General features: G+C 71.6%; 50 protein-coding genes and 5 tRNA genes (2 of these 55 running past the window's edge). 37 read left to right on the top strand and 18 right to left on the bottom strand.

Annotation, left to right across the window (positions count from 1 at the left end; all coding sequences use genetic code 11):
- Positions 1-1,429, top strand: partial view of a phosphoglycerate dehydrogenase gene (serA, locus tag IG94_RS0111485; RefSeq protein ID WP_031034248.1) — the 3' portion only. Its footprint begins 161 nt before the window's first position; the window shows 1,429 of its 1,590 coding nt (coding positions 162-1,590); its start codon lies beyond the left edge, outside the window; the stop codon is at positions 1,427-1,429.
- Positions 1,430-1,474: 45 nt separating this feature from the next.
- Here the strand turns inward: serA and IG94_RS0111480 are convergent, their stop codons facing one another.
- Positions 1,475-3,031 (bottom strand): MFS transporter, encoded by a 1,557-nt coding sequence (locus IG94_RS0111480; RefSeq protein WP_211269665.1) that lies wholly within the window; start codon positions 3,029-3,031, stop codon positions 1,475-1,477.
- A 93-nt stretch (positions 3,032-3,124) separates the two neighbouring features.
- On the opposite strand from IG94_RS0111480, the gene IG94_RS0111475 reads away from it, so the two are divergent.
- Positions 3,125-3,712: a TetR/AcrR family transcriptional regulator gene (locus tag IG94_RS0111475; RefSeq protein ID WP_031034244.1), complete on the top strand. Its 588-nt coding sequence runs from the start codon at positions 3,125-3,127 to the stop codon at positions 3,710-3,712.
- On the opposite strand, the gene IG94_RS0111470 is transcribed toward IG94_RS0111475, so the two are convergent.
- A complete protein-coding gene (locus IG94_RS0111470) occupies positions 3,693-4,916 on the bottom strand; it encodes a PucR family transcriptional regulator (RefSeq protein ID WP_031034241.1) in 1,224 nt (407 codons plus the stop codon). The genes IG94_RS0111475 and IG94_RS0111470 overlap by 20 nt on opposite strands.
- Positions 4,917-5,093: 177 nt before the next feature.
- Here IG94_RS0111470 and IG94_RS0111465 point away from each other — a divergent pair, with 177 nt between their 5' ends.
- From IG94_RS0111465 to IG94_RS0111435, 7 genes are all read left to right on the top strand, one after another.
- Complete coding sequence (locus IG94_RS0111465) at positions 5,094-6,020, top strand: proline dehydrogenase family protein (RefSeq protein WP_031034239.1); 927 nt, start codon at positions 5,094-5,096, stop codon at positions 6,018-6,020.
- A 183-nt stretch (positions 6,021-6,203) separates the two neighbouring features.
- On the top strand, positions 6,204-7,844 hold the full coding sequence (pruA, locus tag IG94_RS0111460) for an L-glutamate gamma-semialdehyde dehydrogenase (protein ID WP_031034238.1): 1,641 nt from the start codon (positions 6,204-6,206) through the stop codon (positions 7,842-7,844).
- Positions 7,845-8,152: 308 nt separating this feature from the next.
- Entirely contained in the window at positions 8,153-8,284 is a 132-nt protein-coding gene (locus IG94_RS44050; RefSeq protein ID WP_007444772.1) for a hypothetical protein, read from the top strand.
- A gap of 76 nt (positions 8,285-8,360) precedes the next feature.
- Positions 8,361-9,413 (top strand): 3-isopropylmalate dehydrogenase, encoded by a 1,053-nt coding sequence (locus IG94_RS0111450; RefSeq protein ID WP_031034236.1) that lies wholly within the window; start codon positions 8,361-8,363, stop codon positions 9,411-9,413.
- Positions 9,414-9,675: 262 nt separating this feature from the next.
- Complete coding sequence (locus IG94_RS0111445; protein WP_031034235.1) at positions 9,676-10,764, top strand: branched-chain amino acid aminotransferase; 1,089 nt, start codon at positions 9,676-9,678, stop codon at positions 10,762-10,764.
- 430 nt (positions 10,765-11,194) lie between these two features.
- Complete coding sequence (cimA, locus tag IG94_RS0111440) at positions 11,195-12,799, top strand: citramalate synthase (RefSeq protein ID WP_031034234.1); 1,605 nt, start codon at positions 11,195-11,197, stop codon at positions 12,797-12,799.
- Between the two features lie 132 nt (positions 12,800-12,931).
- Positions 12,932-14,293 (top strand): hypothetical protein, encoded by a 1,362-nt coding sequence (locus IG94_RS0111435; protein WP_031034233.1) that lies wholly within the window; start codon positions 12,932-12,934, stop codon positions 14,291-14,293.
- A 53-nt stretch (positions 14,294-14,346) separates the two neighbouring features.
- Here IG94_RS0111435 and IG94_RS0111430 read toward each other — a convergent pair whose 3' ends face one another.
- Complete coding sequence (locus IG94_RS0111430) at positions 14,347-15,300, bottom strand: DMT family transporter (RefSeq protein ID WP_043483398.1); 954 nt, start codon at positions 15,298-15,300, stop codon at positions 14,347-14,349.
- A 153-nt stretch (positions 15,301-15,453) separates the two neighbouring features.
- Here IG94_RS0111430 and IG94_RS0111425 point away from each other — a divergent pair, with 153 nt between their 5' ends.
- Positions 15,454-16,065: a TetR/AcrR family transcriptional regulator gene (locus IG94_RS0111425; RefSeq protein WP_052410642.1), complete on the top strand. Its 612-nt coding sequence runs from the start codon at positions 15,454-15,456 to the stop codon at positions 16,063-16,065.
- A gap of 66 nt (positions 16,066-16,131) precedes the next feature.
- On the opposite strand, the gene IG94_RS0111420 is transcribed toward IG94_RS0111425, so the two are convergent.
- On the bottom strand, positions 16,132-16,689 hold the full coding sequence (locus IG94_RS0111420; RefSeq protein WP_031034226.1) for a YceI family protein: 558 nt from the start codon (positions 16,687-16,689) through the stop codon (positions 16,132-16,134).
- A gap of 187 nt (positions 16,690-16,876) precedes the next feature.
- Here IG94_RS0111420 and IG94_RS0111415 point away from each other — a divergent pair, with 187 nt between their 5' ends.
- The 3 genes from IG94_RS0111415 (at position 16,877) to IG94_RS0111405 (ending at position 21,172) form a co-directional block, all read left to right on the top strand.
- The gene (locus IG94_RS0111415) at positions 16,877-19,219 is read left to right on the top strand and encodes a polysaccharide lyase 8 family protein (RefSeq protein ID WP_031034224.1); all 2,343 of its coding nucleotides are present in this window, start codon (positions 16,877-16,879) and stop codon (positions 19,217-19,219) included.
- 154 nt (positions 19,220-19,373) lie between these two features.
- Positions 19,374-20,957: an acyl-CoA carboxylase subunit beta gene (locus tag IG94_RS0111410; protein ID WP_037768372.1), complete on the top strand. Its 1,584-nt coding sequence runs from the start codon at positions 19,374-19,376 to the stop codon at positions 20,955-20,957.
- A gap of 17 nt (positions 20,958-20,974) precedes the next feature.
- Complete coding sequence (locus IG94_RS0111405; protein ID WP_031034218.1) at positions 20,975-21,172, top strand: acyl-CoA carboxylase epsilon subunit; 198 nt, start codon at positions 20,975-20,977, stop codon at positions 21,170-21,172.
- Positions 21,173-21,424: 252 nt separating this feature from the next.
- Here the strand turns inward: IG94_RS0111405 and IG94_RS0111400 are convergent, their stop codons facing one another.
- The 8 genes from IG94_RS0111400 to IG94_RS0111360 form a co-directional block, all read right to left on the bottom strand.
- Positions 21,425-22,006, bottom strand: a complete 582-nt coding sequence (locus IG94_RS0111400) for a GTP-binding protein (protein WP_009314218.1) — start codon at positions 22,004-22,006, stop codon at positions 21,425-21,427.
- Entirely contained in the window at positions 21,987-22,559 is a 573-nt protein-coding gene (locus IG94_RS0111395; RefSeq protein ID WP_031034214.1) for a DUF742 domain-containing protein, read from the bottom strand. The genes IG94_RS0111400 and IG94_RS0111395 overlap by 20 nt, the downstream gene beginning before the upstream one ends.
- Positions 22,560-22,653: 94 nt before the next feature.
- Positions 22,654-23,067, bottom strand: a complete 414-nt coding sequence (locus IG94_RS0111390; RefSeq protein ID WP_004983065.1) for a roadblock/LC7 domain-containing protein — start codon at positions 23,065-23,067, stop codon at positions 22,654-22,656.
- A 10-nt stretch (positions 23,068-23,077) separates the two neighbouring features.
- A complete protein-coding gene (locus IG94_RS0111385; RefSeq protein ID WP_052410638.1) occupies positions 23,078-26,374 on the bottom strand; it encodes a sensor histidine kinase in 3,297 nt (1,098 codons plus the stop codon).
- A 414-nt stretch (positions 26,375-26,788) separates the two neighbouring features.
- Positions 26,789-27,364, bottom strand: a complete 576-nt coding sequence (locus IG94_RS0111375) for a GTP-binding protein (RefSeq protein WP_031034209.1) — start codon at positions 27,362-27,364, stop codon at positions 26,789-26,791.
- Complete coding sequence (locus IG94_RS0111370; protein WP_003973454.1) at positions 27,345-27,743, bottom strand: DUF742 domain-containing protein; 399 nt, start codon at positions 27,741-27,743, stop codon at positions 27,345-27,347. Before IG94_RS0111370 ends, IG94_RS0111375 begins: the two co-directional genes overlap by 20 nt.
- A 111-nt stretch (positions 27,744-27,854) precedes the next feature.
- Complete coding sequence (locus tag IG94_RS0111365) at positions 27,855-28,268, bottom strand: roadblock/LC7 domain-containing protein (protein ID WP_003973453.1); 414 nt, start codon at positions 28,266-28,268, stop codon at positions 27,855-27,857.
- A gap of 9 nt (positions 28,269-28,277) precedes the next feature.
- Complete coding sequence (locus tag IG94_RS0111360; protein ID WP_031034206.1) at positions 28,278-32,351, bottom strand: sensor histidine kinase; 4,074 nt, start codon at positions 32,349-32,351, stop codon at positions 28,278-28,280.
- Positions 32,352-32,959: 608 nt separating this feature from the next.
- Here IG94_RS0111360 and IG94_RS41625 point away from each other — a divergent pair.
- From IG94_RS41625 to gltX, 3 genes are all read left to right on the top strand, one after another.
- A complete protein-coding gene (locus IG94_RS41625; protein ID WP_037768362.1) occupies positions 32,960-33,148 on the top strand; it encodes a hypothetical protein in 189 nt (62 codons plus the stop codon).
- 103 nt (positions 33,149-33,251) lie between these two features.
- Positions 33,252-34,028 (top strand): fumarylacetoacetate hydrolase family protein, encoded by a 777-nt coding sequence (locus tag IG94_RS0111350; protein WP_031034204.1) that lies wholly within the window; start codon positions 33,252-33,254, stop codon positions 34,026-34,028.
- The gene (gene gltX / locus IG94_RS0111345; protein ID WP_078892264.1) at positions 34,021-35,505 is read left to right on the top strand and encodes a glutamate--tRNA ligase; all 1,485 of its coding nucleotides are present in this window, start codon (positions 34,021-34,023) and stop codon (positions 35,503-35,505) included. The genes IG94_RS0111350 and gltX overlap by 8 nt, the downstream gene beginning before the upstream one ends.
- A 109-nt stretch (positions 35,506-35,614) precedes the next feature.
- Here the strand turns inward: gltX and IG94_RS0111340 are convergent, their stop codons facing one another.
- On the bottom strand, positions 35,615-36,541 hold the full coding sequence (locus IG94_RS0111340) for an MBL fold metallo-hydrolase (RefSeq protein ID WP_031034200.1): 927 nt from the start codon (positions 36,539-36,541) through the stop codon (positions 35,615-35,617).
- A 101-nt stretch (positions 36,542-36,642) separates the two neighbouring features.
- Between IG94_RS0111340 and IG94_RS0111335 the strand changes: the two genes are divergently transcribed.
- The 7 genes from IG94_RS0111335 to IG94_RS0111305 all read left to right on the top strand — a co-directional run bounded on the left by IG94_RS0111335 (position 36,643) and on the right by IG94_RS0111305 (position 38,977).
- The gene (locus IG94_RS0111335; protein ID WP_052410637.1) at positions 36,643-37,614 is read left to right on the top strand and encodes an AraC family transcriptional regulator; all 972 of its coding nucleotides are present in this window, start codon (positions 36,643-36,645) and stop codon (positions 37,612-37,614) included.
- Positions 37,615-37,623: 9 nt separating this feature from the next.
- Positions 37,624-38,358, top strand: a complete 735-nt coding sequence (locus IG94_RS0111330) for an HAD family hydrolase (RefSeq protein ID WP_031034196.1) — start codon at positions 37,624-37,626, stop codon at positions 38,356-38,358.
- Between the two features lie 91 nt (positions 38,359-38,449).
- Positions 38,450-38,521, top strand: a tRNA-Gln gene (locus tag IG94_RS0111325).
- A gap of 39 nt (positions 38,522-38,560) precedes the next feature.
- A tRNA-Glu gene (locus IG94_RS0111320) sits at positions 38,561-38,633 on the top strand.
- A gap of 62 nt (positions 38,634-38,695) precedes the next feature.
- Positions 38,696-38,768, top strand: a tRNA-Glu gene (locus tag IG94_RS0111315).
- 20 nt (positions 38,769-38,788) lie between these two features.
- Positions 38,789-38,860: transfer RNA gene (locus IG94_RS0111310), tRNA-Gln, on the top strand.
- Positions 38,861-38,904: 44 nt separating this feature from the next.
- Positions 38,905-38,977 (top strand) — tRNA-Glu (locus IG94_RS0111305).
- A gap of 134 nt (positions 38,978-39,111) precedes the next feature.
- Here the strand turns inward: IG94_RS0111305 and ndgR are convergent.
- The gene (ndgR, locus tag IG94_RS0111300; protein ID WP_031034192.1) at positions 39,112-39,828 is read right to left on the bottom strand and encodes an IclR family transcriptional regulator NdgR; all 717 of its coding nucleotides are present in this window, start codon (positions 39,826-39,828) and stop codon (positions 39,112-39,114) included.
- A 198-nt stretch (positions 39,829-40,026) separates the two neighbouring features.
- Here ndgR and leuC point away from each other — a divergent pair, with 198 nt between their 5' ends.
- From leuC to IG94_RS0111280, 4 genes are all read left to right on the top strand, one after another.
- Positions 40,027-41,457, top strand: coding sequence for a 3-isopropylmalate dehydratase large subunit (leuC, locus tag IG94_RS0111295; protein WP_031034190.1), 1,431 nt, complete (start codon positions 40,027-40,029; stop codon positions 41,455-41,457).
- 5 nt (positions 41,458-41,462) lie between these two features.
- Positions 41,463-42,056: a 3-isopropylmalate dehydratase small subunit gene (gene leuD / locus IG94_RS0111290; protein ID WP_031034188.1), complete on the top strand. Its 594-nt coding sequence runs from the start codon at positions 41,463-41,465 to the stop codon at positions 42,054-42,056.
- A 287-nt stretch (positions 42,057-42,343) separates the two neighbouring features.
- The gene (locus tag IG94_RS0111285) at positions 42,344-42,574 is read left to right on the top strand and encodes an SCO5555 family protein (protein WP_031034186.1); all 231 of its coding nucleotides are present in this window, start codon (positions 42,344-42,346) and stop codon (positions 42,572-42,574) included.
- A 137-nt stretch (positions 42,575-42,711) separates the two neighbouring features.
- Positions 42,712-43,374 carry an HU family DNA-binding protein gene (locus IG94_RS0111280; RefSeq protein WP_031034184.1) on the top strand — a complete coding sequence of 221 codons (663 nt, stop codon included), beginning with the start codon at positions 42,712-42,714 and terminating at the stop codon, positions 43,372-43,374.
- A gap of 105 nt (positions 43,375-43,479) precedes the next feature.
- Here the strand turns inward: IG94_RS0111280 and IG94_RS0111275 are convergent, their stop codons facing one another.
- A complete protein-coding gene (locus tag IG94_RS0111275) occupies positions 43,480-43,707 on the bottom strand; it encodes a hypothetical protein (protein WP_031034180.1) in 228 nt (75 codons plus the stop codon).
- A gap of 9 nt (positions 43,708-43,716) precedes the next feature.
- Complete coding sequence (gene cofC / locus IG94_RS0111270; protein ID WP_031034176.1) at positions 43,717-44,355, bottom strand: 2-phospho-L-lactate guanylyltransferase; 639 nt, start codon at positions 44,353-44,355, stop codon at positions 43,717-43,719.
- Positions 44,356-44,497: 142 nt separating this feature from the next.
- Here cofC and IG94_RS0111265 point away from each other — a divergent pair, with 142 nt between their 5' ends.
- The 3 genes from IG94_RS0111265 (at position 44,498) to IG94_RS0111255 (ending at position 47,562) form a co-directional block, all read left to right on the top strand.
- Complete coding sequence (locus tag IG94_RS0111265) at positions 44,498-45,292, top strand: lysophospholipid acyltransferase family protein (protein WP_031034171.1); 795 nt, start codon at positions 44,498-44,500, stop codon at positions 45,290-45,292.
- Complete coding sequence (locus IG94_RS0111260; protein WP_031034169.1) at positions 45,289-46,299, top strand: NAD(P)H-dependent glycerol-3-phosphate dehydrogenase; 1,011 nt, start codon at positions 45,289-45,291, stop codon at positions 46,297-46,299. The genes IG94_RS0111265 and IG94_RS0111260 overlap by 4 nt, the downstream gene beginning before the upstream one ends.
- A 93-nt stretch (positions 46,300-46,392) precedes the next feature.
- Entirely contained in the window at positions 46,393-47,562 is a 1,170-nt protein-coding gene (locus tag IG94_RS0111255) for a D-alanine--D-alanine ligase family protein (RefSeq protein ID WP_031034168.1), read from the top strand.
- A 244-nt stretch (positions 47,563-47,806) separates the two neighbouring features.
- Here the strand turns inward: IG94_RS0111255 and IG94_RS0111250 are convergent, their stop codons facing one another.
- Positions 47,807-48,040, bottom strand: a complete 234-nt coding sequence (locus tag IG94_RS0111250; protein ID WP_031034165.1) for an Lrp/AsnC ligand binding domain-containing protein — start codon at positions 48,038-48,040, stop codon at positions 47,807-47,809.
- Between the two features lie 303 nt (positions 48,041-48,343).
- Between IG94_RS0111250 and IG94_RS0111245 the strand changes: the two genes are divergently transcribed.
- On the top strand, positions 48,344-49,312 hold the full coding sequence (locus IG94_RS0111245) for a thiamine-phosphate kinase (RefSeq protein ID WP_031034164.1): 969 nt from the start codon (positions 48,344-48,346) through the stop codon (positions 49,310-49,312).
- Positions 49,309-50,103, top strand: a complete 795-nt coding sequence (gene thiD, locus IG94_RS0111240; RefSeq protein ID WP_031034161.1) for a bifunctional hydroxymethylpyrimidine kinase/phosphomethylpyrimidine kinase — start codon at positions 49,309-49,311, stop codon at positions 50,101-50,103. Before IG94_RS0111245 ends, thiD begins: the two co-directional genes overlap by 4 nt.
- A gap of 121 nt (positions 50,104-50,224) precedes the next feature.
- On the opposite strand, the gene rpmB is transcribed toward thiD, so the two are convergent.
- Positions 50,225-50,410, bottom strand: a complete 186-nt coding sequence (gene rpmB, locus IG94_RS40360) for a 50S ribosomal protein L28 (RefSeq protein WP_004924906.1) — start codon at positions 50,408-50,410, stop codon at positions 50,225-50,227.
- 253 nt (positions 50,411-50,663) lie between these two features.
- Between rpmB and IG94_RS0111230 the strand changes: the two genes are divergently transcribed.
- The 5 genes from IG94_RS0111230 to IG94_RS0111210 form a co-directional block, all read left to right on the top strand.
- Positions 50,664-52,361, top strand: a complete 1,698-nt coding sequence (locus IG94_RS0111230; protein WP_031034157.1) for a DAK2 domain-containing protein — start codon at positions 50,664-50,666, stop codon at positions 52,359-52,361.
- A gap of 155 nt (positions 52,362-52,516) precedes the next feature.
- Positions 52,517-54,817 carry an ATP-dependent DNA helicase RecG gene (recG, locus tag IG94_RS0111225; RefSeq protein ID WP_031034154.1) on the top strand — a complete coding sequence of 767 codons (2,301 nt, stop codon included), beginning with the start codon at positions 52,517-52,519 and terminating at the stop codon, positions 54,815-54,817.
- Between the two features lie 145 nt (positions 54,818-54,962).
- Positions 54,963-55,550, top strand: coding sequence for a 16S rRNA (guanine(966)-N(2))-methyltransferase RsmD (gene rsmD / locus IG94_RS0111220; RefSeq protein ID WP_031034152.1), 588 nt, complete (start codon positions 54,963-54,965; stop codon positions 55,548-55,550).
- 26 nt (positions 55,551-55,576) lie between these two features.
- Entirely contained in the window at positions 55,577-56,056 is a 480-nt protein-coding gene (gene coaD, locus IG94_RS0111215; RefSeq protein WP_031034150.1) for a pantetheine-phosphate adenylyltransferase, read from the top strand.
- A 121-nt stretch (positions 56,057-56,177) separates the two neighbouring features.
- On the top strand, positions 56,178-57,003 hold the 5' portion of the coding sequence (locus IG94_RS0111210; RefSeq protein WP_031034147.1) for a F0F1 ATP synthase subunit B. The gene runs 332 nt beyond the window's last position; the window shows 826 of its 1,158 coding nt (coding positions 1-826); it begins with the start codon at positions 56,178-56,180; the stop codon falls past the right edge of the window.

Below are 57,003 nucleotides of genomic sequence, written 5' to 3'. Positions count from 1 at the left end.
CAAGGTCGACGCCGAGGCCGTGGCGGCCGCCAAGAACCTCAAGGTCGTCGCGCGGGCCGGTGTCGGCCTGGACAACGTCGACGTCTCCGCCGCCACCAAGGCCGGCGTGATGGTCGTCAACGCCCCGACCTCCAACATCGTGACCGCAGCCGAGCTGGCCTGCGGCCTGATCGTCGCCACCGCCCGCAACATCCCGCAGGCCAACGCCGCGCTGAAGAACGGCGAGTGGAAGCGCAGCAAGTACACCGGCGTCGAGCTGGCCGAGAAGACCCTCGGCGTCGTGGGCCTCGGCCGGATCGGCGCGCTCGTCGCGCAGCGCATGTCGGCCTTCGGCATGAAGGTCGTCGCCTACGACCCCTACGTGCAGCCCGCGCGCGCCGCGCAGATGGGCGTCAAGGTGCTGTCCCTCGACGAGCTGCTCGAGGTCTCCGACTTCATCACCGTCCACCTGCCCAAGACCCCCGAGACCCTCGGCCTGATCGGCGACGAGGCGCTGCGCAAGGTCAAGCCGAGCGTCCGCATCGTCAACGCCGCCCGCGGCGGCATCGTCGACGAGGAGGCGCTGTACTCGGCGCTCAAGGAGGGCCGCGTCGCCGGCGCCGGCCTGGACGTGTACGCGAAGGAGCCGTGCACGGACTCGCCGCTGTTCGAGTTCGACCAGGTGGTCTGTACGCCGCACCTCGGTGCCTCCACCGACGAGGCCCAGGAGAAGGCCGGCATCGCCGTCGCCAAGTCCGTCCGCCTCGCCCTCGCCGGTGAGCTGGTCCCCGACGCGGTCAACGTCCAGGGCGGCGTCATCGCCGAGGACGTCAAGCCGGGCCTGCCGCTCGCCGAGCGCCTCGGCCGCATCTTCACCGCGCTCGCCGGCGAGGTCGCGGTCCGCCTCGACGTCGAGGTCTACGGCGAGATCACCCAGCACGACGTGAAGGTGCTGGAGCTCTCCGCCCTCAAGGGCGTCTTCGAGGACGTCGTCGACGAGACCGTGTCGTACGTCAACGCCCCCCTGTTCGCCCAGGAGCGCGGGGTCGAGGTCCGGCTGACCACCAGCTCGGAGTCGACGGAGCACCGCAACGTCGTGATCGTGCGCGGCACCCTCGCGGACGGCGAGGAGGTGTCGGTCTCCGGCACGCTGGCCGGCCCGAAGCACCTCCAGAAGATCGTCGCCGTCGGCGAGTACGACGTCGACCTGGCCCTCGCCGACCACATGGTCGTCCTGCGCTACGAGGACCGCCCCGGCGTCGTCGGCACCGTCGGCCGCGTCATCGGCGAGGCCGGCGTCAACATCGCCGGCATGCAGGTCGCCCGTTCGACGGTGGGCGGCGAGGCGCTGGCCGTCCTGACCGTCGACGACACGGTGCCCGCCGGGGTCCTCGCGGAGGTCTCGGCGGAGATCGGGGCGACGTCGGCCCGGTCCGTCAACCTGGTCTGAGGCCCGGGGAGAGATCCCCGCCGGGGCCCTGACCGGGCTTCGTCCTCAAGCGCCGGACGTGCTGAGCGAATCAGCGTGTCCGGCGCTTTCCGCGTCCTGGGCCGCCGTCTCGGGGCGCACCCGGATGTTCCGCAGCCCCCGCGCCGCCAGCACCGCCGCGCCGAGGAGCAGCAGCGCCCCCGCCGCCGCGGCCCCGCGCATCCCGTCGGTGAACGCCTCGCGGGCCGCCGTCGCCAGGGCGTCTCCCGCGCGCCCGGGAAGTCCGGCGGCGACGGTCAGCGCGCCGCCCAGGGTCTCCTGGGCCGCGGCCGGCGCGTCCTCGGGAACGCCGTGGCGGTAGACGGCCGTGCCGATGGAGCCGAGGACGGCCATGCCCAGGGCGCCGCCGAACTCGGTGCCCGTCTCCAGCAGGGAGGACGCCGAGCCCGCCTTCTCGACCGGGGCCGAGCCGAGTGCCAGGTCGGTGAGCTGGGACATCACGACGACGATGCCGGCGGCGAGGACGCCGCACGAGGCCAGCACCAGCCACAGCGAGTCCGTACCGGCCAGGGTCAGCAGCCCGTAGCCGCATGCCGCGACGGCGAAGCCGGCCGTGACGACGTACGCGCGCTCGGCGCCCCGCTGGACCAGCGCCGTGGCGACCGGTGCGGCGACACCGATGAGCACCGACGGGAGCAGGCTCCACAGCGCGGCCTCCAGCGCGCTCCTGCCCAGCACCGACTGCAGGTACTGGGTGGTGAAGTACGCCGCGCCCATCATCCCGAAGGCCGACACCGTGTTGAGCACGAGCGCCGGGGTGAAGCCGTGTCCGCGGAAGAGCGCGGGCGAGATCATCGGCGAGCCCGACGTGCGCTGGCGGTGCACGAACAGCGCGCCGAACAGCAGTCCGACGGTGATCGAGACGACGTAGCGGAAGTTCCAGCCCTCGGAGGGCAGTTCCTTCAGGCCGTAGACCACGGGGAGGACCGCCGCCATCGACAGCGGGACGCTCAGCAGGTCGAAGCGGCCGGGTGCGGGGTTCTTCGACTCGGGCAGCAGCACCGGTCCGAGGATCAGCAGCAGGGCCATCGCGGGCAGGTTGACCAGGAAGACCGAGCCCCACCAGAAGTGCTCGACGAGGACGCCGCTCATCACCGAGCCGAGCGCGATGCCCGCGGTCATCACCCCGGACCACATCCCGATCGCCTTCGCCCGCTGGGCGGGGTCGGTGAACATCGTGCGGAGCAGCGCCATCGTCGAGGGCATCAGCGTCGCGCCGCCGATGCCGAGGATCGCGCGGGCCGCGATCAGGGTCTCGGCGGTGTGCGCGTAGGCGGCGAGCAGGGAGGCGGCGCCGAAGGCCACGGCGCCGATCAGGAGCAGCCTGCGGCGGCCGACGCGGTCGCCGAGCGCTCCCATCGTCATCAGCAGGCCGGCCAGGACGAAGCCGTAGATGTCGAAGATCCACAGCTGTTGGGTGCCGCTCGGGTCCAGGTCGGCGCTGATCTCCGGGATCGCGAAGTAGAGGACGGAGACGTCCATCGAGACCAGCAGCAGCGGAAGCATCAGGACGGCCAGCGCGGTCCACTCACGGCGGCCGGCACGGGTCGGGACGGGTGTCATGGCTGTCATGCCGGTGACTGTACGCACGTATTATACGCTTGTCTATGACGTTCGTATAAGACGCGCGTATGGAAGGCTGGGTAGGGTGACGGCATGGGACACCGTGAGGATCTGCTCGAAGGCGCCAAGCGCTGCCTGCTCGCCAAGGGGTTCGTGCGCACGACGGCCCGCGACATCGTCAAGGAGTCGGGTACCAACCTGGCCTCCATCGGCTACCACTACGGGTCCAAGGACGCGCTGCTCGCGCAGGCGTACGTGGCGATGGTGGAGAACGTGTCCGAGGCCTTCGACGGCGAGGTCAGGGGTGAGCCCGGCTCGTTGGAGCGGTTCACCTCGGTCTGGTCCAACATCGTCGCGACCATGCGGGAGCCGGGCTCGATGTGGCGGCTGAGCTTGGAGGTCGTGGCGCTGGGGGACCAGGTGCCGGAGGTGCGCGACCATCTGGCGCGGGCGCAGCGCGAGGGCTCGCGCGGATTCGTCGCCCTGTTCACGGGCGCCCCCGAGGACGAGGTGCCGGAGGAGGTCGTCGACACGCTCGGCGCCTTCTACACCACGCTGATGATGGGCCTCATGGCCCAGTGGACCTTCGACCCGAAGTCGGCCCCCGATGCGGGCCGGCTCACTGACGGCCTGCGTCAGGTGATCGAAGGAGCCGCCGCCGCTACAGGCGATGCGCCTTGAGCGCCATGTGCAGCAGCAGCCGGTCCTCGCCGTCGTCCAGGTCGAGGCCGGTGAGCTGTTCGACGCGGGACAGGCGGTAGTACAGCGTCTGCCGGTGGATGCCCAGCTCGGCGGCGGTGCGGCCGGCCTGGCCCGCGCGGTCCAGGTAGACCTCCGCGGTGCGGGCGAGTTCGCGGTGGGCGGAGGTGAGCAGCGCCCGTACGGCCGGGTCGTGGGCGGCGTGCGCGGGCAGCGCGGTCAGCAGGCGGAACGGCCCGATCGACGTCCACTGCGCGACCGGCCCGAACCGGGACTCCGCCCGCGCCGCCCGGGCCGCCGCCGACGCCTCCCACCAGGCCGCCTCCAGCTCCGCCAGGCCCGAGCGCGGCGCGGACACCCCGGCCGCAGCCACCGCCTCGGCGCCCGCCGGTCCCGCCGGACCGCCCGTGCCCCGGGCCCGCTCAAGGAGCCGCCCCGCCGCCGCCGTCGCCGGGGCCGGCAGGTCCGCCGAACGCAGCCTGACCAGCAGCGCCAGCGACTGCCCCGCGGCACCCCACGGCACCGTGCACAGCGCCGTCGCCCCCGGCACCGTACGGACCGAGGGCGCGTCGTCCGGGTCGGCCGACGGCCAGGGCGCCACACAGACCACCGCGTGCGGGGTGTCCGCGCGGGTGCCGAGCGCGGTGCGCAGCTCCGCGACCGCCATGTCCCGCTGCCAGTCCCGCTCGGCGGTCAGCACCGCCCGCAGCTCCCGGCTCAGATCCGCGCCGTGCTGAGCCTCGTCCGCGAGCAGCGCGCCGATCCGGGCCGTCACCGTCATGGCCGCCGTCAGCTGCCGCTCGGTCGGGCCGGGATCGGTGTCGAGCAGCCACACGTAGCCCAGGACCACACCCCGATGGCGTACCGGCAGACACGTGCGACCCCGGTACACCCCCGCCTCCGGGGTCGGCGGGATGCGGACCGGACCGGTCGCCCGGGTGATGCCGAAGCCCTCGAACCAGGACCGGACGGCAGCGGTGGAGCGCCGGGTCAGGATCGAACGGGTGCGTACCGGGTCGAGCACGGAGGGATCGAGGTCGCCCTCGGTGTCGTAGGCGCCGAAGGCGATCAGCTCGAAGTCCCGGTTCTCCAGAGTCGCGGGGGCGCCCAGGAGCTCCGAGATCTCGTCTACCAGCTCCTGGTACTCACTTCTGGAATCCGGCGTCACCCGTGCATTCTGCCGCATACGCACCCGGCCTTCATACATTTGTATGAGATGCGCGGCACGGATGCGTGACAGCTGTCGATGGCCGACGATCGGGACCGTCCCTAGATTTCACGGTGGTTCTCCGTGCCGTCGCCGAACCGTCGGACATCCGACACCGGGCGCGGCCTCGTGTTGGTTGGCAAGTGGAGGTGCCCCGTGCTGGGTCCCGTGATTCTCGCCGCGTCGCGCAGCGACCGGCTGCGCCGGCTGGTCTCGGCCGCGCCCGTGACGAAGCCGGTCGTCGACCGGTTCATCCCCGGTGAGTCCGTCGACGAGATCGTGCCGATCGTCCGGGACCTCACCGACCAGGGCCTCGAACTGACGATGGACGTCGTCGGCGAGGACATCACCACCCCCGCCCAGGCCGAGGCCGCCCGCGACGCCTACCTGGAGCTGATCGACCGGCTGAAGCCCCTGGACCTCGGCACCCGCGCCGAGATGTCCGTGAAGCTGTCCATGTTCGGCCAGGCGCTGGACGGAGGCCACGAGCTGGCCGCCGCGAACGTCCGCCCGGTCGTCGAGGCCGCCGCCGGGATCGGCACCACGGTCACGCTCGACGCCGAGGACCACACCACCCTCGACTCGATGTTCGCCATCCACGAGGAACTGCGGCAGGACTTCCCGCAGACCGGCTGCGTCATCCAGGCCTACCTCTTCCGCACCGAGGAGGACGCGCGCCGCCTGGCCGACAGCGGCTCTCGCGTACGGTTGGTGAAGGGCGCCTACAAGGAGCCCGCGGAAGTCGCGTACCAGCAGCGCCACGAGATCGACAAGGCGTACGTGCGCGTCCTGCGCACCCTGATGGAGGGCGGGGGCTACCCGATGATCGGGTCGCACGACCCGCGCCTGATCTCCATCGCCCAGGAACTGGCCCGCACGGCCGGACGCAAGCTCGACGAGTACGAGTTCCAGATGCTGTACGGCATCCGGGGCGACGAGCACCTGCGGCTGGCCGCCGAGGGCCACCGCATGCGCGTCTACACGGCCTACGGCACCGACTGGTACGGCTACTTCATGCGCCGTCTCGCGGAGAAGCCGGCGAACCTCCGGTTCTTCGCGCGGAGCGTGATCGGCCGTGGCTGACACGACCCGGCTGCGGTGCCTCGGCTGCCGGGGGTCCGGGGGTCGTCCCCCGGGAAGGCGCAGTATGCGCCGTCTTGCGGAGAAGCCGGCGAACCTCCGGTTCTTCGCCCGCTCGATGGTCGGCAAGGGCTGAGCCCACCCGCTCGCAAGACCGCTCGCTCAGTTAAAGGAGTTACGGAACCCATGGACGCTGTGACCCAGGTCCCCACCCCCGTCAACGAGCCGGTGCACGGCTACGCCCCCGGTTCCCCGGAGCGCGCCCGTCTGGAGGCCAAGCTGAAGGAGCTGGCCGACCATCCGGTCGACCTGCCCTGCACCATCGGCGGTGAGAAGCGGATGGGCGGCGGTGAGCGCTTCGACGTCGTGCAGCCGCACCACCACAAGTCCCGCCTGGGCACGTACGCCAACGCCACCCAGCAGGACGCCCAGGACGCGATCGACGCCGCCCTGGCCGCCGCCCCCGCGTGGCGCGCGATGTCCTTCGACGACCGCGCGGCGATCATCCTGCGCGCCGCCGAGCTGCTGTCCGGACCGTGGCGCGAGACCATCGCCGCCTCCACCATGCTCGGCCAGTCCAAGACCGCCCAGCAGGCCGAGATCGACAGCCCCTGCGAGCTGATCGACTTCTGGCGCTTCAACGTCCACTACGCCCGGAACATCCTGGCCGAGCAGCCCCCGGCCAACTCCCAGGGCGTGTGGAACCGCATGGACCACCGCCCGCTGGAGGGCTTCGTCTACGCGATCACGCCGTTCAACTTCACCGCGATCGCCGCCAACCTGCCCACCGCCCCGGCCCTGATGGGCAACGTGGTGGTCTGGAAGCCGTCCCCGACGCAGACCCACGCCGCCGTGCTGCTCATGCAGCTCCTCGAGGAGGCCGGGCTGCCCAAGGGCGTCATCAACCTCGTCACCGGCGACGGCATCGCGGTCTCCGAGGTCGCCCTGGAGCACCGGGACCTCGCGGGCATCCACTTCACCGGCTCGACCAAGACCTTCCAGCACCTGTGGAAGACGGTCGGCAACAACATCGGCAAGTACCGCACCTACCCGCGCCTGGTCGGCGAGACCGGCGGCAAGGACTTCCTGGTCGCCCACCCGAGCGCCGACCGCGCGGTGCTGAAGACCGCGCTGACCCGCGGTGCCTTCGAGTACCAGGGCCAGAAGTGCAGCGCCACCTCCCGCGCGTACATCCCGGCGTCCATCTGGAACGACGGGTTCAAGGAGGAGTTCGCCGCCGAGGTCGACTACCTCACCATGGGCGACGTCACCGACCTGTCGAACTTCGTCGGCGCCGTCATCGACGAGCGGTCCTTCGCCAAGAACAAGGCGGCCATCGACCGTGCCAAGCAGGACGAGACCTGCACGATCGTCGCGGGCGGCTCCTACGACGACTCGGTCGGCTACTTCGTCCGCCCGACCGTCGTCGAGTGCACCGACCCGGAGAACGAGGTCTTCCGCACCGAGTACTTCGGCCCGTTCCTCGCCGTGCACGTGTACGACGACAGCAGGGCCGGCGCGTACGACGAGATGCTGACCCAGATGGAGTCGGTGTCGGACTACGCGCTCACCGGCTCGGTGGTCTCGAACGACCGCGCGGCGGCGGCGTACACGATGGAGAAGCTGCGCTACGCGGCCGGCAACTTCTACATCAACGACAAGTCGACCGGTGCCGTCGTCGGCCAGCAGCCCTTCGGCGGCGGCCGCGCGTCCGGCACCAACGACAAGGCCGGCGCCCCGCAGAACCTGATGCGCTGGACGCTGACCCGTGCCATCAAGGAGACGCTGGTCCCGCCGACCGACTACACGTACCCGCACATGGGCTGAGGCCCGAACGCACCCGCCCGGCGGGCCAGGTCGACCGACCTGGCCCGCCGGGCGTTTTCGCAGGTCGGAACGGTGTGACCGAGTGCACTGTCTCAGATAGTAGGAAGTCCGAGTAATTGTGGAGACAGATGCTCCGCGCTCCCTTAGCTTTGTAGAAGCCGAACGTTCCGCTCGATCGAGCGGCCGGCGGACGTGAGTTCTGAGCCTCGTGCAGGCGATCCCTGCGGCCCGTGCTCCCCGCCCTTTCTGGCGACTCTCCGCACCGCACGCTCTCCACGCTGTCCCCAGTGCCGAAGGAGTCGATTCCCATGGCCGAGACGACTGTCCGCCGCCGAGTCCGTCACCTCTCCCGTACGAGCGACTCCGACCGCAAGAACGCCGCGGCCGCCCTCCAGCGCGCCCTCGACCGCCGGGACAACGGCGGCGCCACCGGCCACTGAGTACGGCGCCGGCGGGCGGCGTCCGCATGCCGGACGCCGCATGTCACCCCCTGGACGGGGGAGTAGGGTGCCGCACATGTCGGCAAGTTCTCGCAGCCTCAATCTCGCAGTGATCCCCGGTGACGGCATCGGCCAGGAGGTCGTGACCGAAGGTCTCAAGGTCCTCTCCGCCGTCCTCCCGCAGGACGTGAAGCTGGAGACCAAGGAGTTCGACTTCGGCGCCCGGCGCTACCACGCCACCGGTGAGACCCTCACCGACGCCGACCTCGACGCCCTGAAGGGCCACGACGCCATCCTGCTCGGCGCGATCGGCGACCCCTCCGTGCCGTCGGGCGTCCTGGAGCGCGGCTTCCTGCTCAAGCTCCGCTTCGCCTTCGACCACCACGTGAACCTGCGCCCGAGCAAGCTGCAGCCCGGCGTCGACTCGCCGCTGGCCGGCCGGCCGGAGATCGACTTCGTCGTCGTCCGTGAGGGCACCGAGGGCCCGTACACCGGCAACGGCGGCACCATCCGCAAGGGCACCGAGCACGAGGTCGCCACCGAGGTCTCCGTCAACACGGCCTACGGCGTCGAGCGCGTCGTGCGCGACGCCTTCGCCCGCGCCCAGGCCCGCCCCCGCAAGAAGCTCACCTTGGTCCACAAGAACAACGTGCTGACCTTCGCGGGCCACCTGTGGACCGACGTCTTCAACAGGGTGGCCGCCGAGTACCCCGAGGTCACCACCGACTACATCCACGTCGACGCCGCGACCATCTACCTGGTCACCGACCCGGCCCGGTTCGACGTGATCGTCACCGACAACCTCTTCGGTGACATCATCACCGACCTCGCCGCGGCCGTCTCCGGCGGCATCGGCGTCGCCGCCAGCGGGAACATCAACCCGTCCGGCGACTTCCCCTCGATGTTCGAGCCGGTGCACGGCTCCGCGCCCGACATCGCCGGCCAGGGCAAGGCCGACCCCACCGCCACGGTCCTGTCGGTCGCCCTGCTCCTGCGCCACCTGGGCCACGAAGACGAGGCGGCCCGGATCGAGGCCGCCGTCTCCGCCGACCTCGGTGAGCGCGGCGGACTGCCCGCCCGGAGCACCTCCGAGATCGGCGACGCGCTCGCCGTACGAGTAGCCGGCTGACCCGCCGCGCCACTCGATCGAATCCAGTTCGAAGCCGCCGGGTCCGGAAACAAGGCACCCGGCGGCTTTCTCCTGCGTCCGCCAGGTGCGACCATCAGAACCTGGGCCGCATTCACCCCGTTTCATCCGTCGCAGGCCGCGCGCGATAATCGAACGCGAAGCCGCGACATGAGGGAATGCTCGGACGTCCTAGCACCGGCCACCGGCCGTACGGGCGTGAAAGCGGCCCGTCACAATCAAAACCGGTGAAGGACATCAACCCATGACGACGCCCACGATCGAGCTCAAGCCCTCCGCCACCCCGCTCTCCGACGCGGAACGGCAGGCGATTCTGGCCAACCCCGGGTTCGGCCGCCACTTCACCGACCACATGGTCACCATCAGGTGGACCGAGGGCCGCGGCTGGCACGACGGCCGGCTCGTTCCGTACGCCCCGCTCTCCCTCGACCCGGCCACCATGGTCCTGCACTACGCGCAGGAGATCTTCGAGGGACTGAAGGCCTACCGCCGCCCCGACGGCTCCGTCGCCACCTTCCGCCCGGAGAAGAACGGCGCCCGCTTCCAGGCCTCCTCCCGCCGCCTCGGCATGCCCGAGCTTCCGGTGGAGACCTTCATCGAGGCCTGCGACGCGCTGGTCGGCCAGGACGAGAAGTGGGTCCCGGCGCACGGCGGCGAGGAATCCCTCTACCTGCGCCCCTTCATGATCGCCACCGAGGTCGGCCTGGGCGTCAAGCCGGCCAACGAGTACCTGTTCCTGGTCATCGCCTCCCCGGCCGGCGCCTACTTCCCGGGCGGCGTCAAGCCGGTCTCCATCTGGGTCTCCGAGGACCGGGTGCGCGCCGTCCCCGGCGGCATGGGCGACGCCAAGACCGGCGGCAACTACGCGGCCTCCCTGCTCGCGCAGGCCGAGGCCGCCGCCAAGGGCTGCGACCAGGTCTGCTACCTCGACGCCAACGAGCGCACGTGGGTCGAGGAACTGGGCGGCATGAACCTGTACTTCGTCTACGGGGACAGGATCGTCACCCCCACCCTCACCGGCTCCATCCTGGAGGGCGTCACCCGCGACTCCCTCCTCACCGTCGCCCGCGACCTCGGTTACGAGGCCGAGGAGGGCCGCGTCTCGGTCGACCAGTGGCAGCGCGACTCGGCGAACGGCACCCTCACCGAGGTCTTCGCCTGCGGCACCGCCGCCGTCATCACCCCGGTCGGCACGGTCAAGCGCACCGGCGCCGAGTGGCAGCAGAGCGGCGGGGAGCCGGGTGAGGTGACGCAGCGCCTGCGTGCCGCCCTGCTGGACATCCAGCGCGGCACGGCCGAGGACAAGCACGGCTGGATGCACACGCTGGGCTGAGCGTCGCGGCAGTGGGAGAGATGAGGGCCGTCCGTTCCCGTCCGGGCGGCCCTCACCCGTTCCCCGCGTCACTCGTTCCCCGCGTACGGGAGCGAGCGGGGGCGCTCGCGCGTCCGTCCAGATCCGGACGCGCTCTGCCCGCATCCTGAGACGAGCGGTGAGAAGCGGGGCGGAATGTGCCAGACTTCCCCCGTGCTCTCGTTCGCCATGATTATTGGCAGCAGGCGCGCCGGTCCGCAGTGACCACCACGTACGACCAGGTACGGGTGGACACCGTCGTCCTCGACCCGCGCGCAGACCTCTCGCACCCGCGAGAGGTTTTTCGTTTTCCTGGCCCACCTCCAGCCGGGAAGAGAGCGCCGGGGATCACAGACGGACGGTGGAACCGGTCATTCCGGTAGACCGAGATCCTTACAGGAGCCTTCAGATCATGACCGCACCCAGTGAACTCGACGATTCGTTCCACGTCTTCGACACCACCCTGCGCGACGGCGCGCAGCGCGAGGGCATCAACCTCACGGTCGCGGACAAGCTGGCCATCGCACGGCACCTGGACGACTTCGGGGTGGGCTTCATCGAGGGCGGCTGGCCCGGCGCCAACCCGCGGGACACCGAGTTCTTCGCCCGCGCCCGGGAGGAGGTCGAGTTCCGCCACGCCCGGCTCGTCGCCTTCGGCGCCACCCGCCGCGCGGGCGCCCGCGCGGCCGACGACCACCAGGTCAAGGCGCTGCTGGACTCCGGTGCCGAGGTGATCACCCTGGTCGCCAAGTCCCACGACCGGCACGTCGAGCTGGCGCTGCGCACCACGCTGGAGGAGAACCTGGCGATGATCGCCGACACGGTCTCCCACCTCCGGGCCGAGGGCCGCCGGGTCTTCGTCGACTGCGAGCACTTCTTCGACGGCTACCGGGCCAACCCCGAGTACGCGAAGTCGGTCGTGCGCACCGCCGCGGAGGCCGGAGCCGACGTCGTCATCCTGTGCGACACCAACGGCGGCATGCTCCCGGCGCAGATCCAGGCCGTGGTCGCCACGGTCCTTGCCGACACCGGGGCGCGGCTCGGCATCCACGCCCAGGACGACACCGGCTGCGCCGTCGCCAACACCCTCGCCGCCGTCGACGCGGGCGCGACCCACGTCCAGTGCACCGCGAACGGCTACGGCGAGCGCGTCGGCAACGCCAACCTGTTCCCGGTCGTGGCCGCGCTGGAGCTGAAGTACGGCAAGAAGGTGCTGCCCGAGGGTCGGCTGCGGGAGACGACGAGGATCTCCCACGCCATCGCCGAGGTCGTCAACCTCACCCCCTCCACCCACCAGCCCTACGTCGGCGTGTCCGCCTTCGCGCACAAGGCCGGACTGCACGCCTCCGCCATCAAGGTCGACCCCGACCTGTACCAGCACATCGACCCCGAGCTGGTCGGCAACACCATGCGGATGCTCGTCTCCGACATGGCCGGCCGCGCCTCCATCGAGCTCAAGGGCAAGGAACTCGGCATCGACCTCGGCGGCGACCGCGAGCTGGTCGGCCGGGTCGTCGAGCGGGTCAAGGAGCGCGAGCTGGCGGGCTACACCTACGAGGCCGCCGACGCCAGCTTCGAGCTGCTGCTGCGCGCCGAGGTCGAGGGCAGGCCCCTGAAGTACTTCGACGTCGAGTCCTGGCGGGCGATCACCGAGGACCGCCCCGACGGCAGCCACGCCAACGAGGCCACGGTCAAGCTCTGGGCCAAGGGCGAGCGCATCGTCGCCACCGCCGAGGGCAACGGCCCGGTCAACGCCCTGGACCGGTCGCTGCGCGTCGCCCTGGAGAAGATCTACCCGGAGCTGGCCAAGCTGGACCTGGTCGACTACAAGGTCCGCATCCTGGAGGGCGTGCACGGCACCCAGTCCACGACCCGCGTCCTCATCTCGACGAGCGACGGCACGGGGGAGTGGGCCACGGTGGGCGTCGCGAAGAACGTCATCGCCGCCTCGTGGCAGGCCCTGGAGGACGCGTACGCGTACGGCCTGCTGCGAGCCGGGGTCGCTCCCGCGCAGTGAGCCACGCCCGAGCGGTGACCTGAGCGGTGACACGCGCGGGCGTGAGTGGGGGCAGGTGGGGACGGTTGGGGAGCGGGCAGCGATCGGGCCGCCTTATGTCTCATTGAGGTGTATTTGGGTACGTTCGAACGTATGAAGGGCGCACGTACGCAAGTCCTCATCCGCCTCCTGGTCGCGCCGGTCGTAGCCGCCCTGGCGGTGCTGCTGGCCGGTGCGCCCGGCGCGCAGGCGGCCACCGACGTCTCCGAGATCGGTGCCGCCCTGCGCGAGAGTCCCGTGTACGTCGATCCGGACGCGTCCGACCTGCTGTCCAAGTCGGACGCGGAGGCGCTCTCCGACAAGATCGAGGACGCGGACGAATCGGTCTTCGTGGTGGTCCTCCCCGCCGACTACCCGACGCAGAACCTCTTCCAGAACCTCCGCACCGAGACCGGCGTCACCGGTCTGTACGGCATCCGCCTCGGCGACCGCTTCGACGCGCGGGCCGACAGCAGCGTGCTGAGTCGCCAGGGTGTGAACAACCTGGTCACGGCGGCGCAGGGCGCCGGTGACCCCAAGGCCCAGCTCAACGACTTCGTGGACGACGCGCTGCGCAGCGTGCGCGGTTCCGCGCCCTCCTCCTGGGACTCCGGCGGCGGTTCCGTGCCCGCCGGCGGCCTGATCACGGCCGGTGCCGTGGTGGTGGTCGGCGGCGCGGGCGTCTACGCGCTGGCCCGGCGCAACCGGCGGCGCCGCGAGGAGGAGCAGCGGGAGGCGCTCGAACGGCTGCGGGTGGTGGTCGACGAGGACATCACGGCGTTCGGCGAGGAACTGGACCGCCTGGACTTCCACCCCGCCGAACCCCGCGCCGACGACGCGATGCGGGCGGACTACGAACGCGCCCTCGACGCCTACGAGCAGGCCAAGACGTACATGGCGGACGCCCGCAAACCCGAGGACGTGCGCTCCGTCACCCAGGCGCTGGAGGACGGCCGCTTCTCGCTGGCCCAGCTCGCCGCCCGCCGGGAGGGCAGGGAGCTGCCCGAACGCCGCCCGCCCTGCTTCTTCGACCCGCGGCACGGCCCGTCGGTCGCGGACGCAACCTGGACCCCGCCGGGCGGCGTGACCCGCGAGGTCCCGGTCTGCGCGGCCGACCGGGTCCGGTTGTCCGAGGGCCGGGACCCGATGATCCGCGAGGTGGACACCGAGTACGGCCGCCGCCCCTACTGGGACGCGGGTCCGGCGTACGGCCCCTGGGCGGGCGGCTACTTCGGCGGCGGCATCCTGCCCGGCCTGCTGGTCGGCACCATGCTGGGCGGCATGATGGCCGGACCCGCCTACGGAGCCGGCTACGGCACGGGGTACGGGGACTTCGGCGGCGGCTACGAGGGCGGCGACGTCTCGGGCGCGGACTTCGATCCCGGCGACTTCGGTGGCGGGTTCGGCGGCGGGGACTTCGGTGGTGGGGGCGGGTTCGGCGGTGGCGGTGGCGGAGACTTCGGCGGGGGTTTCTGACCTCTCGCCCCGCCCGGTCCCCGGGCCCGGGATCGCCGGTCTGCGGGAATGCGTCACCGGCGCGTGGCGGACGCGGACGGCACCGGCGCGTCCCGCCGGCCCCCGGGCGGGGCCACGGCGCCGGACGACGCGACGACGCCGGACCGGGCCCCACGCCGGACCACGGCCACGGCCGCCAGGCCCACCACGAGGCCGACGGCCGTCTGCACGCCGAAGTGCTCGCCGAACATCAGGGCGCCCCACACGGCCGTGACCGGCGCCATGAGGAACATCAGGGTGTTGACCTCGGTGACGCCGGACCTGCGCAGGATCAGCCAGTACAGGCCGTAGCCGCCGAAGGTCGGCAGCACCACGAGCCAGGCGGTCGCCAGCCAGACGGAACCGCCGGCCGGCGGAGCGGCTGACCCGGTGCCGAGCGCCAGGCCCGCGAAGAGGACGGCGCTGGTCACGCAGTGGATCGTCAGGGCGGCCCGGGGCGAGACCGGCGAGCGCGAGCGGCCTTCGAGGAAGGTGGCCGCCACCAGCGACAGCATGCCGAGGAACGGCACGAAGTACGCCCACCACGCCACGTCGGCGCCCGCCGCGGCGGCGTCCGCGGTGGTGACCGTGGCGACGCCCGCCAGCCCCAGCCACAGGCCGAGCCACTGCCGGCGGGAGACGTACTGCCGCAGCAGGGGTCCGGCGAGCGCGCCCGCGACCAGCGGCTGCACGCCGTCGATCAGGGCGGTGGTGCCGCTGGAGACACCGAGCTGGATGGCGTAGTACACGCTGAGCAGGTATCCGGTCTGCGACAGGGCGCCTATGGCGACCTGCCGGCCGGTGTCCCGCAGGGTCAGCCCGCGCCACACCGTCCGGGAGACGGCCGCGACGGCGAGCAGGACCAGGGCGAGCGGCAGGAAGCGCCACATCAGCAGCGTCGTCGCGGCAGCGGTGCCCGCGCCCAGCTTGGCGCCGATGAATCCGGAGCTCCAGCAGAGGACGAAGGCGACGGAGAGCAGGGCGTTCATGTCGACCCCAGACAGTAGACAGATCGGTTTACTTGTCTCGGGTGTCCACTATACAGATCGGTATACTCGTGGGTTATGGAGAGGAAGCCGGTGCAGCAGGAGCGGGAGCAAGGGCAGGAGCAGCGGGAGGTGCGCCATGTGCACCGGGTCCGGATGACGCCCGGAGCGCGGCGGGTCCTGCGGGCCGCGGAGCGGCTGTTCTACGAGCGCGGCATCCACGCGGTGGGGGTGGACCTGATCGCCGCCGAGGCCGGGGTGACCAAGAAGACGCTGTACGACCGGTTCGGCTCGAAGGAGCAGATCGTCGTGGAGTACCTGGCCGGGCGGGACGAGCGCTGGCGGGAACTCCTGGCCGCACGGCTGGACGCGGTCGCGGGACGGGAGCCGGCCGTCCGTGCGGTGGCCGTCTTCGAGGCCTCGCGGGAGTGGGCGGCGGAGTACGGCAGCAAGGGGTGCAGCATGATCAACGCGCACGCCGAGATCGGGGACCCGTCCCATCCGGCGTATCCCGTCATCACCGGTCAGAAGCGGTGGATGCTGGACCTGTTCACGGGGCTCGCGCGCGAGATCGGTGCGGGCGGTGCGGGCGGTGCGGGCGGTGCGGGCGGTGCGGGCGGTGAGAGCGGCGTGGCGGGCGCGGACCGCCTGGGGCGCACGCTGATGCTGCTGCACGAGGGGGCGCTGGTCGCGCACGGCCTCGGGGTCTTCCCCGACCCCTTCGGGCACGCCGCCGACGAGGTGCGGGATCTGCTGGGGCGGGTGTGAAGCGGGCCGGCGCCGGTCAGTGGGCGCCGGCCGGCCGTCCTGTCGCCCCCGTGGGGGTGGGCGGCGTCACGCCTGCTTGATCGCCGAGATGTCGAAGTTCAGCTTGATCTTGTCGGAGACCAGCACGCCGCCCGTCTCGAGGGCCGCATTCCAGGTGAGGCCCCACTCCGAGCGCTTGATCTCCGCCTTGCCCTCGAAGCCGACCCGCTCGTTGCCGAACGGGTCCTTGGCGGCGCCGTTGAACTCCAGGTCGATCGTGAGCGGCTTGGTGGTGCCGAGGATCTTCAGGTCGCCGGTGATCCGGTAGTCGTCGCCGCCGAGCGACTCCGCCCCGGTGGAGCGGAACGTCATCTTCGGGAACTCGTCCGTCTTGAAGAAGTCCGCGCTCTTGAGGTGGCCGTCGCGGTCCGCGGACCCGGTGTCGATGCTGTCCATCGTGACGTCCAGGGCCGCCGTGGAACGGGCCGGGTCGCTGCCGTCCAGGTGCAGCGTGCCGGTGAAGTCGAGGAACTTGCCCTTGATGTTGGTGACCATGGCGTGGCGCGCCGTGAAGCCGATGGTCGAGTGGGCGGCGTCGAGGGTGTACTCGCCGGTCAGGGTGGCGAGTTCGGGGGTGGCGGTCATGGCGTCCTCCAAGAGGTCTTGAGGTCGGACTGTTGAAGTCGGATGTTGATATTGAACGTTGATGTTGAACGTTCAACCAGTTCAACGGATTCGACTGTAGACCTATTCCGAGTCCCCATCAACCATTCGCGCGACGCGTCGAGGCACCGTTCCCCGACCGCACTTCCACGTGATAGACGGCATGGGCATGACCCCACAGCGCCCCGCCCCCGCCCGCCGCACCGTGCTGCTCGCCGCCGCCCTGGCCGCCTCACTCGGGTCCGCGCCGCGCCCCGCCGCGGCCGCAGGCGACGCGTCCGACGAGGACCCCTACGACGCTCTCCGCGGACGCTGGCTCGCCCTCGTCCTCGGTACCGGCTACGACCCGGGCGCCGAGCCCTACGCCACCCGCCTCGCCGAGACCGGCGCCCGCGCCCGCGACCACCGCGCCACCATGGCGCCGACCGCCACGTCCCTGTGGCCCGGCCATCCCTTCGACCCGCCGTCCGGCATCACCCTGTCCTACGGCCGCCTGTGGACGATGACCGAGGCGTACGTGCAGGAGGGCACCGGCTCCACCGCCGACCCCGCCCTCCTCGCCGACATCCTGCGCGGCCTCGACCACCTCTCGGCCACCGTCTACAACCCCGCCACCACCCGCTACGGCAACTGGTGGGAATGGCAGATCGGCAGCCCCCGCCTCCTGACGGACATCACCGCCGCCCTGTACGAGCAGCTGGGCGCCGACCGCACCGCCGCCGCCTGCGCGGCCGTCGACCACTTCGTCCCCGACGCGATGCTCGGCGACTACACCGGCACCTCCACCGGCGCCAACCGCGTCGACCTGTGCCGCTCCGTCGCCCTGCGCGGCATCCTGGGCGGGGCCCCGGCCAAGATCGCCCTCGCCCGGGACGCCCTCTCGCCGGTCTTCCCGTACGTCACGAAGGGCGACGGGCTCTACGCCGACGGGTCCTTCGTGCAGCACACCTGGGTCGCCTACTCGGGGACGTACGGCCAGGTGATGCTCGACGGGCTCGGCCGGCTCTTCACCCTGCTCGCCGGCTCCGAGTGGGAGGTCACCGACCCCGGCAGGCAGATCGTCCTCGACAGCGTCGAACACGCCTACGCGCCCCTCGTCCACGACGGCCTGGTGATGGACGTGGTGAGCGGACGCGCGATCAGCCGGGGCCACCTCGCCGGTGACGACCTGCACGTCATGCGCAGCGACCACTACCACGGGCAGCAACTCGTCGCCGCCATGGCGGTCCTCGCCGGCGGCGCGGGCGACGCCGAACGCGAGCGCTGGCACGCGCGGATCAAGGGCTGGATCGAACGGGACACCGTCGCCCCGCTCCTCACGGCGCCCCAGTTCCCGGTCGCCGACCTGGCCCGGCTGCACGCGATCGCCGACGCCCCCGTGGCGGCGGCGCCCGAACCCACCGGGCACCGGCTCTTCGCGGCCATGGACCGTGCCGTCCACCGCCGCCCCGCCTTCACCGCCGGGCTCGCCATGGCGAGCGACCGCATCGCCCACTACGAGTGCGGCAACGGCGAGAACCCGCGTGGCTGGCACACCGGTGCGGGCCTGCTCACCTGGTGGGCGAACGGGAGCAGATCCGATCAGTACACGGACTGGTTCTGGCCGACCGTCGACTGGTACCGGCTGCCCGGCACCACCGTCTCCACCAAGCGCCTGCCCGACCGCGCGGGCGGCGAGTGGGGCGAGCCCAAGCCCGACGTCCGCTGGGTCGGCGGCGCGACCGACGGCGAGTACGCGGCCGTCGGGCAGCACCTCAAGGGGCTCGGTTCGACGCTCGAAGCCCGCAAGTCCTGGTTCTTCCTCGACGACGAGGTGGTCTGCCTCGGCGCCGGCATCACCTGCGCGGACGGCGTCCCGGTCGAGACGGTCGTCGACAACAGGAACCTGGGGGAGGGCGGTACCCACGCCCTCGTGCGGGGCAGGGGCTGGGCCCATCTGGAGGGCCACGGCGGCTGGACCGTGCCCGGCGGCGGCCTGCGGACCCTGCGCGAGGACCGCACCGGCGCCTGGTCCGACATCAACACCACCAGCACGAGCGAGCGCCGTACCCGGCGCTGGCAGACCCTCTGGCTGGACCACGGCACGGACCCGGCCGACGCGGAGTACGTCTACGTCCTCCTGCCGGGCGCCTCCCGCGACACCGTCGCCCGCCGCGCCGCCGACCCGCGCGGCCGGCGCGTCCTCGCCAACGACGCCCGCTGCCAGGCGGTGGACGTGCCGCGGCTCGGCCTCACCGCGGCGAACTTCTGGCAGGCCGGCACGGCCGGTCCGCTCACGGCGACCGCCGGAGCAAGCGTGCTGGTCCGCCGCCGGGGCCGTACCGCTACGCTCTGCGTGAGCGAACCCCCGCGCACGGGAGAGCCCCTGGAGATCGTCTGGGACCACCCGGTGCGCGCGGGCGTACGGGCGGACGACACGGTCGAGATCCTCGCGACCGGCCGCCGTCTGCGCCTCCGCGTCACTCCAGGGGTGGTATGTACCACCCATGAATGTGAGGTGACTCTCAGCTGACGGGTTTGTGCGACCCCTACAAACCCCGGCCCCTCTGAGCAGTCGAAACGGCTGCACGCCGACCCGGTTCTGTTCGGTGCTACCAGGAAAACGCGCCCGAGACTGTACGGAGTCGACGGCTCGCAATCCGCGGTTCGCTTCGTAGAGTCGCTACATGACCGTTTTGGATGATGCGCCGGGTGAGCCGACGGACGCCCGCGGACGGGTGGCCGAGCTGCACGGGATCCGTGCGCAGGCGCTGGCCGGACCGAGCGAGAAGGCGACGGCGGCGCAGCACGCCAAGGGCAAGCTGACGGCTCGCGAGCGCATCGAGCTGCTCCTGGACCCGGAGTCCTTCCGGGAGGTGGAGCAGCTGCGCCGGCACCGGGCGACGGGCTTCGGCCTGGAGGCCAAGAAGCCCTACACGGACGGTGTGATCACCGGCTGGGGCACGGTGGAGGGCCGCACGGTCTTCGTCTACGCCCACGACTTCCGGATCTTCGGCGGCGCGCTGGGCGAGGCCCACGCGACGAAGATCCACAAGATCATGGACATGGCCATCGCGGCCGGTGCCCCGCTGGTCTCCCTGAACGACGGCGCGGGCGCCCGCATCCAGGAGGGCGTCAGCGCGCTCGCCGGGTACGGGGGCATCTTCCAGCGCAACACCAAGGCGTCCGGCGTCATCCCGCAGATCAGCGTGATGCTCGGCCCGTGCGCCGGCGGCGCGGCCTACAGCCCCGCCCTCACCGACTTCGTGTTCATGGTCCGTGACACCTCGCAGATGTTCATCACGGGTCCGGACGTGGTCAAGGCGGTCACCGGCGAGGAGATCACGCAGAACGGCCTGGGCGGTGCCGACGTGCACGCCGAGACCTCCGGCGTGTGCCACTTCGCCTACGACGACGAGGAGACCTGCCTCGCCGAGGTCCGCTACCTGCTCTCCCTGCTGCCGCAGAACAACCGGGAGAACCCGCCCCGCGCCGAGTCCGAGGACCCCGCGGACCGCCGCTCCGACGTACTCCTGGACCTGGTCCCGGCGGACGGCAACCGTCCCTACGACATGGCCAAGGTCATCGAGGAGATCGTCGACGACGGCGAGTACCTGGAGGTCCACGAGCGCTGGGCCCGCAACATCATCTGCGCCCTGGCCCGCCTGGACGGCCGGGTCGTCGGCATCGTCGCCAACCAGCCGCAGGCCCTGGCGGGCGTGCTGGACATCGAGGCGTCGGAGAAGGCCGCCCGCTTCGTGCAGATGTGCGACGCCTTCAACATCCCGATCCTCACCCTCCTGGACGTACCCGGCTTCCTGCCGGGCGTCGACCAGGAGCACGGCGGCATCATCCGCCACGGCGCCAAGCTCCTGTACGCGTACTGCAACGCGACGGTGCCCCGGATCTCCCTCATCCTGCGCAAGGCGTACGGAGGTGCTTACATCGTCATGGACAGCCAGTCCATCGGCGCCGACCTCACCTACGCCTGGCCGACCAACGAGATCGCCGTGATGGGCGCGGAGGGCGCCGCCAACGTCATCTTCCGCCGTCAGATCGCCGACGCCGAAGACCCCGAGGCCACGCGGGCCCGCATGGTCAAGGAGTACAAGGCCGAGCTGATGCACCCCTACTACGCTGCCGAGCGCGGCCTGGTCGACGACGTCATCGACCCCGCCGAGACCCGCGAGGTCCTCATCAGCTCCCTGGCGATGCTGCACACCAAGCACGCCGACCTGCCCTCCCGCAAGCACGGCAACCCGCCGCAGTGACCCGAGGAGCCACCTCCATGTCCACTCCCGACATCCGCGTCGAGAAGGGCCACGCCGAGCCCGAGGAAGTCGCCGCCATCACGGCCCTCCTCCTCGCCCGTGCCGCCGCCCGCCCCGCCGAGATCGCCCCGACCCACGGCGGCGGCCGCGTCCGTGCGGGTTGGCGCCGCCTGGAACGCGAGCCGGGCTTCCGGGCCCCGCACAGCTGGCGCTGACCTGAACACAGGTAACCAGAGGCCCCCTCCAGTCCAGGAGGGGGCCTCTGCATGTCAACCGGGGGCTGGACAGTGCCCTCAGGGGCGCGGGGAACGGCGCGACCAGCCACGGACTGCCCGCACCCGGCAACGAAACCGCCCCCCGGCAGCCCGGTGGCCGCAGGGGGGGCGTGTCGCAGCCCGGCGTAGCGGGGTGCCGCTGCGCCCACCCGTGCCGCCCCAGCGGCACGACTGCCCGCAGCGGCGGAGCGCTTAGCGCAGGCGGGCCATCAGCGCGTGTTCCACGAGCGTGATCAGCGCGGACTTCGCGTCGGCCCGGTGCCGCGCGTCCGTCGTGATGATCGGCGTGTCCGGCCCGATCTGCAGCGCCTCGCGCACCTCGTCCGGGTTGTACGGCTGCTGGCCGTCGAAGCCGTTCAGGGCGATGACGAACGGCAGCCCGCTGTTCTCGAAGTAGTCGACGGCGGGGAAGCAGTCGGCGAGCCGCCTCGTGTCGACCAGGACGATCGCCCCGATGGCGCCGCGCACCAGGTCGTCCCACATGAACCAGAACCGGTCCTGGCCCGGCGTACCGAAGAGGTACAGGATCAGGTCCTGGTCGAGCGTGATGCGGCCGAAGTCCATGGCGACCGTCGTGGTCGTCTTGTCCCCCGTGTGAGTGAGGTCGTCGATACCCGCTGACGCGGATGTCATCACGGCCTCTGTACGCAGCGGATTGATCTCCGAGACAGCGCCGACGAACGTGGTCTTGCCCACGCCGAAGCCGCCCGCCACCACGATCTTCGCGGAAGTGGTGGAGCGGGAAGGACCGCCGCTAGAGCTTGCGAAGTCCACTGAGCACCCTTTCGAGCAGTGTCACGTCTGGCTGCCCGCCGGCGCTCTCGTCGCCGCCGGGCTGATGGATGGCGACCAGTCCCGCCTCCGCCAAGTCGGCGACGAGGATCCTGGCCACGCCGAGAGGGATCGTCAGGAGGGCCGAGATCTCGGCCACCGACTTGATCTCCCGGCAGAGATTGCAGATCCGCTGATGCTCGGGCAGTTGGCCCTGCATCTGGTGCGGCTGCGCGGTGGTGTGCACCAGCGCCTCGATGGCGAGCTGGTACCGGGGCCTGGTGCGGCCGCCCGTCATGGCGTACGGGCGCACCAGGGGGTTGTTCGACGCCCCTGCGGGCGCCGGCTCAGGGGTGCGGCGCTGCGGCTGCACAGGCTGGATGCGAGGAGCGTGCGGCTGGTCGTACGGCGAAGGGCCGGGGCCCTGCGGCGCGTACGGCCGCCGGTGGCTGGGCACGGAGGGATAGCCGAAACCGTTCGCCGAGCCGTCGCCCGGGCCCTGACCGGGGCCGTACGACCAGTTGCCCGATGACGGACCGCCTGCGGGTGTACCCACTTTCTCCTCCTCCGACTGTGCCTGGCACCCATCTCTGTGGAGCCGCGTCCCGAAACTTTACGGCTACGGGACGCCAAAACGCACCGTCTGTCCTTTAGTTGAGAAGGCTCCCTTGGAGCTCGGCCCGCAGATCCGGGGTCAGAACCGTGCCCGCACGGTCCACCAGAAGGGCCATCTCGTACCCAATGAGGCCGATGTCCGCCTCCGGGTGTGCAAGAACCGCGAGCGACGAGCCATCTGAGATGGACATGATGAAGAGGAATCCGCGCTCCATCTCCACAACCGTCTGGTTCACGCTGCCGCCCTCGAAGATGCGCGAGGCACCCGCGGTCAGCGAGGTCAGACCGGAGGCGACGGCCGCGAGCTGGTCGGCACGGTCGCGCGGAAACCCTTCGGACATCGCCAGCAGGAGTCCGTCGGCGGAGACCACCACCGTGTGGGACACCCCCGGGGTGTTGTCCACGAAGTTGGTGATCAACCAGTTCAGGTTCTGCGCCGCCTGGCTCATCGGGCTCACACTAACGCTCCTGGTTGTAGGTGCTGTCAGGACCACGGTGTTCGTTCCTTGCGTCCTGGCCGTTCGTTTCACTGCCTGCGTTGCGGCCTCGCTCGACACCGCGCCGCAGGTTGCTCAGCCTGCCCCGGACGTCCTCCGGAGCGCGGGAGACCTGCGGGCCTCCCTGTGGAGTGGTTTCGGCGGCGCCCTCGACCAGGTTGGCCTTGGGAACCCGCCGCGGCAGACCCGAGGAGGTCACCCCGCCCGCCTTGGGCTTGCGCAGCGCCGAGGCCTGCTGCCAGCGATCGTCGTTGGCCGACCGCCAGCTGTCCTCGCCGCCCGCCCCCGCGGCGGCCGGCGCCTCCTGGCCCGCGTGCTCCGCGCTGCCGGTGTCGCTCGCGGTGGATCCGCGGCGGGGCAGACCGGCGTCGGTCAGCTCGTGGGCGGCGGAGGGGGCCGGTCCCGGACGGTCGAAGCCTACGCGGTCCGCCTCGTTCACGTCAGCGGCCTGCGCGGAATGCACCCCGGGAGCACCGGACGGGTACTGGTCCGGATAGCCGTTCTGATAGCCGTCCTGCTGGGGCCAGTCGTTCTGGTAGCGCCGCTGTTCGAAGGCCGAGTACGCCTCCGGGCCGTCGGGGCCGCCCTGCTGCGGCCCGCCCATGCCCTGGTCCGCGTAGGAGGGGTCCTGGAAACCGCCGTTCGGCGCCGGGGCGAAGCCCTCGCCCTGCGGCAGGCCGCCGTCGGTCGCGTAGTACTGCTCCCCGTACGACGCCTGCTGCGGCTCCTGGTACGCCTGCTGGTGCTCCGGGTACGCCGACTGCTGGTCGTACCCGCCGTTCTGCTGCTCCGGGAAACCCTCCCCGGCGGCGGGGTCGTAGCCGGGCTGCCCGCCGGAGTACGGGTCCTGGAAGGCGGACGCCCCCGCGTTCTCCGCTCCGCCCCGGTCCGCGGAACCGGGCAGCTCGGCGTTCGGCTGGGGCGACTGGGACTCCAGGGCCGCGCGGCGCTCCTCGCGCATCAGCGAGCGGCCGACCGGGTCCAGCTCGCGTATGTCGTCGGGGACCTCGGAGTACCGGCTGTCGTCGAAGCCCAGCTCGGCGGCGGTGGGCATGGGCTGACCGGTCTGCGAGAAGTTCTCGCCCCGGAACTCCTGCTCCGGGATGATCTGCGAGACGGTGAACTCGTCGCGCTGCTGCTGGTCGCCGCCGCCACCGTGGGTGATGGCGTCCGGCAGCATGACCAGCGAGGTGGTGCCCGCCTGCTCGCCGGAGGGGCGCAGCTGGACGCGGATGCCGTGCCGGTCGGACAGCCGGCCGACCACGAACAGGCCCATGCGCTGCGAGATCGCGGCGTCCACGGTCGGCGGGTTGGCCAGCTTGTGGTTGATGTCGGCGAAGTCCTCGGCGGTCAGGCCGATGCCCTTGTCGTGGATCTCGACCATCACGCGGCCGTCGGGCAGCCGGGTCGCGGTGACGCGGACCTTGGTCTGCGGCGAGGAGAACGTCGTGGCGTTCTCCAGCAGCTCGGCCAGCAGGTGGACGAGGTCGGTCACGGCCCGGCCGTGGATCTCGGCCTCCGGCACGCCGGACAGCTCGATGCGCTCGTACTGCTCCACCTCGGAGGAGGCGGCGCGCAGCACGTCGACCAGCGGGACCGGCTGGTCCCAGCGGCGGCCGGGTTCCTCGCCGGCGAGGACCAGGAGGTTCTCGCCGTTGCGGCGCATCCGGGTGGCGAGGTGGTCGAGCCGGAAGAGGTTCTCCAGCTGGTCGGGCTCGGCCTCGTTGTTCTCCAGGTCGGTGATCAGGCTCAGCTGGCCCTCGATCAGCGACTGGTTGCGACGCGACAGGTTGGTGAAGATCGCGTTGATGTTGCCCCGCAGCATGGCCTGCTCGGCGGCGAGCCGGACCGCCTCGCGGTGCACCTGATCGAAGGCGCGGGCGACTTCCCCGATCTCGTCCTTCGAGGCGATCGGGATCGGCTGGACCCGGGTGTCGACCCGGCCCGGGTCGGTGCGGGAGAGCTGGTCGACCAGCATCGGCAGGCGCTGCTCGGCTATGCCGAAGGCGGCGTTGCGCAGCTGGCGCATGGAGCGGCTCATCTGGCGGGCCACCATGCCCGCCAGGATGAACGCGGCGAGCAGCGCGACGACGACCGCGGCACCCGTGATGTAGGCGTCCCGCTCGGCGTCGTCCGCGATGGCGGACGCCTCGGACACCGCCTTGTCGGCCAGGTCCGACTCGATCTTCTCGTACGCGTCGAACTTGAGGGTGTTGACCGCCCACCAGTTCTCCGGCGTGATGCCCTGCCCGGCCAGCTCCGTCCGCGCGCCGGTGTCCGTCGACTCCAGGCCGGCCAGCGCCGCGATCATGGTGGTCGGGTTGGACGGCGGCGCCACGTAGTCCGGGTCGTTGGCCTTGGCCTCCTTGGCCATGGCCGCGCCGTCCTTCTTCAGCTTCGACTCGGCGTCCTCGAGCTTCTGCGCGTCCGCCTCGGTGCCGCCGCCGATGTACTCCTCGACCGCGATGCGCTCCAGGTAGGCGTAGGAGGAGAGGGCGACGCGCTGGCTGGCGAGGTGGGCGGGCTCCGGACCGGGCTTGACCAGCATGTGCATGCCGATGGAGCGCTCCAGGGAGAGCGCCGCCTTGGTCAGGGAGATCGCGTAGACGGTACGGCCGTAGGAGGTGATGTTGCCGGTGCCCAGACCGAGTTCGTTGGCGAACTCCATCAGGGGGTGGGCGACGCCGGTGTAGCCCTCCTCGGTCTCCACCCCCTTGAGCTTGGCCGTGTACGCGGCCGTACGCAGCGTCTGGAGCTTGGGCTCCTGCTCGCGGAACACCTTCAGCCGGCGCTCCAGACCGGCCTTCGAGGGCATGCCCTGGGCGGCCTCGTCGAAGGTGTCGGCCGCCTTGTCGGTGACCTGGCGGGCCTGGGTGACGGTGGCGTCGTCCTCGCCCTTGCCCTGCAGCAGCGGGGACGCGGTGGCGTCGCGCTCGTTGTAGAGGGCGTTGGCGTAGCCGAGGGAGGCCCGCACCAGGCGCGCGGTGCTCTCGGCGTCCTCGGCGTCCTGCCAGGTGTCGATCGAGCTCTTCACCTGGAAGCCGCCCATGACCAGGCCGACCAGCACCGGAAGGAGCAGGATCGCGTTCAGCCGGGTGGCCACCCGCCAGTTGCGCGGCGAGAGGCGGCCACCGCTCTGCGCGGGCTCGGCCTTGGGTTCCGCAGCGGGCGCGGGGGCGGGGGCGGGCGCCGCTGTGCGCGGCGGCGGGGTGAAGTTGCCCCGGGCCGATGGCTCGGGACTGTTCTTGCTTCGCCTCACTCGACCAACAACCTCTCGGCGGTCGGCACCTGTGTCGTGCCGCTGTGTCTCAGAACCCGGTCCGTCATCGAGTACGTGCTACTGCTGAGTACGTCTTTGACCATGGGGCAGTTCTGGCATTCCAGCACGACGGCGAGCGCTCTTCAAAACAATGGAACGGGAGGGTTACACGTGATGTAAGCCCCACGTAAAACGGTCATAAAGAGCGAGGCCCGCCAAAAGACGGGGCGTTTGTGCGCGTAGCGGCACCGGTTGAGCGCTGCGCGTGTTGGTACCACCCGATTCCTCTGCCGAAACGTTATGAACACCGGAGCCGACCGTGTCAAAGGACACAGCCGGCTCCGTCTCGTCTACGACAAGTGCCGTAGGACCCTGCCGACTTGGCTGCGATCTTGTCTGAGCCCGTTCGCGGACCTACCGCAGCCGGGCCATCAGCGCGTGTTCCACCAGGGTGATCAGCGCGGACTTGGCGTCGGCCCGGTGCCGCGCGTCCGTCGTGATGATCGGCGCGTCGGGGCCGATCTGCAGCGCCTCGCGCACCTCGTCCGGCGTGTACGGCTGCTGGCCGTCGAAGCCGTTGAGCGCCACGACGAACGGAAGCCCGCTGTTCTCGAAGTAGTCGACGGCCGGGAAGCAGTCCGCCAGCCGGCGGGTGTCGCACAGGACGACCGCGCCGATGGCGCCGCGCACCAGGTCGTCCCACATGAACCAGAAGCGGTCCTGGCCCGGCGTACCGAAGAGGTACAGGATCAGGTCCTGGTCGAGCGTGATGCGGCCGAAGTCCATGGCGACCGTCGTGGTCGTCTTGTCCCCGGCGTGTGTGAGGTCGTCGATCCCCGCGCTGGCCGAGGTCATCACGGCCTCGGTGCGCAGGGGGTTGATCTCGGAGACGGCGCCCACGAACGTGGTCTTGCCGACGCCGAAGCCGCCGGCCACCACGATCTTCGCGGAGGTGGTCGCCCGGCCTCCGTCAGAGCTTGCGAAGTCCACTGAGCACCCTTTCGAGCAGTGTCACGTCCGGTGCACCGCCGTTGTTCTCGTCGCCGCCCGGCTGGTGAATGGCGACGAGCCCGGCCTCCGCGAGGTCCGCGACCAGGATCCGGGCCACTCCCAGCGGCATCGCAAGCAGGGCCGACACCTCGGCCACCGATTTCACCTCGCGGCACAGGTGGCAGATGCGCTGGTGCTCGGGGAGCAGCCCCATGAGCGCTGCCGGGTCGGCCGTCGTACTGATCAGTGCCTCGATGGCAAGCTGGTAACGCGGCCTGGTCCGGCCGCCGGTCATCGCGTAGGGACGTACCAGCGGCTGGTCGCCCTCGTCCTCGTACGGCTCCGCGTACGGATCATGAGAGGCGGTGGGCGGGGTCATGGATCCTCCGGGCGGGACAGCATGTCGGTCAGTCAAGCCGTCTGACTCGGCCGGTGGGGGGATTGTGGCGGCCGGACGGTGATTTGGTAACACGGGTGGTGCCGGGGCCGATCAGTGGAGCAGACTTCCTTGTAGTTCGGCGCGCAGGTCGGGTGTGAGGACTGCACCCGCGCGGTCGACGAGGAGTGCCATCTCGTAGCCGACGAGGCCGATGTCGCACTCCGGGTGGGCGAGGACGGCCAGGGACGAGCCGTCCGAGACGGACATCAGGAAGAGGAACCCACGTTCCATCTCCACGACCGTCTGCGCCACGTTGCCGCCCTCGAAGATCCGGGACGCCCCGGCGGTCAGCGAGGTCAACCCCGAGGCGACGGCCGCGAGCTGGTCCGCGCGGTCGCGCGGGAAACCTTCCGACATGGCCAGAAGAAGTCCGTCGGCGGACACGACGACGGTGTGGGACACCCCTGGGGTGTTGTCCACGAAATTCGTGATCAACCAGTTGAGGTTCTGTGCCGCCTGGCTCATCGGGCTCAACTAACGCTCCTGCTGGTGAGTGGGCCGCGGATAGCTGCCGGTCTGGTTGGTCCCGGCCTGACGGCCCTGTGCGATTCCCCGACGGAGATTGGTCAGCCGGCCGCGCACTTCGTCGGGCGCGCGGGAGACCGCCGGACCGCTCTGGTGCGACTGCTGCTGAGCCGTTCCCGGGACGAGGTTGGCCCGGGGGACCCGGCGCGGGAGGCCGGAGGTGGTGACACCGCCCGCGGCCGGCTGCCGGACGCGCTCCGCCTGCCGGACGAGGTCGTCGTTCGGCGAGGTGCGCCAGGCGGAGGTGGCGGGCCGCTGAGGGGCCGCCGGGGTCTGGGGCTGGGAGGCGTGGGGCTCCGGGGCCGCGGCGGGGGCGCTCTGCTGCGGCCCGGCCTCGCGGTCGCCGTGGAACCAGTTGGTCTCCAGCGTGTCGTACAGCGGCGTACGTCCGTCACCGGGGCCGGAGGCCGGAGGCAGGGCCCAGCCGTCCGCGGGACGCTGCGGGGGAGTCCCGTTGGCGCCCTCCCGGCCCGCGTTGTTCGGGCCCGCGTTGTTCGACCCGGGCTCCTGGCGCAGGGACTCCCGGCGGACCGGGCGCTGCGGGACCGGGCGCTGCGGGACCGGCGGGCGCGGGGCGCCGAAGTCGTTGCCGCCCTGTGCGCCGTTGACCTGCGGGCGCTCGAACTGGCCGGTGGCCGCGGGGTTCTGACGGTCCGACAGGTCGTGCTGTCCGGTCGAGCCGTTGTCGTAGCCCTGGGCGCCGGCGAACCGGTCGGCCCGGCCGGGGGCGCCCGGACCGGCCTGCGGAGGCTGGCCGCCGAAGACGTCCGAGCGGACGAAGGTGCCGGTGCCCTGCTGCGGTGCGGTCGGCTCGGGCCGCGCGAACTGGTCGTTCTGCGGGGCGTCCGTGCCGCCCTGACCGTACTGGTCCCGGCCGTACTGGCCCTGGCCGCCGTACTGGTCCTGGCCGTACCCGCCCTGGTTCTGGGCGTACGCGTCCTGGTTCCGGCCGTACTGGTTCTGCTCGTACCCGTTCTGGTCGTAGCGGTTCTGGTCGTACTGGCTCGGGTCGTACTGGTTCTGGTCCGGCCCGGCGAACTGGCCCGCGTTCTGCGGCGCTTCCTGGCGCGGGGCCGGGGCGTCGAAGTCGGGACGGGCGAACTCGGCCGTCGACGCGGGAGACTGGGGCTCGTCGAAGCGCGGCACCACCGGCATCTCCGCCGTGGACCCCGGGCCCTGCCGGTCGTCGTACTCCGGCGTCCGGGCGGTGCGCGGGCCGTCCGGCTCCTCGTGGCCGCGCGGAGCGTCCAGCGAAGCGCGCGGCACGGGCGGCGGCGCGTTCTCCTCGCTCCAGCTCGGCACGCGCGGCTGCGGGTTGCCGCCGGGCAGCTCGGCCCGCGGACCGCCGCGCGGCGGCAGCTGCGGACGGCGGCCCTGCTCGGCGTCCCCGTTGTTCGGGCGCTTGCCGCGCTGCGGGGGAGTACCGGGGGAACGGGTGCCGCCGAACATGTCCTGGCCCTGCGGGGCGTTGCCCTGCGGCGCGTTCATGCCCGCGGCCTGCAGACCCTGCGGAGCACCGGGCGCATGGCCCTGGCCCGCACCGGCGCCGGCCGGAGCCGGACGGTTCTGCTGGCCCGGCCCCGCCGGGGACTGCGGACCGCGCGGTCCACCGGGTCCACCGGGTCCACCGGGTCCGCCCGGTCCACCGGGACGGCCGCCCGCGTCACGTCCGGGCAGTGCGGCGCGCGGTCCCTGCCCGGCACCGAGCCGGCCGCCCGGCGCACCGGCGCCGCCACCGCCGCCGAAGGCACCGCCTCCGAGGGCACCGCCGCCCTGTCCGCCGCGGCGGGCCGCGGCGACGCCGGCGGCTGCCTGGGCGGCGGCCGGACCGCCGCCGCCGGTGGGGCCCTGGCCCGGCTTGGGCTGCGGCTTGCGCCCGCCCTGTGCCACGTCGACGGGCAGCATGACCAGCGCGGTCGTACCGCCGGAGTCGGACGGACGCAGCTGGATGCGGATGCCGTGGCGCTGCGAGAGGCGGCCGACCACGAACAGACCCATGCGGCGGGAGACGGAGACGTCCACGGTGGGCGGCGAGGCGAGCCGCTCGTTGATCGCGGCCAGGTCCTCCGGCGAGAGGCCGATACCGGTGTCGTGGATCTCGATCAGCACCCGGCCGTCGGGCAGCGCGTGACCGGTGACCTTGACCTTGGTCTGCGGGGAGGAGAACGAGGTCGCGTTCTCCAGCAGCTCGGCGAGCAGGTGCACGAGGTCGTTGACCACGCGGCCGGCGACCTCGGTGCTCGGCACGGAGGCCAGCTCGATGCGCTCGTACTGCTCCACCTCGGAGGCGGCGGCACGGAGCACGTCGACCAGCGGCACCGGACGCGTCCAGCGGCGGCCGGGCTCCTCACCGGCGAGGACGAGGAGGTTCTCACCGTTGCGGCGCATGCGGGTGGCGAGGTGGTCGAGCTTGAACAGCGAGGACAGCTGGTCCGGGTCGGCCTCGCGGGACTCCAGTTCGGAGATGAGCGACAGCTGGCGCTGGATGAGGCCCTGGGAACGGCGCGAGAGGTTGGTGAACATCGCGTTGACGTTGCCCCGCAGCAGGGCCTGCTCGGCGGCGAGGCGGACCGCCTCGCGGTGCACGTCGTCGAAGGCCGTGGCCACTCGGCCGATCTCGTCCCGGGAGTGCACGCCGACCGACTCCACCGAGGTGTCGACGTCCTGCGGGTCGGTCTCGGAGAGCTGCTTGACCAGCTCGGGCAGGCGGTCCTGGGCGACCTTGGTCGCGGTGTCCTCCAGGCGCCGCAGCGACCGGATCATGGACCGGGCCACGACGAAGGCGCCGACGAGCGAGACGCCGAGCACGAGCAGGATGACGACACCGGAGATGATGGCCTCGCGCTGCGACTCGTTGCGCAGCTCGCGGGCCTGCTGCTCCATGTCCTCAAGAAGCTTCAGCTCGATGTTCTTCATCTGCTGGATCTTGGTGGAGCTGTCGTCCAGCCAGTCCTGGTACGACTGGGTCTTCAGGTCGTTCAGGCCGTTGACCCGCCCCAGGGCGCGGCCGGCGTACTGGTCGGACGCCTCGATGACCGGGTTGCCCTCGGAGATCGGCTTGAGGAGGTCCTCGGACCCGTCGCCGTAGATGCTGCCGAAGCTGCGCAGTTCCGAGGTCTGGCTCTGCAGCGCCGACTGCGCGTACAGCCGGTCGTTCTCGGGGAGGTTCCCCTTCTCGCTGGTCGTCGCGGGGAGGGCCGCCGCCAGGACCGCGCGCTGGATGGACGCGTACTCCTTGGCCGAGGAGAAGGCCGACAGGGCGCGCGTGCGCTGGATCATGTCGGGGTTGCTGGTCGCCTCCGCCATGTCCTGCGAGAGGTCGAGCAGGTGGGTGATCAGGCGGTGGTAGGCCTCGACCGTCTGGGTCGAGTTCTCCTTCGCCGTGTACGCCGAGCTGCGGATCTTGTTCAGGTCGTTCAGGTCGCTGGCGAGGCCGACGAGGCTGTCCCGGACACCGACGAGGTTGCCGTCCTTGCTGGCGGCGTCGATCTCCTCGGAGTTGTCGAGGAAGTTCTTCAGGGCCCGGTCGGTCTTCTCCCGGTCGCCCTTGACGGTGATCGCGCCGGAGGCCGAACCGTGGGCGAGCGGGCCGGCGGACTGGTCGCGTTCCTCCTGGAGCGCCGCGGCCAGCTCGGTGGCCTGCTTGGTCATCTCCGTCAGCAGCTTCATGTTGTCGAGCTGCTGGATGTCGTCCAGCGACTGGTTGATGCGCAGCCCGCCCAGCGAGGTGGCCGCGACCACCGGAAGCGCCAGCAGCGACACCAGGCGGGTGGAGATCCGCCAGTTGCGCAGGGCTATTCGCGGGCCGGGGCCGGTCGCGCCCTTGGCCGGCTTGGCGGGCGGCTTCTGGTCCGGGGCGGACGGACCCGTCGCCTGGCCGGCGCGCTCTCCGCTGTCGCCGGACGGGGCCTGACCCTGGTTCTGGGCGTGCTGGGGCGAGGAGCCGACGGCCTTGGGGCCAGTCCCGCCGTGCGGCTCCGGCTCGGCCGAAGCGCTGCCATCCCTCTTGAAACGTCCCTGCACTAGCGTCGCAACCTCTGGACCAGGCGCCCCTCCGCGTGAACGGGCGGGGCACAGTGTCGGCGTCATAGGGGCGCCCTGAATACGCCCCCGTGGTGGTCGTGAGTAACCGGCGCTGGTTCCCCTCTTTTTCTCAACCGCCGCGCGGCGCTGGTGTGCGCCCCCTGCGCGCCGGTTCGATCCCGCGGCGGTCCGTGGAATTCCAGCACAGTGCAGGACCTCCAACAAGGCCCGTGGGGCAGGCCGTGAGATAGGTGACAGCACGTGAGGACCGGATCACCTCACGTAGAAGATGGTCACCCGCAAAAAGGGCGTATGCGTAGGAGTCGGCAGGGCCCGATGCGTGTCCCAGTCGGCATGATCAGGAGCGGAATAGTGCCTTCAGTTGCACAATGCCCGTTTCGTCAGGGTGTCGCCTGTGCGTCGATTGACCGGTTTGCCCCTTGATAAGTGAGGAAACTCACACGCTGATCACGCACCCTCCCCGAGTCGGTGGGGAATTGCATGTTTAGCCTGACGCTTTACAGAGAAGGCAAAACCGACAACCCGCGCCCTCCGAGGGGCCTTCGCGGCCCCGCGGGCGCCCGGACACGACAGGGCCTCGTACAACCGTGAAGACGACGATGATGTTCCACAAGATCGCCAACCCGCGGCGCACGACGCTGGCGCACCTCGACGGCGCCGACGATCTGCAGACGCCGGAGCAGCCGGAGCACGCCGTCCAGCTCCCCACCCAGACCGCCAACCCCCGGCGCACCATCCTCATGGAAGCCCCGGTCACGGCGGCCGTCGCAGAGTAGTACGACACCGGGCCGCCCACCGTTCAGCGGCCCTGCGGGTCCCCTGCCGCGTTAGCCTGGAGCGTCAGACTCCAGCCAGCTCAGTCAAGGGGCCAAGCAACCCGTGCGCATCGCCAGGTTCTCCATCGACGGGAACGTCGCCTTCGGCGCGGTCGAGGGCGACCAGCCGGACCAGCTCGTCCTCGACATCATCAAGGGCATCCCGTTCGCGGACTACGAGCTCTCCGGCACCAAGGTGCCCCTGAGCAAGGTGCGGCTCCTGCCGCCGGTACTGCCCAACAAGGTCGTCGCCTTCGGCCGCAACTACGCCGAGCACGCCCGGGAACTCGGCAACGAGGTGCCCGACGCCCCGTTCGCCTTCTTCAAGCCGTCCACCTCGGTGATCGGCTCCGGCGACGCCATCCAGTACCCCTCCTTCTCGGAGGAACTGCACCACGAGGCCGAACTCGCCGTCGTCATCGGCCGCATGTGCCGCGAGGTGCCGCGCGAGCGCGTCAAGGACGTGATCTTCGGCTACACCTGCGCCAACGACATCACCGCCCGCGACGTGCAGCGCCGCGAGAAGCAGTGGGCCAGGGCCAAGGGCTTCGACTCCTCGTGCCCGCTGGGCCCCTGGGTGGAGACGGACCTGGACCCGTCCGACCTGACGATCCAGCTCACGGTCAACGGCGGCCAGCGCCAGCTGGGCCGCACCAGCGAGATGATCCACTCCATCGAGGATCTGATCGTCAACATCTCCGAGGCGATGACGCTGCTGCCCGGCGACGTGATCCTCACGGGCACCCCGGCCGGCGTCGGCCCCCTCAACGTCGGCGACGAGGTCGCCGTCACCATCGAAGGCATCGGCACTCTCACCAACAAGGTTGTCAAGCGTGGCTAGCGCATCCGGCTCCCCCGTACGCGTCCGTTTCTGTCCGTCCCCCACCGGCAACCCCCACGTGGGCCTGGTCCGCACCGCCCTGTTCAACTGGGCCTTCGCGCGCCACCACCAGGGCACGCTGGTCTTCCGCATCGAGGACACCGACGCGGCCCGCGACTCCGAGGAGTCGTACGAGCAGCTCCTCGACTCGATGCGCTGGCTGGGCTTCGACTGGGACGAGGGCCCCGAGGTCGGCGGCCCGCACGCGCCGTACCGCCAGTCGCAGCGCATGGACATCTACAAGGACGTCGCTCAGAAGCTCCTCGACGCCGGCCACGCCTACCGCTGCTACTGCTCGCAGGAGGAGCTGGACACCCGCCGCGAGGCCGCCCGCGCCGCCGGCAAGCCCTCCGGCTACGACGGCCACTGCCGCGACCTGAGCGCGGCGCAGGTCGAGGAGTACGTGTCCCAGGGCCGCGAGCCCATCGTCCGCTTCCGGATGCCCGACGAGGCGATCACCTTCACGGACCTGGTCCGCGGCGAGATCACCTACCTCCCGGAGAACGTCCCGGACTACGGCATCGTCCGCGCCAACGGCGCCCCCCTCTACACGCTCGTCAACCCGGTCGACGACGCCCTGATGGAGATCACCCACGTCCTGCGCGGCGAGGACCTGCTCTCCTCCACCCCGCGCCAGATCGCCCTGTACAAGGCGCTGGCCGAGCTGGGCGTCGCCAAGGAGATCCCCGCCTTCGGCCACCTGCCGTACGTCATGGGCGAGGGCAACAAGAAGCTCTCCAAGCGCGACCCGCAGTCGAGCCTGAACCTCTACCGCGAGCGCGGCTTCCTCCCCGAGGGCCTGCTCAACTACCTCTCCCTGCTCGGCTGGTCCCTCTCCGCCGACCAGGACATCTTCACGATCGACGAGATGGTCGACGCCTTCGACGTCTCCGACGTGCAGCCCAACCCGGCGCGCTTCGACCTCAAGAAGTGCGAGGCGATCAACGCCGACCACATCCGTCTCCTGGAGACCAAGGACTTCACCGAGCGCTGCCGTCCGTGGCTGAAGGCCCCCGTCGCACCCTGGGCGCCGGAGGACTTCGACGAGGCCAAGTGGCAGGCGATCGCGCCGCACGCGCAGACCCGGCTGAAGGTCCTCTCCGAGATCACCGACAACGTCGACTTCCTGTTCCTGGCGGAGCCGGTCTCCGACGAGGCGAGCTGGGCGAAGGCGATGAAGGAGGGCTCCGACGCGCTCCTTCGTACGGCCCGCGAGAAGCTGGACGCCGCCGACTGGACGTCCCCCGAGTCCCTCAAGGAGGCCGTCCTGGCCGCCGGCGAGGCCCACGGCCTCAAGCTCGGCAAGGCCCAGGCCCCGGTCCGCGTCGCCGTCACCGGCCGCACCATCGGTCTGCCGCTCTTCGAGTCCCTGCAAATCCTGGGCAAGGAGAAGGCGCTGACCCGCATCGACGCGGCACTGGCGAAGCTCGCGGCGTAGACCCCGACGCGCGAAGGGCGGCACCCGGACCTCCGGGTGCCGCCCTTCGCGGCGTCAGACGGCGAACACGGTCCTGGCCCACGCCTCGGTCCGGAGCACGCCGGGCACGTCAGCCCCGCGGGCCGAACGCCGCCCACGGGCCGAGGGCGAAACCGCCGGCCTCCCGGCGCACTTCCACGGCGCCCGTGCCACCGAAGTGCGCGGGGACGAGGAGTTCCCGTTCGTCGGCAGCCCGCTCCAGCACCCGCAGCCGACTCGCCGCGGCCCGGCGCGGATCGAGGCACGAACCGCTGTTGCAGCACGGTTCGAGGATCTGCACCGGGCTGTGCAGGACGTCCCCGGCGAAGACCGCCCGATCGCTCCCGGAGGCGAGGCGAAGGACGGACGCACCGGGTGTGTGACCGGGCGCGGACTCCAGCGTGAGGTGGTCGTCGATGCGGTGGAAGCCGTCCCACAGCACGACCTGCCCGGCCCGGTGGACGGGCGCGACACTGTCCTCGTAGATCAGCCGGTCGACCGGCTGCAGGCCGCGCCCGGAGACGTTGTCCGGACCGTAGTGGGCGTCGTCGGCCGCCGGAACGAGGTACTGGGCGTGGGGAAACGTCGGGACCCACTGTCCGTCGGCGGCGGTGGTGTTCCAGCCGACGTGGTCGACGTGCAAATGGGTGTTGACGACGATGTCCACGTCCTCCGGACGGACGCCGGCCTCCGCCAGGCGGTCCAGGAAGTCGCTGCGGCGCCGGTGGAAGTACGGTTCCATGCCCGGCCGTTCGCGCTCGCTGCCCGCGCCGGTGTCCACCAGCACGGTCAGACCGCCGCTGCGCAGGACCCAGGACTGCAGCGCGATCACCGTCCTGCCGCTGCCCGGATCCCAGTGCTCCGGCGCCAGCCGGTCCTCGTTGGCCTTCCACGCGGCGTCGCTGACCTCGGGCAGGAAATCGGCGGCCGGCAGGAACGGCTCGTGCCACTCGCGCACCCGGATCACCTCGACGTCCCCCAGCACCATGCGCTGCGCGGTCTCGTTCACGTTCGTCATGCCTGCGACGCTACGAACAGGGGGAGAGTGGTTCGATGCGTGATCGGCGCAGGAAGATACGCGAACGCCTCACACATGACGCGGCGGATACTCTCGGCCGCATGGACGTGGTGAGCGACGCGATATCCGCCGTGCAGCTGGGCCGTCCGCTGGCCCAGCGGGTACGGGCGGGCGGGAGCTGGCGGGTCCGGCTCGACCCCTACGACGGCGCCGGCTTCGGCATCGTGCTCAAAGGCGCCTGCTGGCTCCTGACGGACAGCGGTGTTCCGGCCGCCCTCACCGCGGGAGACGCGGCGCTGCTTCCCCACGGCACCGGCCTCGTCGTCGCCGGTTCCCCCCTCGACGCGGCGGCCGCCAGGACCGCCACCCCGTACGAGCGGTGGCAGCGGGAGACCGACCGGCGCGCGTGGTCCGGTCCCGACGACACGGAGCTGCTCTGCGGCAAGTACCGGCTCGACTCCAGCCGTATGCACCCGCTCATGACGGAACTGCCCGAGGTCGTCCACCTGCCGAGACGGGTGGGCGGCCACCCCGAACTGCGCGCCGCGATCGACCTGCTCGCCGGGGAACTGGACACCACCCGGTCCGGTTCCTGCATCGCGCTCCCGAGCCTGATCGACCTCCTCCTCGTCTACATGCTCCGCTCCTGGATGAGCGAGAGCACGTGCGGAACGTGGCCCGGCGCCCTGGGCGACCCGGTGACGGCCGCCGCGCTGCGGGCCGTGCACGGCGACCCGGCGGGCCGGTGGACCCTGGACCGCCTGGCCGCGGAGGCGGGCGTCTCCCGCGCCACGCTGACCCGCCGGTTCGTCTCCAGGGTCGGGCGCCCGCCGATGGCGTACCTCACCTGGTGGCGGGTGACCGTGGCCGCCACCCTGCTCCGGGACACGGGGGAGACGCTGGCCGCCATCGCCGGCCGCTGCGGGTACGGCAGCCCGTACGCCCTCTCGCACGCCTTCGTCAGGGAGTTCGGCGTCACCCCCGGGCGCTACCGCGCACAGGCGGTCGAGCGCACCGCGTCCGCGGAGGGCCAGAGGGAGGGAACCCCAGCCGTCCCCCGGGCAGGGGCCTAAGCTGGCCGTATGCCGATCAAAGCCGTGGTCTGGGACGTCGACGACACGCTCTTCGACTACACCACCGCCGACCGCGAGGGCATGCACGCCCACCTGGTCGCCGAGGGACTGCTCGCCGGGTACGGGTCGGCAGAGGAGGCGCTCGTGCGGTGGCGGGAGACCACCGACCGCCAGTGGGCGCGGTTCGCGGCGGGCGAGGTGGACTTCGTCACGCAGCGGCGCGACCGCGTCCGGGTCTTCCTGGGCCGGCCGGAGCTGACGGACGCCGAGGCCGACGACTGGTTCCAGCGGTACGTCACGCACTACGAGTCCGCCTGGTCCCTCTTCCCGGACGTCCTGCCGGTCCTCGACGCCCTCGCCGACAGCCACCGGCACGCCGTGCTCTCCAACTCCAGCCTCACCGTCCAGGACCGCAAGCTGCGCGTACTCGGGGTGCACGACCGCTTCGAGGCCATCCTGTGCGCCGCCGAGCTGGGCGTCTCCAAGCCCGAGGCCGGGGCCTTCGCCGCCGCCTGCGACGCCCTCGGCCTCGCCTCGTCCGAGGTCGCCTACGTCGGCGACCATCCGGAGATCGACGGGCGCGGCGCCCACGACGCCGGACTGCTCTCCGTGTGGATCGACCGGGGCGGCGTCTACGCGGCCGTCGACCCGCCGGCCGGGCCTCGGCGCATCGCCTCGCTCGCCGAACTTCCCGCGCTCCTCGGCGCCGATACCCGTTTTGGAGCCCCGTCCACCTTCGGGTAATGTTCTTCCTGCGCCGCCGGAGAGCGGGCCGAAAGGCCGGAGATCCGGAGGCGCACGCTAAGGCAAGATCTCTCCGGGGGTTGCGTCTCAGTGGCCTATGGTGTAATTGGCAGCACGACGGTTTCTGGTTCCGTTAGTCTAGGTTCGAGTCCTGGTAGGCCAGCTCGCAGAGCTCATCTGCATCGCGGAGATCATCCGCAAGGCCCCCGTTGTGTAGCGGCCTAGCACGCCGCCCTCTCAAGGCGGTAGCGCCGGTTCGAATCCGGTCGGGGGTACAGATCCTTCCCGCGGGGACGGTCAGGGTAGCTCCCGCCGTCGCTGATGCAGGATCGCTAGGGCCCCCGTTGTGTAGCGGCCTAGCACGCCGCCCTCTCAAGGCGGTAGCGCCGGTTCGAATCCGGTCGGGGGTACGAACTGGTCTAAACCACATTGGTCTATGGTGTAATTGGCAGCACGACTGATTCTGGTTCAGTTAGTCTAGGTTCGAGTCCTGGTAGACCAGCTCGGATCTGCGGCGGAGCAAGACAGAACGCCCGCATGATCCACGCCCCCGTTGTGTAGCGGCCTAGCACGCCGCCCTCTCAAGGCGGTAGCGCCGGTTCGAATCCGGTCGGGGGTACAGAGTACGAAGGGGGCTTCCGCTGAGGCGGGAGCCCCCTTCGGCGTTCGTGCCGTGAGTGCCGTCGCGTCCCCGGAAACGGAGCAGGGCCCGCCGCGGCGTTGAGGCGGGCCCCGGTCTCGTACGCGAGGGAGTCAGCCGGTGCGGCGCAGCGCCTCGGAGAGCCGGCCCGCGGCGTCGATGATCGCCTGCGCGTGCATCCGGCCGGGGTGGCGGGTGAGGCGCTCGATGGGGCCGGAGACGGACACCGCGGCCACCACGCGGTTGGACGGGCCGCGCACCGGCGCGGAGACGGACGCGACGCCGGGCTCGCGCTCGCCGATGGACTGGGCCCAGCCGCGGCGCCGCACGCCGGACAGGGCCGTCGCCGTGAAGCGGGCGCCCTGGAGGCCGCGGTGCAGGCGCTCGGGCTCCTCCCAGGCCATGAGGATCTGCGCCGAGGACCCGGCCTTCATGGTGAGGGTGGAGCCGACCGGGACCGTGTCCCGCAGGCCCGACAGACGCTCCGCCGCGGCGACGCAGATGCGCATGTCGCCCTGGCGGCGGTAGAGCTGGGCGCTCTCACCCGTGATGTCGCGGAGGTGGGTGAGCACCGGGCCCGCCGTGGCGAGCAGCCGGTCCTCGCCGGCCGCGGCCGCCAGCTCGGCCAGGCGCGGGCCGAGGATGAAACGGCCCTGCATGTCGCGCGCCACCATACGGTGGTGCTCCAGCGCCACGGCCAGGCGGTGGGCCGTGGGTCGTGCCAGTCCGGTCGCAGCGACCAACCCCGCGAGGGTGGCCGGGCCGGACTCCAGAGCGCTCAGGACGAGGGCCGCCTTGTCCAGAACGCCGACGCCGCTACTGTTGTCCATGAAACGATACTCCCGTCTCACTCTGTGAAACGCAAGTTCAATTTCCCGTGGAACGCGCCACTCTGGAAGGCACCAAGTCACAACCGGCCCGTGACGAAAGGGCCTGGTGGCGGTTGCCCGGAATCACAGGGGTGCGGGCACCGCTTCCCCAAGATCTCTAGTTGGGTCGGTGCTTCGTCGCCGGCCGGAGGGAAAGCGATGGGTAGGACACTCGCGGAGAAGGTCTGGGACGACCATGTCGTCCGGCGCGCCGAGGGCGAGCCCGACCTCCTCTTCATCGATCTGCACCTGCTGCACGAGGTGACCAGCCCGCAGGCCTTCGACGGCCTCCGCAAGAGCGGCCGGCCGGTGCGCCGGCTCGACCTGACCATCGCCACCGAGGACCACAACACCCCGACGCTCGACATCGACAAGCCCATCGCCGACCCGGTCTCCCGGGCCCAGCTGGAGACGCTGCGGAAGAACTGCGCGGAGTTCGGCGTCCGGCTGCACCCGCTGGGCGACGTGGAGCAGGGCGTCGTGCACGTCGTCGGTCCGCAGCTCGGCCTGACCCAGCCCGGCACCACCGTGGTCTGCGGCGACTCGCACACCTCCACGCACGGTGCCTTCGGCGCGCTGGCGTTCGGCATCGGCACCTCCCAGGTCGAGCACGTGCTGGCCACCCAGACGCTGCCCATGGCCCGCCCGAAGACCATGGCGATCACCGTCAACGGCGAACTGCCCGACGGCGTCACGGCCAAGGACCTGATCCTGGCGATCATCGCGAAGATCGGTACGGGCGGCGGCCAGGGCTACGTCCTGGAGTACCGCGGCGAGGCCATCGAGAAGCTCTCGATGGAGGCCCGCATGACCATCTGCAACATGTCGATCGAGGCCGGCGCCCGCGCGGGCATGATCGCCCCCGACGCGACCACCTTCGCCTACCTCCAGGGCCGTGCGCACGCCCCCGAGGGCGCCGACTGGGACGCGGCGGTCGAGTACTGGAAGACGCTGCGCTCGGACGACGACGCGGAGTTCGACGCCGAGGTGGTCGTCGAGGCCGCCGAGCTGGCACCGTTCGTCACCTGGGGCACCAACCCGGGCCAGGGCGCGCCGCTTTCCACCGCCGTCCCCGACCCGGCCTCCTACGACGACGCCTCGGAGCGCTTCGCCGCCGAGAAGGCCCTGGAGTACATGGGGTTGGAGGCCGGTCAGCCGTTGCGCTCCATCAAGGTGGACACCGTCTTCGTGGGTTCCTGCACCAACGGCCGCATCGAGGACCTGCGCGCCGCCGCCGAGATCGTACGGAGCCGCAAGGTCGCCGACGGCGTGCGCATGCTGGTCGTCCCCGGCTCCGCGCGGGTGGGCCTGCAGGCCGTCTCCGAGGGACTGGACGTGGTCTTCAAGGAGGCCGGCGCCGAGTGGCGGCACGCGGGCTGCTCTATGTGTCTGGGCATGAACCCGGACCAGCTGGCCCCGGGCGAGCGCTCCGCCTCCACCTCCAACCGCAACTTCGAGGGACGCCAGGGCAAGGGCGGCCGCACCCACCTGGTGTCGCCGCAGGTCGCGGCCGCGACGGCGGTCCTGGGCCACCTGGCCTCCCCGGCCGACCTGTCCGCCGCCGACGTCCCCGCGCCCGCTGGAGTCTGAGAGTCATGGAAGCATTCACCACGCACACCGGCCGGGCCGTACCGCTGCGCCGCAGCAACGTCGACACCGACCAGATCATCCCCGCCCACTGGCTCAAGAAGGTGACGCGGGACGGGTTCGAGGACGGGCTCTTCGAGGCCTGGCGCAAGGACCCGGAGTTCGTGCTCAACCGGCCCGAGCGCCAGGGCGCCACCGTCCTGGTCGCCGGCCCCGACTTCGGCACCGGCTCCTCCCGCGAGCACGCCGTCTGGGCGCTGCAGAACTACGGCTTCAAGGCCGTGATCTCCGCTCGCTTCGCCGACATCTTCCGCGGCAACTCGCTGAAGAACGGCCTGCTCACGGTGGTCCTCGACCAGAAGGTCGTGGACGCGCTGTGGGAGCTCACCGAGCGGGACCCCCAGGTCGGGATCACGGTCGATCTCGAGGCCCGTGAGGTCCGCGCCGAGGGCGTCACCGCCCCCTTCGAGCTGGACGAGAACTCCCGCTGGCGGCTGCTGAACGGCCTGGACGACATCTCGATCACCCTCCGCAACGAGGCCGACATCGCGGCGTACGAGTCGAAGCGCCCGTCCTTCAAGCCGCAGACCCTCCAGGTCTGACCCCCCGCGGAGCCCCACGAGTCCTCCGGGGACTCCGCAAGGTCGAGTTTCGGCCACCCAACACCCCCGCCGTACCCCCGATCAGCCCGATCGGGGGTACGGCCGTTTTCGGGTCCGGTCACGTGGGTCCGTTACTGACGCGACTTGTAACTTCCCACGTTAGAGGCGTGGTTGCAGGGGTAGATGGGTCCTGAGGACCCGGCTTTCGCGTGTGCTCGGATGACCGTTTGAGGCGGCAGTTGCCCCCTGCGCAGGCGACAACTCGCCCCAGATGGCACAATCTGTGCATGGAACACGACGGCCAACTCGAGCTCTATGCGGCGGTCGCGGTCCGGCTCAAGGAAGCGCACACAGCAGTGCGCGCACTGCAAGTCCCGGAGGGCGTACGTGTGGCGCTGACCCGGAAGCTGCTGGTCATTACGGCCGCGGCCAAACACGATCTCGCCGGTGCGGCAAAGCGCCTGGACCGGTTCACCGCCGACCTCGACGCGGGTCGATACCCCGAAGAGGACGGCTGAACAGACCGGAACGGCCCGAGTCCGTTGCGGCACAAGGGTGATTAGCCCGTTTCGTGTTTGATTTGCGGTATATATCTGCCTAACGTGCGAAAAAGCTTGAACAGATTCGTTCTGGCGAGGTCTCCGAAGGGGAAGACGTGAACAAGGCGCAGCTCGTAGAAGCGATTGCCGACAAGGTGGGCGGCCGGCAGCAGGCCGCCGACGCGGTCGACGCGGTCCTGGACGCCCTCGTCCGTGCGGTGGTCGCGGGCGACCGGGTCTCGGTCACCGGCTTCGGTTCCTTCGAGAAGGTCGACCGCCCGGCCCGGTACGCCCGCAACCCCCAGACGGGCGAGCGGGTTCGGGTCAAGAAGACCTCCGTGCCGCGCTTCCGCGCGGGCCAGGGCTTCAAGGACCTGGTGAGCGGCTCGAAGAAGCTCCCGAAGAACGACATCGCGGTCAAGAAGGCCCCCAAGGGCAGCCTGTCCGGCCCGCCGCCCACCATCTCCAAGGCCGCGGGCAAGAAGGCCGCCGCCAAGAAGGCCACCGGCGCCGCGAAGAAGGCCACCGGCGCGGCCAAGAAGACGACCGGGGCGGCGAAGAAGACCACCACCGCCAAGAAGACCACGGGCGCGGCGAAGAAGACCACGGCGAAGAAGACCACCGCCAAGAAGTCCGCAGCCAAGACCACCACGGCGGCGGCGAAGAAGACCGCGGCCAAGAAGGCCCCGGCGAAGAAGGCCACCGCCAAGAAGGCCCCGGCCAAGAAGTCGACCGCCCGCAAGACCACCGCCAAGAAGGCCACCGCCCGCAAGAAGTAGCAGGCGGCGGCAGGCCGACCGGCACAGGGCCGCCCACGCGTCGGGCCGGACTCCCTCTCGGAGTCCGGCCCGCGGCGTGTGCGCACCCGGACGGGGCGCGCCCGCTCAGAAGGTCTGCAGGGTCACCAGCGTGATCCGCCGGCCCGTGCCCGTGTCCGCATTCCCGGCATCGGCATCGGCATCGGTCTCGATCCGCACCCGCTGCCCCGGCCGCAGCAGCCGCAGGCCCCCCGCGTCGAACGCCGCCGCGTCGAAGGGCACCGGCGTGCCGTCGTCGAGCAGCACCTGCCCGCTGCGGCTCTCGGGGTCGTACGTGTACGCGGTCGCCTGCATGGCCGCAGCCTACTGCCCGGCGATCAGCAACCGCGCCGCCACCGCGGCCGTCCGGGGCCCCACCCCCAGCACCAGCGCGGTGCGCAGGTCCGATCCGGTGTCCACGTCCTGCCGTACGGAATCCACCGCGCCCAGCCGCAGTTCCGCCGCCCCCGACGCGCGGTGGCGGGCCCGGGAATCCGGGCCGAATGCGGGGGCCAATTCACGGCCCGGAAGCGCGGTCAGCAAGGTGGTGCCGATTCCGGCCGCGTCCGGGAGAAAAGCGCGCGGGAATTGCGCTGCCGCCGCCAGGGCCCGCGCCAATTCGGCCGGCCGCAGCGCGGGCAGATCGGCGTTGAGGGCGGCCACCGGGCTTTGCGGACGCGCCGCCCGCACCGCCGCCGCCCCGTGCGCCAGCGCCGCGTTCAGGCCGCCGCCGGGCTCGTCCGCGACCACGGCCGCACCGAGCTCCCGCAGCTCGCGTCCGGCACGGGCGTCGTCCGTGACGACTGCCACATCCCCGACCGCCGGACAGGCCAGCGCGGCCGCCACGGTGTCCTGTGCGAACGCCAGCGCGAGACCTGGCCGCACCCCGTCGTCCGCGGTGTCCGACAGCCTGCTCTTGGCCCGGGCGAGGGGCTTCACGGGTACGACCAAGGTCCACTGCACGGGTGTTCCGTCCTTCTCTCGTCGCCAGCATTGTCACCTTCAAGACCTGGCGGTTCACTCGTCGGGGCGTACGGTGTTCTCGACAGACGGGCGGCCCGGGGCGACACTTGTCCGGCCCCAGGCCCTGGAGAAAGGTGTCAGCGTGCCCCGCCGCAGAATCGGCTTCTGGTACCGCCTGGCCGCGGTGATCTGCAAACCGCCGCTGGTGGTCCTGATCAAGCGGGACTGGCGGGGAATGGAGAACATTCCGGCCGACGGCGGATTTATCACCGCCGTGAACCACAATTCGCACGTGGACCCCCTCGGCTACGCGCACTACCAGTACAACACCGGGCGCGTTCCGCGATTCCTGGCGAAGAGCGGACTTTTCCGGAAGGGCTTCGTCGGCGCCGCGATGCGCGGCACCGGGCAGATCCCCGTCTACCGCGAGAGCACGGACGCGCTCAGCGCCTTCCGGGCCGCGATCGACGCCGTGGAGCGAGGCGAGTGCGTCGCCTTCTACCCCGAGGGCACCCTGACCCGCGACCCGGACGGCTGGCCCATGACCGGCAAGACCGGCGCGGCGCGCGTCGCCCTGCAGACCAAGTGCCCGGTCGTCCCGGTCGCCCAGTGGGGGTGCAACGAACTGCTGCCGCCCTACGCCAAGAAGCCCCACCTCCTGCCGCGCAAGACCCACCAGGTGCTCGCGGGCCCGCCCGTCGACCTGTCCCGGTTCTACGACCGGGAGATGACCGCGGAGCTGCTGAAGGAGGTCACCGAGGTCATCATGGCCGCCGTGACCCGCCAGCTGGAGGAGATCCGCGGCGAGCAGGCACCCGAAACCCCGTACGACCCGCGCCGCGAGCGGATCGAGCAGCGGCGCCGCACCCAGCAGGCGACGTCGCAGGCGGCGCGGTCGCGGACGCACGGAACGCAGGCAGAAGGGCAGAGCACGTGAGCAAGCCGGTCAGGGCGGCCGTCTTCGGCACCGGATCCTGGGGCACCGCCTTCGGCACGGTCCTCGCCGACGCGGGCTGCGACGTCACCCTCTGGGGGCGCCGCGCCGAACTCGCCGACGCCGTCAACTCCACCCGCACCAACCCGGACTACCTGCCCGGCGTGGAACTCCCGGAGAACCTGCGGGCCACCACCGACGCCGCCGAGGCCGCGCGGGGCGCCGACTTCACCGTCCTCGCCGTGCCGTCCCAGACGCTGCGCGCCGGCCTCGCCGACTGGACGCCCCTGCTGGCGCCCGACACCGTCCTGGTGTCGCTGATGAAGGGCGTCGAACTCGGCTCCACGATGCGGATGAGCGAGGTGATCGAGGACGTCGCCAAGGTCGGCGCCGAGCGCATCGCCGTGGTCACCGGGCCCAACCTGGCCCGCGAGATCGCCGCCCGGATGCCGGCCGCCGCCGTGGTCGCCTGCCCCGACGAGTCCGTTGCCCGCCGTCTGCAGACCGCCTGCCACACGCCGTACTTCCGGCCCTACACCAACACCGACGTCGTCGGCTGCGAGCTGGGCGGCGCCGTGAAGAACGTGATCGGCCTCGCCGTCGGCATCGCGGACGGCATGGGACTCGGCGACAACGCCAAGGGCTCCCTCATCACCCGCGGCCTCGCCGAGACCACCCGCCTCGGCGCCGCCCTCGGCGCCGACCCGCTGACCTTCTCCGGCCTCGCCGGACTCGGCGACCTGGTGGCGACCTGCTCCTCGCCGCTGTCCCGCAACCACACCTTCGGCACCAACCTCGGCAAGGGCATGACGCTGGCGGAGACCATCGCGGTCACCAAGCAGACCGCCGAGGGCGTCAAGTCCTGCGAGTCGGTGCTGGATCTGGCCCGCCGGCACGGCGTCGACATGCCGATCGCCGAGACCGTCGTCGCCATCGTGCACGAGGGCAAGTCCCCGGTGGTCGCGGTCAAGGAGCTGATGTCGCGCAGCGCGAAGCCCGAACGACGCTGAGCGACGCCCCTCCCGGAGCCCGGCGCGACCCGGGCGCCACGCGGTCCGCCGACGCTGTCTCACGGCCCGGGGGGCGGGTACTCTCAACGCGATATGAGCACCGAGAACCTCCCCCAGAGCCCTGAGCAGAGCCCTCAGCGACCGCCCCGGAAGCCGCGTGTGGCCGTCGTGTTCGGCGGGCGCAGCTCCGAACACGGGATCTCCGTGGTCACCGCCGGCGCCGTCCTGGCGGCCATCGACCGGACGAAGTACGACGTCCTGCCGATCGGCATCACCAGGGACGGCCGCTGGGCTCTCACCGCCGACGAACCGGAACGCATGGCGATCACCGACCGCCGCACGCCCGACGTCGAGGAACTGGCCGAGTCGACCGAGGGCGGCGTACTGCTCCCCGTCGACCCCGCGAACCGCGAGGTCGTCTACAGCGAACCCGGCTCGGTGCCCAAGGCCCTGGGCGAGGTCGACGTCGTCTTCCCCGTGCTGCACGGTCCGTACGGCGAGGACGGCACCCTCCAGGGCCTGCTGGAGCTGTCCGGCGTGCCCTACGTCGGCGCGGGCGTGCTCGCCTCCGCCGTCGGCCAGGACAAGGAGTACATGAAGGCGGTCTTCGACTCCTACGGGCTCAAGGTCGGCCCGTACGCGGTGATCCGGCCCCGCGAGTGGGAGCAGGACCGCTCCGCCGCCCGCAGGAAGATCGTCGACTTCGCCGGCGAGCACGGCTGGCCGCTCTTCGTGAAGCCCGCGCGCGCGGGCTCCTCGATCGGCATCACCAAGGTCGACGACCTTGCCGGACTCGACGAGGCGATCGAGGAGGCCCGGCGCCACGACCCGAAGATCCTCGTCGAGGCGGCGCTGCGGGGCCGCGAGATCGAGTGCGGGGTGCTGGAGTTCGAGGACGGCCCCCGGGCCTCCGTGCCCGCCGAGATCCCACCGCCCTCGGAGCACTCCTACTACGACTTCGAGGCCAAGTACATCGACTCCACCCCGGGCGTCGTGCCGGCCCCGCTCACGGACGAGGAGACCGCCGAGGTCCGGCGGCTCGCCGTGGCGGCGTTCGACGCGGCCTCCTGCGAGGGGCTGGTGCGCGCGGACTTCTTCCTCACCGAGGACGACGAGTTCGTGATCAACGAGATCAACACCATGCCCGGCTTCACGCCCATCTCCATGTTCCCGCAGATGTGGCAGGCGACCGGTGTGAGCTACCCGGAGCTGGTGGACCGGCTGGTCCGGGCGGCGCTGCGCCGGCCCACCGGGCTGCGCTGAGCGCACGCTCCGGTTCACGGCCCGCGGCGACGAGAAGGCGACTCCCTCGGGGGTCGCCTTCTCGCAGTATGATCAGCGGGTTTCCCCGGCCCGCTGTCCGCAGGCGGCAGCGTGTTGTCCGGGTTCCGCCACAGCCCGGTGATCCCGTGTCCGGCCGGGAACCGCCGCCGACCCGCTGTTCGTCTGCTGGGGAGCGGCCTGCGGCGGCGATCAGCAGGGCGGGACCGAGTGGGCGGAGAGGGGGCTAGAGATGGACGACCGGACAGGTCAGAGTGCGCGTGATGCCGTCCACTTGCTGGACCTTGGCGACCACCATGCGACCCAGTTCGTCGACGGTGTCGGACTGGGCGCGGACGATGACGTCGTAGGGTCCTGTCACGTCCTCGGCCTGGATGACTCCAGGGATCTTGCTGATCGTCCCGGCGACGGTCGACGCCTTGCCGACCTCCGTCTGGATCAGGATGTACGCCTGTACCACGGAACCTCCAGAGCGGCCACGAGGATCATGTGGGGAAAAGGAACGCCACGGTATCGCGTAGCCGCTCCCCGCGGGGAGACCCGCGGCCCGCGGGCCGCGCGCGCCGGAGTGCCGCACCGGAACGCGCCGACGCGCACCGGCACGCGCCGACGCGCACGCCGGCCGTGGCGACGGTCGAACGGACCGCGGCGGCGGTCGGTAAGACCGTGACGTGGGCAGAGCGGTCGGTACGGCCGTGACGAGGACAGGGACGACGCGCGACCGGGCGCGGCCAGGGACAGGGACAGAAGGGGAGCCAAGGCGATGAAGGGCACTGTTGGTGAGCTGGGGGAGTTCGGGCTCATCAGGGAGCTCACCTCCCGTCTCACCACCACCCCGGCGGTCCGGGTCGGCCCCGGCGACGACGCCGCGGTGGTGGCCGCACCCGACCGCAGGGTGGTGGCCAGCACCGACATCCTGGTGGAGGGCCGGCACTTCCGCCGGGACTGGTCGACCGCGTACGACGTGGGCCGCAAGGCGGCGGCGCAGAACCTGGCCGACATCGCCGCCATGGGCGCCGTGCCGACCGCGCTGCTGCTCGGCCTGGTCGTGCCCGCCGAACTGCCGGTCACCTGGCCGAGCGAGCTGATGGACGGACTGCGCGACGAGTGCCAGGTCGCGGGTGCCTCCGTGGTCGGCGGCGACGTGGTGCGCGGCGACACCATCACCGTGTCCATCACGGCCCTCGGCGACCTGCGCAACCAGGAGCCCGTCACCCGGTCCGGCGCCCAGCCCGGCGACCTCGTCGCGGTGACCGGCTGGCTGGGCTGGTCCGCGGCCGGGTTCGCCGTCCTCTCCCGCGGCTTCCGCTCGCCGCGCGCCTTCGTCGAGGCCCACCGGCGCCCCGAACCGCCCTACCACGCGGGTCCCGCCGCCGCGGGCCTCGGCGCCACCGCCATGTGCGACGTGAGCGACGGGCTGATCGCCGACCTGGGGCACATCGCCGAGGCCAGCAAGGTCAGGATCGACATCAGCTCCGGGCGGATCGACATCCCGTCCCAGATGAACGACATCGGCCAGGCCGTCGGCGTCGACCCCATGCAGTGGGTGCTCACCGGGGGCGAGGACCACGCGATCGTGGCGACCTTCCCGCCGGACGTGAAACTGCCCGCCCGCTGGAAGGTCATCGGCGAGGTCCTCCACCCCTCCGCGCTGCCCCAGGTGACCGTCGACGGGGCGCCCTGGACGCGGAAGGGCGGCTGGGACCACTTCGGCGGCGAGGTCGAGGCATGAGGCCGCCCCTGGTCCTCACCGTGGCGGGCTCCGACTCCGGCGGCGGCGCCGGCATCCAGGCCGACCTCAAGACGATGCTCGCCCTCGGCACCCACGGCATGAGCGTCCTCACCGCGGTCACCGCGCAGAACTCCCTCGGGGTGCAGGGCGCCTGGGAACTCCCCGTGGCAGCCGTACGCGCCCAGTACCGCAGCGTCGTGGACGACATCGGCGTCCACGCGGTCAAGACCGGGATGCTTTCCTCCGCCGAACTGGTCGAGGCCGTCGCCGAGTTGATCGACGGCACGGACGCCCCGGCGGTCGTCGACCCGGTCGGCGTCTCCAAGCACGGGGACGCGCTGCTCGCCGCCTCCGCGCTGGACTCGGTCCGCACCAGACTGCTCCCGGTCGCCACCGTCGCCACGCCCAACCTCGACGAGGTCGCGCAGCTCACGGGCGTACGGGTCGGATCCGAGGCCGATCTGCGCCGGGCCGCCTCCGCCGTCCTCGAGTACGGGCCGCGCTGGGTCCTGGTCAAGGGCGGCCATCTGCCCGGCGACGCCGTCGACCTGCTCACCGACGGCTCCGAGGAGCACTGGCTGCGCGGGCCCCGGCTCGACAACCGGCACACCCACGGCACGGGCTGCACCCTCGCCTCCGCCGTCGCGTGCGGGCTGGCCAAGGGGCAGCCGGTGCCGGACGCCGTACGAGCGGCCAAGGAGTACGTCACCGGGGCGATCCGGTCCGGCTTCGCGCTGGGCGCCGGCATCGGACCGGTCGACCACGGGTGGGAACTCGGGCGCCCGTCCTGAGCACGAGGCCCCTGAGCACGAGGCCGGGGAGCAGGAGGGCACGGCAAAAAGCCGGCCCACCCGAGGTGGACCGGCTCCCTACAGCGGACCAGGCAGTGGCCGCGCGCTCAGCTGAGACGCGTCAGCGCGAGACCTTGCCGGCCTTGATGCACGAGGTGCAAGCGTTCACGCGCTTCGGCGTCCCGCCGACCACGGTACGCACACGCTGGATGTTCGGGTTCCAGCGACGGGGCGTACGGCGGTGCGAGTGCGAGATGTTGTTGCCGAAGCCCGGCCCCTTGCCACAGACGTCGCAGTTGGCAGCCACGGGTCACTCCAAAGACTTCAGATGCACTTACGGTTGATCCCGGCATGCCGGGATCAAGGTCTCGGACACGGAGGTTCCGGGAACTGAGTGGCGGTGCCAGGGGGATGGCCCGATCGGGATCGGGCAACCGGAGCAGCATACAACGACTGCTTCCGTACAACGAAACTACCACGGCAGCTCAGGGGCCCGCCCCGGGTGCGGACCCGCCGAGGTCTACGCTGCCAGCCACGTCCAGGAGCTCAGGGAGGCGCAGGTGGCGCAGGTGCCGCAGAGGTTCTTCGACGCTCTGGCGGTGCGTACCTGGTGCGGTCTGTCACTGCGCGCACTGGGGCGGGCGCGCGAGGAGATCGACGCGATCAACGTCTATCCCGTCGCCGACGGGGACACCGGCACGAACCTCTATCTGACCGTCGAATCGGCAGCCGCAGCCGTCGAGGCCGTCTTCGCCGCACACGAGGTGGACGCGGGCGCCGGGGACGCGGAAGACAGGGACGAGGAGGACGGGCCCTCGCTGGCCGACGCCGTGGGCGCCATGGCGCACGGCGCGCTGATCGGCGCGCGGGGCAACTCCGGCACCATCCTCGCGCAGCTGCTGCGCGGCATGGCCCAGGTGCTCTCCGCGCGGGGTGCCCCGCACACCGGCGGTTCCGGCCTGCGGTCGGCCCTGCGGCACGCGGCCGAATCCGCCCGGAACGCCGTGGCCCGTCCCGTCGAGGGCACCGTCCTCACCGTGGCCTCGGCCGCCGCCGACGCGGCCGACGGCGCCGGGGACGACTGCGCGGAGGTCGCCCGCGCGGCCTACGAGGGCGCCCGCGCGGCGCTCGCCGCCACGCCGGGCCAACTGCCCGTCCTGGAGCGCGCCGGAGTGGTCGACGCCGGCGGACACGGCCTGGTGACGGTGCTCGCGGCCCTGGTGGAGACCTGCACGGGCCGTCCGCCGGAGACGGGCGTCGTGCTCCACGCGCGCGTGGAGCACGACGACGCCGACCCCGCGGTCGAGTGCGCGGCCGCCGGGGACGGCGAGGACGGACCCGCCTTCGAGGTGATCTACCTCCTGGAGGCCGATGACGCGGCCGTGGCCCGGCTGCGGCAGCGGCTCGACGCGCTCGGGGACTCGCTCGTCGTGGTCGGCGGCGACGGACTGTGGAACGTCCATGTGCACGTCGACGACGCGGGTGCCGCCGTGGAGGCGGGCGTCGAGGCCGGCCGGCCGTACCGGATCCGCATCACCCACTTCGGGCACGGCGACGTCCACACCACCGGGGCGGAGCGCCCGCCGCGGGAGCGCGCCCCGCGCGCCGTGGTGGCCGTCGTGCCGGGGGAGGGGCTGGCGGAGCTGTATGCCGGGGCCGGCGCGACCACCCTGCTCGCCCGCCCCGGCGAACCGCCCGCCAGCGGGGAGCTGGTCCAGGCCGTACGGCGGGCCCACGCGCGCGAGGTCGTCCTGCTGCCCAATGACGCCGAGCTGCGGCACACCGCCGCCGCGGCGGCCGAGCAGGCCCGCGCCGAGGGCGTCCGGGTCGCCCTCATCCCGACCCGCTCCGCGGTACAGGGCATCGCCGCACTCGCCGTGCACGAGGCCGGGCGGCGCTTCGACGAGGACGTGGTGGCGATGACCTCGGCGGCCGGCGCCACGCGGCACGCCGAGGTCACCGTCGCCGAACGCCAGTCCTGGACCACGGCCGGCATCTGCCAGGCCGGTGACGTGCTCGGCCTCATCGACGGCGACGTGGCCGTGATCGGCCCTGACGTGTCCCGGGTGGCCGCGACCGTCCTGGACCGCATGCTGTCGGCCGGCGGCGAGCTGGTCACCCTCGTCCTCGGCGACGAGGCGCCCCAGGACGTCGCCGACCAGCTGGAGGCCCGGGTCCGGGAGGCGTACCTCGCCGTCGACACCGTGGTCTACCGGGGCGGCCGGCAGGGCGCGCTGCTGCTGGTCGGTGTGGAGTAGGGCGAGCGGTACCGCCCCCGCGGGATCCGCCCCCGCCGCCCCCGCCGCCGGCAGGGCAGGAGCCGGGCACCGGCACCGCGGCGGACCGGGCCGGGGGCCGTGCCGCACGGCCGGTACGGCGCTTCCCGGCGACGTTGTCAGTGGCGTGGTGTGGAATGGATCTCGTGCCCGCACTGCGAGAACCCCTGAAGAAGGTGCTCGGCCCCGCCACCGCGAAGGTGATGGCCGAGCACCTCGGCCTGCACACCGTCGGCGACCTCCTCCACCACTATCCCCGCAGATACGAGGAGCGCGGCCAGCTCACCCACCTCGCCGACCTCCCCATGGACGAGCACGTCACGGTGGTCGCCCAGGTCGCCGACGCCCGCCTGCACAGCTTCGCCTCGTCCAAGGCGCCGCGCGGCAAGGGACAGCGCCTGGAGGTGACCATCACGGACGGCAGCGGCCGCCTCCAACTGGTCTTCTTCGGCAACGGCGTGCACAAGCCCCACAAGGAACTCCTGCCGGGCACCCGCGCGATGTTCGCCGGCAAGGTCTCCGTCTTCAACCGCCGACTGCAACTCGCCCACCCGGCGTACGAGTTGCTGCAGAGTAGCGACGGCGAGGGCGACGCGGCCGAGAGCGTCGAATCCTGGGCGGGCACCCTGATCCCCCTCTACCCGGCCACCGCCAAACTGGAGTCCTGGAAGATCGGCAAGGCGATCCAGACGGTGCTGCCCAGCGCCCAGGAGGCCGTCGACCCCCTGCCCGGCTCCCTGCGCGAGGGGCGGGGCCTGGTCTCCCTTCCCGAGGCCCTCCTCAAGATCCACCGCCCGCACACCAAGGCCGACGTCGAGGACGCCCGCGCCCGGCTGAAGTGGGACGAGGCCTTCGTCCTCCAGGTCGCCCTCGCCCGCCGCCGCCACGCCGAGACCCAACTCCCCGCCGTCCCCAGGAGGGCCCGCCCGGACGGCCTGCTCACCGCCTTCGACGACCGCCTCCCCTTCACCCTCACCGACGGCCAGCAGAAGGTCTCCCGCGAGATCTTCGACGACCTCGCCACCGACCACCCGATGCACCGGCTGCTCCAGGGCGAGGTCGGCAGTGGCAAGACGCTGGTCGCCCTGCGCGCCATGCTCGCGGTCGTCGACTCCGGCGGTCAGGCCGTGATGCTGGCGCCCACCGAGGTGCTGGCCCAGCAGCACCACAGGTCCGTCGTCGAGATGATGGGCGAGCTGGCCGAAGGCGGCATGCTGGGCGGCGCCGAGCACGCCACCAAGGTGGCGCTGCTCACCGGCTCCATGGGCGCCGCCGCCCGCCGGCACGCCCTGCTCGACCTCGCCACCGGCGAGGCGGGCATCGTCATCGGCACGCACGCGCTGATCGAGGACAAGGTGCAGTTCCACGACCTCGGCCTGGTCGTCGTCGACGAACAGCACCGCTTCGGCGTCGAGCAGCGCGACGCCCTGCGCGGCAAGGGGAAGCAGCCCCCGCACCTGCTCGTCATGACCGCCACGCCCATTCCGCGCACCGTCGCCATGACCGTCTTCGGCGACCTGGAGACCTCCGTCCTGGACCAGCTCCCGGCCGGCCGCTCCCCGATCGCCAGCCATGTCGTCCCCGCCGCCGACAAACCCCACTTCCTCTCCCGCGCCTGGGAACGCGTCCGCGAGGAGGTGTCGGGCGGCCACCAGGCGTACGTCGTCTGCCCGCGCATCGGCGACGAGGAGGACGACCCGAAGAAGACCTCCCCGAAGAAGGCCGACCCGGCGGACACCGGCCCGGAGACGACCGGCCCGGAGAAGCCCGACCCGGGGAAGAAGCCCGCCCCGGGCAGGCCGCCCGCGGACGACGCCGAGAAGCGGCCCCCGCTCGCCGTCCTCGACGTGGCCGAGCAGCTGGCCGGGGGACCGCTGCGGGGGCTCGGGGTGGAGGTCCTGCACGGCCGTATGCAGCCCGACGACAAGGACGCGGTGATGCGCCGCTTCGCCGCCGGGGAGACCGACGTGCTGGTCGCCACGACCGTCATCGAGGTCGGCGTCAACGTCCCCAACGCCACCGCGATGGTGATCATGGACGCCGACCGCTTCGGCGTCTCGCAGCTCCACCAGCTGCGCGGCCGGGTCGGGCGCGGCTCCGCCCCCGGCCTGTGCCTGCTGGTCACCGAGATGCCCGAGGCGAGCGCCGCCCGGCAGCGGCTGAACGCGGTCGCCGCCACCCTCGACGGCTTCGAGCTCTCCCGCATCGACCTCGAACAGCGCCGTGAGGGCGACGTCCTCGGCCAGGCCCAGTCCGGTGCCCGCACCTCCCTGCGGGTGCTCGCCGTCATCGAGGACGAGGAGATCATCGCGGAGGCCCGGCAGGAGGCGGCGGCCGTCGTCGCCGCCGACCCGGAGCTGACCGGCCTGCCCGCCCTGCGCACGGCCCTGGACGCACTGCTGGACGACGAGCGGGAGCAGTACCTGGAGAAGGGCTGAGAGACTGGCACCGGACGCCGTCCGCAAAGCCGGGCACCACCGACTCCGGACGGCCGCGCCAGGCATTCGTACCGCCGCACCAGTGGCTCCGTACCACCGCACCAGCCGACTCCGCACAGCCGAGTACAGCGACAAGGACCCAGAAATGACCCGCGTGATCGCCGGCCGGGCCGGCGGACGCCGCCTGGCCGTCCCGCCGGGCACCGGCACCCGGCCCACCTCCGACCGTGCGCGCGAGGGCCTGTTCTCGACCTGGCAGTCCCTGCTCGGCGGCCCGCTGGACGGCGAGCGGGTCCTCGACCTGTACGCCGGTTCCGGTGCCGTCGGCCTGGAGGCGCTCTCCCGGGGTGCGGGGCACGTCCTGCTCGTCGAGGCCGACGCCCGTGCCGCCCGCACGGTCCGGCAGAACGTCGGGGCCGTCGCCCTGCCCGGCGCCGAGGTCAGGGCGGGCAAGGCGGAACAGGTCGTCCGCACCCCCGCCCCGGCCGAACCGTACGACGTCGTCTTCCTGGACCCGCCGTACGCCGTCCCGGACGACGATCTTCGGGAGATCCTGCTCACACTCCGCACCCAGGGGTGGCTCGGGAGGGAAGCGCTCGTCACCGTGGAGCGCAGCACCAGAGGCGGTGATTTCGGCTGGCCCGACGGCTTCGAGGCGATCCGGGCCCGTCGCTACGGCGAGGGAACGTTTTGGTACGGTCGCGCCGCCTCTACGTGCGATGACGCACGATGACCGGACCGGAGAGCGAGGGAAAGCAAGTGCGCCGTGCCGTCTGTCCCGGGTCGTTCGACCCGATCACCAACGGGCACCTGGACATCATCGCCCGGGCCTCCAGCCTCTACGACGAGGTCTACGTCGCCGTGATGATCAACCAGTCCAAGAAGGGCCTCTTCGAGATCGAGGAGCGCATCGACCTGATCCACCAGGTCACCGCCGAGTACGGCAACGTGCGGGTGGAGTCCTTCCACGGCCTGCTCGTCGACTTCTGCAAGCAGCGCGAGATCCCGGCCATCGTCAAGGGCCTGCGCGCGGTCAGCGACTTCGACTACGAGCTGCAGATGGCCCAGATGAACAACGGCCTCTCCGGCGTGGAGACCCTCTTCATCCCCACCAACCCCACCTACAGCTTCCTGTCGTCCTCCCTGGTCAAGGAGGTCGCCACCTGGGGCGGAGACGTCGCCCACCTGGTGCCGCCGCTCGTCCTCGACGCCCTCAGGGACCGCCTGGCCAAGCGCTGACCGCCCGTCGTACCGCCTGTCGGAGACCGGCGATCCGTCACCAGGTGTCCCCGGGACACCCCGGGGTCGTACAGTCGTCCCGTCCGTCTCCAACACAGCTGTAGAGAGTGGCGAGCACACGGTGGACGTGCAGAACAAGCTCGACGAGATCACCGCGATGGTCTCCGGCGCCCGCGCCATGCCCATGTCGGCCTCGTGCGTGGTCAACCGCGCCGAACTGCTCTCGCTGCTGGAGGAGTTGCGGGCCGAACTGCCCGGCTCCCTCGCCCAGGCCCAGGAACTGATCGGCGACCGGGACCAGATGGTCGCGCAGGCCCGCCAGGAGGCGGACCGGATCATCGAGAGCGCGCACGCCGAGCGCGGCTCCCTGATCGCCGGCACCGAGGTCGCCCGGCGCTCCCAGGCCGAGGCCGACCGCATCCTCACCGAGGCCCGGCAGGAGGCCGAGGAGGTCCGCGCCGAGGCCGACGACTACGTCGACTCCAAGCTCGCCAACTTCGAGGTCGTCCTCACCAAGACCCTCGGCTCCGTCGGCCGGGGCCGCGAGAAGCTCCTGGGCACCGGTCCCGGCCTCGACGAGAACGGCTACGAGGACGAGGACGCCCCCGAGCGCAGCCACGACCCCGAGATCCTGCGCCGCGACGCCGACACCTACGTCGACAGCAAGCTCGGCGCGTTCGAGGCCGTGCTCGCCAAGACCCTGGACGCGGTCGGCCGGGGCCGCCAGAAGCTGCACGGCCGGATCGCCACCGACGACCTCGGCGCCCTCGCCGAGGACTCCGGCACCGTCCAGCACTCCAGCGACGCCGACTACCTCGCCGACCTCGCGGCGCTCTCGGACGCCCCCGCCGGGCAGCCCCGCAGGACCGAGTACGGCGAACAGCGGCCCGTCGCGGCCCAGGCGCCCGCGCAGGCCGTACCGGAAATGCCCCAGCAGGCGCCCGCGC

Source organism: Streptomyces olivaceus (assembly GCF_000721235.1).
Taxonomy (GTDB): domain Bacteria; phylum Actinomycetota; class Actinomycetes; order Streptomycetales; family Streptomycetaceae; genus Streptomyces; species Streptomyces olivaceus.
The sequence above is the reverse complement of the archived record's forward strand: the minus strand, read 5'-3'. Positions and strand labels throughout refer to the sequence as shown.

What these genes read in the sequence shown, in the direction of transcription:
- IG94_RS0111425 (WP_052410642.1), top strand. Translation starts at nt 15,454, where the DNA reads ATGACGCCCGGAGCGCGGCGGGTCCTGCGGGCCGCGGAGCGGCTGTTC.
- IG94_RS0111435 (WP_031034233.1), top strand. Translation starts at nt 12,932, where the DNA reads ATGAAGGGCGCACGTACGCAAGTCCTCATCCGCCTCCTGGTCGCGCCG.
- IG94_RS0111340 (WP_031034200.1), bottom strand. Translation starts at nt 36,541, where the DNA reads ATGACGAACGTGAACGAGACCGCGCAGCGCATGGTGCTGGGGGACGTC.
- IG94_RS0111430 (WP_043483398.1), bottom strand. Translation starts at nt 15,300, where the DNA reads ATGAACGCCCTGCTCTCCGTCGCCTTCGTCCTCTGCTGGAGCTCCGGA.
- IG94_RS0111245 (WP_031034164.1), top strand. Translation starts at nt 48,344, where the DNA reads ATGAAGGGCACTGTTGGTGAGCTGGGGGAGTTCGGGCTCATCAGGGAG.
- IG94_RS0111275 (WP_031034180.1), bottom strand. Translation starts at nt 43,707, where the DNA reads ATGCAGGCGACCGCGTACACGTACGACCCCGAGAGCCGCAGCGGGCAG.
- ndgR (WP_031034192.1), bottom strand. Translation starts at nt 39,828, where the DNA reads ATGGACAACAGTAGCGGCGTCGGCGTTCTGGACAAGGCGGCCCTCGTC.
- rsmD (WP_031034152.1), top strand. Translation starts at nt 54,963, where the DNA reads ATGACCCGCGTGATCGCCGGCCGGGCCGGCGGACGCCGCCTGGCCGTC.
- IG94_RS0111420 (WP_031034226.1), bottom strand. Translation starts at nt 16,689, where the DNA reads ATGACCGCCACCCCCGAACTCGCCACCCTGACCGGCGAGTACACCCTC.
- IG94_RS0111335 (WP_052410637.1), top strand. Translation starts at nt 36,643, where the DNA reads ATGGACGTGGTGAGCGACGCGATATCCGCCGTGCAGCTGGGCCGTCCG.
- IG94_RS0111405 (WP_031034218.1), top strand. Translation starts at nt 20,975, where the DNA reads ATGTCCACTCCCGACATCCGCGTCGAGAAGGGCCACGCCGAGCCCGAG.
- cimA (WP_031034234.1), top strand. Translation starts at nt 11,195, where the DNA reads ATGACCGCACCCAGTGAACTCGACGATTCGTTCCACGTCTTCGACACC.
- IG94_RS0111480 (WP_211269665.1), bottom strand. Translation starts at nt 3,031, where the DNA reads ATGACACCCGTCCCGACCCGTGCCGGCCGCCGTGAGTGGACCGCGCTG.
- leuD (WP_031034188.1), top strand. Translation starts at nt 41,463, where the DNA reads ATGGAAGCATTCACCACGCACACCGGCCGGGCCGTACCGCTGCGCCGC.
- IG94_RS0111330 (WP_031034196.1), top strand. Translation starts at nt 37,624, where the DNA reads ATGCCGATCAAAGCCGTGGTCTGGGACGTCGACGACACGCTCTTCGAC.
- thiD (WP_031034161.1), top strand. Translation starts at nt 49,309, where the DNA reads ATGAGGCCGCCCCTGGTCCTCACCGTGGCGGGCTCCGACTCCGGCGGC.
- recG (WP_031034154.1), top strand. Translation starts at nt 52,517, where the DNA reads ATGGATCTCGTGCCCGCACTGCGAGAACCCCTGAAGAAGGTGCTCGGC.
- IG94_RS0111450 (WP_031034236.1), top strand. Translation starts at nt 8,361, where the DNA reads ATGTCGGCAAGTTCTCGCAGCCTCAATCTCGCAGTGATCCCCGGTGAC.
- IG94_RS44050 (WP_007444772.1), top strand. Translation starts at nt 8,153, where the DNA reads ATGGCCGAGACGACTGTCCGCCGCCGAGTCCGTCACCTCTCCCGTACG.
- IG94_RS0111445 (WP_031034235.1), top strand. Translation starts at nt 9,676, where the DNA reads ATGACGACGCCCACGATCGAGCTCAAGCCCTCCGCCACCCCGCTCTCC.
- IG94_RS0111475 (WP_031034244.1), top strand. Translation starts at nt 3,125, where the DNA reads ATGGGACACCGTGAGGATCTGCTCGAAGGCGCCAAGCGCTGCCTGCTC.
- IG94_RS0111470 (WP_031034241.1), bottom strand. Translation starts at nt 4,916, where the DNA reads ATGCGGCAGAATGCACGGGTGACGCCGGATTCCAGAAGTGAGTACCAG.
- IG94_RS0111415 (WP_031034224.1), top strand. Translation starts at nt 16,877, where the DNA reads ATGACCCCACAGCGCCCCGCCCCCGCCCGCCGCACCGTGCTGCTCGCC.
- IG94_RS0111255 (WP_031034168.1), top strand. Translation starts at nt 46,393, where the DNA reads ATGAGCACCGAGAACCTCCCCCAGAGCCCTGAGCAGAGCCCTCAGCGA.
- IG94_RS0111390 (WP_004983065.1), bottom strand. Translation starts at nt 23,067, where the DNA reads ATGAGCCAGGCGGCGCAGAACCTGAACTGGTTGATCACCAACTTCGTG.
- pruA (WP_031034238.1), top strand. Translation starts at nt 6,204, where the DNA reads ATGGACGCTGTGACCCAGGTCCCCACCCCCGTCAACGAGCCGGTGCAC.
- IG94_RS0111410 (WP_037768372.1), top strand. Translation starts at nt 19,374, where the DNA reads ATGACCGTTTTGGATGATGCGCCGGGTGAGCCGACGGACGCCCGCGGA.
- IG94_RS0111370 (WP_003973454.1), bottom strand. Translation starts at nt 27,743, where the DNA reads ATGACCCCGCCCACCGCCTCTCATGATCCGTACGCGGAGCCGTACGAG.
- leuC (WP_031034190.1), top strand. Translation starts at nt 40,027, where the DNA reads ATGGGTAGGACACTCGCGGAGAAGGTCTGGGACGACCATGTCGTCCGG.
- IG94_RS0111285 (WP_031034186.1), top strand. Translation starts at nt 42,344, where the DNA reads ATGGAACACGACGGCCAACTCGAGCTCTATGCGGCGGTCGCGGTCCGG.
- IG94_RS0111365 (WP_003973453.1), bottom strand. Translation starts at nt 28,268, where the DNA reads ATGAGCCAGGCGGCACAGAACCTCAACTGGTTGATCACGAATTTCGTG.